Annotated in this window: 55 protein-coding genes and 3 tRNA genes (1 of these 58 only partly in view); 17 read left to right on the top strand and 41 right to left on the bottom strand. The window is 69.8% G+C overall.

Translation table 11 applies throughout. The features are described 5' to 3' along the window. The 4 genes from B2W79_RS07270 to B2W79_RS07255 form a co-directional block, all read right to left on the bottom strand. A protein-coding gene (locus B2W79_RS07270; RefSeq protein WP_292788229.1) for an ABC transporter permease crosses the window boundary here: on the bottom strand, window positions 1–25 show its start. Its footprint begins 710 nt before the window's first position; the window shows 25 of its 735 coding nt (coding positions 1–25); its start codon is at window positions 23–25; its stop codon lies off the left edge, out of view. Then, window positions 22–807: an ABC transporter ATP-binding protein gene (locus B2W79_RS07265; protein ID WP_143049223.1), complete on the bottom strand. Its 786-nt coding sequence runs from the start codon at window positions 805–807 to the stop codon at window positions 22–24. The genes B2W79_RS07270 and B2W79_RS07265 overlap by 4 nt, the downstream gene beginning before the upstream one ends. A gap of 147 nt (window positions 808–954) precedes the next feature. Further along, window positions 955–1,551 (bottom strand): TetR family transcriptional regulator, encoded by a 597-nt coding sequence (locus B2W79_RS07260; RefSeq protein ID WP_071327631.1) that lies wholly within the window; start codon window positions 1,549–1,551, stop codon window positions 955–957. Window positions 1,552–1,755: 204 nt separating this feature from the next. Continuing rightward, entirely contained in the window at window positions 1,756–3,249 is a 1,494-nt protein-coding gene (locus tag B2W79_RS07255; RefSeq protein ID WP_292788226.1) for an L-serine ammonia-lyase, iron-sulfur-dependent, subunit alpha, read from the bottom strand. Between the two features lie 136 nt (window positions 3,250–3,385). On the opposite strand from B2W79_RS07255, the gene B2W79_RS07250 reads away from it, so the two are divergent. Next, window positions 3,386–3,658: a hypothetical protein gene (locus tag B2W79_RS07250; protein WP_292788224.1), complete on the top strand. Its 273-nt coding sequence runs from the start codon at window positions 3,386–3,388 to the stop codon at window positions 3,656–3,658. A 91-nt stretch (window positions 3,659–3,749) separates the two neighbouring features. Here the strand turns inward: B2W79_RS07250 and B2W79_RS07245 are convergent, their stop codons facing one another. Continuing rightward, complete coding sequence (locus B2W79_RS07245) at window positions 3,750–5,480, bottom strand: L-aspartate oxidase (RefSeq protein ID WP_292788222.1); 1,731 nt, start codon at window positions 5,478–5,480, stop codon at window positions 3,750–3,752. 71 nt (window positions 5,481–5,551) lie between these two features. Here B2W79_RS07245 and B2W79_RS07240 point away from each other — a divergent pair, with 71 nt between their 5' ends. Further along, complete coding sequence (locus tag B2W79_RS07240; protein WP_177173779.1) at window positions 5,552–6,487, top strand: LysR family transcriptional regulator; 936 nt, start codon at window positions 5,552–5,554, stop codon at window positions 6,485–6,487. A gap of 75 nt (window positions 6,488–6,562) precedes the next feature. On the opposite strand, the gene B2W79_RS07235 is transcribed toward B2W79_RS07240, so the two are convergent. The 14 genes from B2W79_RS07235 to B2W79_RS07170 all read right to left on the bottom strand — a co-directional run bounded on the left by B2W79_RS07235 (window position 6,563) and on the right by B2W79_RS07170 (window position 17,074). Continuing rightward, window positions 6,563–6,635, bottom strand: a tRNA-Arg gene (locus B2W79_RS07235). Between the two features lie 77 nt (window positions 6,636–6,712). After that, on the bottom strand, window positions 6,713–7,297 hold the full coding sequence (locus B2W79_RS07230) for an asparagine synthase (protein WP_083391611.1): 585 nt from the start codon (window positions 7,295–7,297) through the stop codon (window positions 6,713–6,715). Between the two features lie 115 nt (window positions 7,298–7,412). Continuing rightward, window positions 7,413–8,264, bottom strand: coding sequence for a hypothetical protein (locus B2W79_RS07225; RefSeq protein WP_256209342.1), 852 nt, complete (start codon window positions 8,262–8,264; stop codon window positions 7,413–7,415). 8 nt (window positions 8,265–8,272) lie between these two features. Beyond that, entirely contained in the window at window positions 8,273–8,518 is a 246-nt protein-coding gene (locus tag B2W79_RS07220; protein ID WP_025104550.1) for a hypothetical protein, read from the bottom strand. 103 nt (window positions 8,519–8,621) lie between these two features. Beyond that, window positions 8,622–9,281: a GntR family transcriptional regulator gene (locus tag B2W79_RS07215; protein WP_071327638.1), complete on the bottom strand. Its 660-nt coding sequence runs from the start codon at window positions 9,279–9,281 to the stop codon at window positions 8,622–8,624. A gap of 68 nt (window positions 9,282–9,349) precedes the next feature. Then, a complete protein-coding gene (locus B2W79_RS07210) occupies window positions 9,350–9,991 on the bottom strand; it encodes an NADPH-dependent F420 reductase (RefSeq protein WP_071327639.1) in 642 nt (213 codons plus the stop codon). Between the two features lie 59 nt (window positions 9,992–10,050). Continuing rightward, window positions 10,051–10,485: a Fe-S cluster assembly sulfur transfer protein SufU gene (gene sufU, locus B2W79_RS07205; protein ID WP_025104553.1), complete on the bottom strand. Its 435-nt coding sequence runs from the start codon at window positions 10,483–10,485 to the stop codon at window positions 10,051–10,053. Beyond that, a complete protein-coding gene (locus tag B2W79_RS07200) occupies window positions 10,482–11,789 on the bottom strand; it encodes an aminotransferase class V-fold PLP-dependent enzyme (RefSeq protein ID WP_292788216.1) in 1,308 nt (435 codons plus the stop codon). Before B2W79_RS07200 ends, sufU begins: the two co-directional genes overlap by 4 nt. 150 nt (window positions 11,790–11,939) lie before the next feature. Then, entirely contained in the window at window positions 11,940–12,743 is an 804-nt protein-coding gene (locus B2W79_RS07195; protein WP_292788214.1) for a DUF1206 domain-containing protein, read from the bottom strand. 71 nt (window positions 12,744–12,814) lie between these two features. Next, complete coding sequence (locus tag B2W79_RS07190) at window positions 12,815–13,450, bottom strand: GyrI-like domain-containing protein (protein ID WP_292788212.1); 636 nt, start codon at window positions 13,448–13,450, stop codon at window positions 12,815–12,817. Between the two features lie 84 nt (window positions 13,451–13,534). Continuing rightward, window positions 13,535–14,398, bottom strand: coding sequence for an AraC family transcriptional regulator (locus B2W79_RS07185; RefSeq protein ID WP_292788210.1), 864 nt, complete (start codon window positions 14,396–14,398; stop codon window positions 13,535–13,537). An 84-nt stretch (window positions 14,399–14,482) separates the two neighbouring features. After that, window positions 14,483–14,617: a methionine/alanine import family NSS transporter small subunit gene (locus tag B2W79_RS07180; protein WP_083391612.1), complete on the bottom strand. Its 135-nt coding sequence runs from the start codon at window positions 14,615–14,617 to the stop codon at window positions 14,483–14,485. Then, window positions 14,614–16,233 carry a sodium-dependent transporter gene (locus tag B2W79_RS07175; protein WP_292788207.1) on the bottom strand — a complete coding sequence of 540 codons (1,620 nt, stop codon included), beginning with the start codon at window positions 16,231–16,233 and terminating at the stop codon, window positions 14,614–14,616. The genes B2W79_RS07180 and B2W79_RS07175 overlap by 4 nt, the downstream gene beginning before the upstream one ends. Window positions 16,234–16,282: 49 nt before the next feature. Continuing rightward, window positions 16,283–17,074 (bottom strand): SDR family NAD(P)-dependent oxidoreductase, encoded by a 792-nt coding sequence (locus B2W79_RS07170; RefSeq protein ID WP_292788205.1) that lies wholly within the window; start codon window positions 17,072–17,074, stop codon window positions 16,283–16,285. A 140-nt stretch (window positions 17,075–17,214) separates the two neighbouring features. Between B2W79_RS07170 and B2W79_RS07165 the strand changes: the two genes are divergently transcribed. Further along, window positions 17,215–17,682 carry a MarR family winged helix-turn-helix transcriptional regulator gene (locus tag B2W79_RS07165; RefSeq protein ID WP_292788203.1) on the top strand — a complete coding sequence of 156 codons (468 nt, stop codon included), beginning with the start codon at window positions 17,215–17,217 and terminating at the stop codon, window positions 17,680–17,682. Window positions 17,683–18,103: 421 nt separating this feature from the next. On the opposite strand, the gene B2W79_RS07160 is transcribed toward B2W79_RS07165, so the two are convergent. Next, window positions 18,104–19,105: a hypothetical protein gene (locus B2W79_RS07160; protein WP_292788202.1), complete on the bottom strand. Its 1,002-nt coding sequence runs from the start codon at window positions 19,103–19,105 to the stop codon at window positions 18,104–18,106. Window positions 19,106–20,811: 1,706 nt separating this feature from the next. Between B2W79_RS07160 and B2W79_RS07155 the strand changes: the two genes are divergently transcribed. Further along, entirely contained in the window at window positions 20,812–21,027 is a 216-nt protein-coding gene (locus tag B2W79_RS07155; RefSeq protein WP_292788200.1) for a hypothetical protein, read from the top strand. Between the two features lie 275 nt (window positions 21,028–21,302). On the opposite strand, the gene B2W79_RS07150 is transcribed toward B2W79_RS07155, so the two are convergent. The 3 genes from B2W79_RS07150 to B2W79_RS07145 all read right to left on the bottom strand — a co-directional run bounded on the left by B2W79_RS07150 (window position 21,303) and on the right by B2W79_RS07145 (window position 23,762). Continuing rightward, a complete protein-coding gene (locus B2W79_RS07150) occupies window positions 21,303–22,241 on the bottom strand; it encodes a nucleotidyl transferase AbiEii/AbiGii toxin family protein (RefSeq protein ID WP_292788198.1) in 939 nt (312 codons plus the stop codon). A 20-nt stretch (window positions 22,242–22,261) separates the two neighbouring features. Next, window positions 22,262–23,035 (bottom strand): type IV toxin-antitoxin system AbiEi family antitoxin domain-containing protein, encoded by a 774-nt coding sequence (locus tag B2W79_RS17640; RefSeq protein ID WP_396654756.1) that lies wholly within the window; start codon window positions 23,033–23,035, stop codon window positions 22,262–22,264. A gap of 638 nt (window positions 23,036–23,673) precedes the next feature. Beyond that, window positions 23,674–23,762 (bottom strand) — tRNA-Ser (locus B2W79_RS07145). A gap of 163 nt (window positions 23,763–23,925) precedes the next feature. On the opposite strand from B2W79_RS07145, the gene B2W79_RS07140 reads away from it, so the two are divergent. Then, the gene (locus B2W79_RS07140; RefSeq protein WP_292788197.1) at window positions 23,926–24,633 is read left to right on the top strand and encodes a potassium channel family protein; all 708 of its coding nucleotides are present in this window, start codon (window positions 23,926–23,928) and stop codon (window positions 24,631–24,633) included. A gap of 6 nt (window positions 24,634–24,639) precedes the next feature. Here B2W79_RS07140 and B2W79_RS07135 read toward each other — a convergent pair whose 3' ends face one another. After that, window positions 24,640–25,644 (bottom strand): LacI family DNA-binding transcriptional regulator, encoded by a 1,005-nt coding sequence (locus tag B2W79_RS07135; RefSeq protein WP_071327649.1) that lies wholly within the window; start codon window positions 25,642–25,644, stop codon window positions 24,640–24,642. A gap of 148 nt (window positions 25,645–25,792) precedes the next feature. On the opposite strand from B2W79_RS07135, the gene B2W79_RS07130 reads away from it, so the two are divergent. Genes B2W79_RS07130 through B2W79_RS07090 form a run of 9 tightly spaced genes read left to right on the top strand, consistent with a single transcriptional unit; the run spans window position 25,793 to window position 36,431 of the window. Beyond that, window positions 25,793–27,310, top strand: a complete 1,518-nt coding sequence (locus B2W79_RS07130) for a sugar ABC transporter ATP-binding protein (protein WP_292788195.1) — start codon at window positions 25,793–25,795, stop codon at window positions 27,308–27,310. After that, window positions 27,307–28,326, top strand: coding sequence for an ABC transporter permease (locus tag B2W79_RS07125; RefSeq protein ID WP_292788193.1), 1,020 nt, complete (start codon window positions 27,307–27,309; stop codon window positions 28,324–28,326). The genes B2W79_RS07130 and B2W79_RS07125 overlap by 4 nt, the downstream gene beginning before the upstream one ends. Then, window positions 28,323–29,426 (top strand): ABC transporter permease, encoded by a 1,104-nt coding sequence (locus tag B2W79_RS07120; RefSeq protein ID WP_071327652.1) that lies wholly within the window; start codon window positions 28,323–28,325, stop codon window positions 29,424–29,426. The genes B2W79_RS07125 and B2W79_RS07120 overlap by 4 nt, the downstream gene beginning before the upstream one ends. Beyond that, entirely contained in the window at window positions 29,423–30,454 is a 1,032-nt protein-coding gene (gene rhaS / locus B2W79_RS07115) for a rhamnose ABC transporter substrate-binding protein (RefSeq protein WP_292788191.1), read from the top strand. The genes B2W79_RS07120 and rhaS overlap by 4 nt, the downstream gene beginning before the upstream one ends. A gap of 57 nt (window positions 30,455–30,511) precedes the next feature. Continuing rightward, complete coding sequence (locus tag B2W79_RS07110) at window positions 30,512–30,892, top strand: L-rhamnose mutarotase (RefSeq protein ID WP_292788189.1); 381 nt, start codon at window positions 30,512–30,514, stop codon at window positions 30,890–30,892. Further along, window positions 30,889–32,055 (top strand): L-rhamnose isomerase, encoded by a 1,167-nt coding sequence (rhaI, locus tag B2W79_RS07105; protein WP_292788187.1) that lies wholly within the window; start codon window positions 30,889–30,891, stop codon window positions 32,053–32,055. Before B2W79_RS07110 ends, rhaI begins: the two co-directional genes overlap by 4 nt. A 4-nt stretch (window positions 32,056–32,059) precedes the next feature. Next, the gene (locus tag B2W79_RS07100) at window positions 32,060–32,908 is read left to right on the top strand and encodes an alpha/beta hydrolase fold domain-containing protein (RefSeq protein WP_292788185.1); all 849 of its coding nucleotides are present in this window, start codon (window positions 32,060–32,062) and stop codon (window positions 32,906–32,908) included. 47 nt (window positions 32,909–32,955) lie between these two features. Beyond that, window positions 32,956–34,992 carry a bifunctional aldolase/short-chain dehydrogenase gene (locus B2W79_RS07095; protein WP_292788183.1) on the top strand — a complete coding sequence of 679 codons (2,037 nt, stop codon included), beginning with the start codon at window positions 32,956–32,958 and terminating at the stop codon, window positions 34,990–34,992. Further along, window positions 34,989–36,431, top strand: coding sequence for a rhamnulokinase (locus B2W79_RS07090; protein ID WP_292788181.1), 1,443 nt, complete (start codon window positions 34,989–34,991; stop codon window positions 36,429–36,431). The genes B2W79_RS07095 and B2W79_RS07090 overlap by 4 nt, the downstream gene beginning before the upstream one ends. 7 nt (window positions 36,432–36,438) lie before the next feature. On the opposite strand, the gene B2W79_RS07085 is transcribed toward B2W79_RS07090, so the two are convergent. The 4 genes from B2W79_RS07085 to serS form a co-directional block, all read right to left on the bottom strand. After that, window positions 36,439–37,698: an LCP family protein gene (locus B2W79_RS07085; RefSeq protein ID WP_071327659.1), complete on the bottom strand. Its 1,260-nt coding sequence runs from the start codon at window positions 37,696–37,698 to the stop codon at window positions 36,439–36,441. Between the two features lie 48 nt (window positions 37,699–37,746). After that, a tRNA-Ser gene (locus B2W79_RS07080) sits at window positions 37,747–37,831 on the bottom strand. Window positions 37,832–37,873: 42 nt separating this feature from the next. Further along, complete coding sequence (locus B2W79_RS07075; RefSeq protein WP_071327660.1) at window positions 37,874–38,695, bottom strand: HAD family hydrolase; 822 nt, start codon at window positions 38,693–38,695, stop codon at window positions 37,874–37,876. After that, window positions 38,692–39,996 (bottom strand): serine--tRNA ligase, encoded by a 1,305-nt coding sequence (serS, locus tag B2W79_RS07070; protein WP_071327661.1) that lies wholly within the window; start codon window positions 39,994–39,996, stop codon window positions 38,692–38,694. The genes B2W79_RS07075 and serS overlap by 4 nt, the downstream gene beginning before the upstream one ends. 97 nt (window positions 39,997–40,093) lie before the next feature. Here serS and B2W79_RS07065 point away from each other — a divergent pair, with 97 nt between their 5' ends. After that, window positions 40,094–41,092 (top strand): diacylglycerol/lipid kinase family protein, encoded by a 999-nt coding sequence (locus B2W79_RS07065; RefSeq protein ID WP_071327662.1) that lies wholly within the window; start codon window positions 40,094–40,096, stop codon window positions 41,090–41,092. 11 nt (window positions 41,093–41,103) lie between these two features. Here the strand turns inward: B2W79_RS07065 and B2W79_RS07060 are convergent, their stop codons facing one another. The 3 genes from B2W79_RS07060 to B2W79_RS07050 all read right to left on the bottom strand — a co-directional run bounded on the left by B2W79_RS07060 (window position 41,104) and on the right by B2W79_RS07050 (window position 43,629). Continuing rightward, a complete protein-coding gene (locus B2W79_RS07060) occupies window positions 41,104–41,850 on the bottom strand; it encodes a hypothetical protein (protein ID WP_292788175.1) in 747 nt (248 codons plus the stop codon). Between the two features lie 58 nt (window positions 41,851–41,908). Next, a complete protein-coding gene (cls, locus tag B2W79_RS07055) occupies window positions 41,909–43,369 on the bottom strand; it encodes a cardiolipin synthase (protein WP_071327664.1) in 1,461 nt (486 codons plus the stop codon). Between the two features lie 86 nt (window positions 43,370–43,455). Beyond that, on the bottom strand, window positions 43,456–43,629 hold the full coding sequence (locus tag B2W79_RS07050; protein WP_167627854.1) for a hypothetical protein: 174 nt from the start codon (window positions 43,627–43,629) through the stop codon (window positions 43,456–43,458). 112 nt (window positions 43,630–43,741) lie between these two features. On the opposite strand from B2W79_RS07050, the gene B2W79_RS07045 reads away from it, so the two are divergent. Continuing rightward, a complete protein-coding gene (locus tag B2W79_RS07045) occupies window positions 43,742–44,857 on the top strand; it encodes a DUF4192 family protein (RefSeq protein WP_292788171.1) in 1,116 nt (371 codons plus the stop codon). 11 nt (window positions 44,858–44,868) lie between these two features. Here the strand turns inward: B2W79_RS07045 and lysS are convergent, their stop codons facing one another. Further along, window positions 44,869–46,392, bottom strand: coding sequence for a lysine--tRNA ligase (gene lysS, locus B2W79_RS07040; protein WP_292788169.1), 1,524 nt, complete (start codon window positions 46,390–46,392; stop codon window positions 44,869–44,871). A gap of 86 nt (window positions 46,393–46,478) precedes the next feature. On the opposite strand from lysS, the gene B2W79_RS07035 reads away from it, so the two are divergent. Further along, window positions 46,479–48,332 (top strand): DUF2207 domain-containing protein, encoded by a 1,854-nt coding sequence (locus B2W79_RS07035; protein ID WP_292788167.1) that lies wholly within the window; start codon window positions 46,479–46,481, stop codon window positions 48,330–48,332. Window positions 48,333–48,359: 27 nt separating this feature from the next. Here the strand turns inward: B2W79_RS07035 and B2W79_RS07030 are convergent, their stop codons facing one another. The 9 genes from B2W79_RS07030 to B2W79_RS06990 form a co-directional block, all read right to left on the bottom strand. Then, the gene (locus B2W79_RS07030) at window positions 48,360–49,052 is read right to left on the bottom strand and encodes a DUF2520 domain-containing protein (protein WP_292788165.1); all 693 of its coding nucleotides are present in this window, start codon (window positions 49,050–49,052) and stop codon (window positions 48,360–48,362) included. Window positions 49,053–49,054: 2 nt separating this feature from the next. Further along, window positions 49,055–51,106 (bottom strand): PH domain-containing protein, encoded by a 2,052-nt coding sequence (locus B2W79_RS07025; RefSeq protein ID WP_292788163.1) that lies wholly within the window; start codon window positions 51,104–51,106, stop codon window positions 49,055–49,057. Next, window positions 51,103–51,684, bottom strand: a complete 582-nt coding sequence (locus B2W79_RS07020) for a PH domain-containing protein (protein ID WP_071327670.1) — start codon at window positions 51,682–51,684, stop codon at window positions 51,103–51,105. Before B2W79_RS07020 ends, B2W79_RS07025 begins: the two co-directional genes overlap by 4 nt. After that, window positions 51,635–52,117 carry a DUF3180 domain-containing protein gene (locus B2W79_RS07015; RefSeq protein ID WP_071327671.1) on the bottom strand — a complete coding sequence of 161 codons (483 nt, stop codon included), beginning with the start codon at window positions 52,115–52,117 and terminating at the stop codon, window positions 51,635–51,637. The genes B2W79_RS07020 and B2W79_RS07015 overlap by 50 nt, the downstream gene beginning before the upstream one ends. Further along, on the bottom strand, window positions 52,114–52,653 hold the full coding sequence (gene folK, locus B2W79_RS07010) for a 2-amino-4-hydroxy-6-hydroxymethyldihydropteridine diphosphokinase (protein ID WP_292788159.1): 540 nt from the start codon (window positions 52,651–52,653) through the stop codon (window positions 52,114–52,116). The genes B2W79_RS07015 and folK overlap by 4 nt, the downstream gene beginning before the upstream one ends. Continuing rightward, a complete protein-coding gene (gene folB, locus B2W79_RS07005; RefSeq protein ID WP_085604020.1) occupies window positions 52,650–53,045 on the bottom strand; it encodes a dihydroneopterin aldolase in 396 nt (131 codons plus the stop codon). Before folB ends, folK begins: the two co-directional genes overlap by 4 nt. A 34-nt stretch (window positions 53,046–53,079) precedes the next feature. Continuing rightward, on the bottom strand, window positions 53,080–53,889 hold the full coding sequence (gene folP / locus B2W79_RS07000; protein WP_071327674.1) for a dihydropteroate synthase: 810 nt from the start codon (window positions 53,887–53,889) through the stop codon (window positions 53,080–53,082). Beyond that, on the bottom strand, window positions 53,886–54,497 hold the full coding sequence (gene folE / locus B2W79_RS06995) for a GTP cyclohydrolase I (protein WP_292788153.1): 612 nt from the start codon (window positions 54,495–54,497) through the stop codon (window positions 53,886–53,888). Before folE ends, folP begins: the two co-directional genes overlap by 4 nt. A 1-nt stretch (window position 54,498) precedes the next feature. Beyond that, on the bottom strand, window positions 54,499–55,638 hold a 1,140-nt coding region (locus tag B2W79_RS06990; RefSeq protein WP_292788151.1), incomplete at its 5' end, for an ATP-dependent metallopeptidase FtsH/Yme1/Tma family protein.

The raw sequence follows: 55,638 nt of genomic DNA, 5'->3' as shown, positions 1-55,638 counted from the left end.
TCGCGAACAACCGTCGGCCGTTCATGTCCCGTCCTCCTCCTGGCGTTCCTGGGCTTCTCGGCGTGCGCGCCTGGTGGTCGCGGTGTCGGCGGCTCTGTCGCGTTCGATCAGCGCCAGGAACGCGGCTTCGGCGTCGGTCGTGCCGGTGTCGGCGAGCAGGGACGACGGCGTGGTGTCGGCGATGATCCTCCCCTCCCGCATCAGCAGCAGTCGGTCGCAGCGCACCGCCTCGTCCATCACATGGCTCGAGACGATGAGCGTGACGCCCCGGTCGGCCAGCCGGCGGAACAGGGTCCAGAGCTCCGCGCGCAGCACGGGGTCAAGGCCGACGGTCGGCTCATCCAGCACGATGAGCTCGGGGGCGCCGATCAACGCGACCGCGAGCGATACCCGCGTCGCCTGGCCGCCGCTCAGCGCGTCGACGAGCTGCCCCGCCTGCGCGCCGAGACCGACCTCCTGGATGACCCGGTCGACGTCGCCCTTCGGCGCCTTCAGGAGCGAGGCGAAGTAAGCGAGATTCTGCCGCACGCTGAGATCGCCGTAGACCGAGGCGCCCTGCGTGCCGTACGCGACACGGTGCCGGAGCCGGCGAGACCCGCCCGGCTCGCCGAGAACGGTCACGTCACCGGACGCGATCCGCTGCACACCGACGATCGACCGCAGGAGCGTGGTCTTGCCGCACCCGGAGGGGCCGAGGAGACCCGTGATCTGGCCGCGGGGCACGGCGAGATCGATGCCGTCGAACACGGACACGGCCCCACGCCGCACGCGGAGCTGCGTGATCTCGACGGCCGCATTATTCATCATGCGATGAATTATGCGCCTCCCCTCGTCGGGCGTCAACGATTCTCGGGCGGGCACGGCTTCGGAGCGCCGGATCGACACGCCGCCGGCGGCCCGTGCGGCTCGGCGCGGCGGCCGAGATCTCCGAAGCTGTGCCCGCCGCGGCGAGGGTCAGTCGAAGAGGTAGCGCTGGACGGTGGGGCCGACGCGGCCGACGAGCTCGTCGACGGAGGCGCCGGCGAGCGCGGGAAGCTGCAGGACGTAGCGGCCGATGAGCATGCCGGCGATCTGCGAGGCGACGAGTGCGGCGCGGAGGTCGGCGTCCTGCACATCGAGGCGGCGCGCCACGCGGGAGAGCAGTTCGCGGGAGAGGAAGCCGGCGAGCAGGGGGGTCGTCAGCCTGCTCCCGATCGCCGTGCGCAGGAGCAGCACCCCGCGGCGGCGCACGTCGGGCTTCTCGAAGGCGTCGAGCACATAGCGCACGAGCCGCGCCCCCGCCTGGGCCTTCGGCCCCGCGAGGATCTCCGGGACGTCGAGGTCGGGGCGCAGCGGTATTCCGGCGGCCTCGGCGAACAGGTCGGCCTTGGTGCCGAAGTAGTGGTGGACGAGCGCGGAGTCGACCCCAGCCCGGGCGGCGATCGACCGCACCGTCGCGCCGTCGTACCCCTGCGCCCCGAACTCGTCGACGGCCGCGGACACGATGCGCTCGCGGGAGTCGGTGCCGCCGCGCGGGCGCCCGCGTCGTCTCGGCGCCTTCTGCTCGGTCATGCCCGTCAGCCTACGGCCCCGCGGATCCTCGCTCACCGAGCAGATGCGTCGTCGCCGCTCCCGGTCCCCGTTTCAGTCCCTCGCACAGCACCTGCGCGAACGCACCTCTCCCTCCTCCGTCGAGCCACCCCTCTGCGTGCCTGCCACCCCTCTCCGTGCGCACGCAACGGGCCGGGGCGCGCGAAAGGGGGTGGGTCGGCGAGGTCAGCACTCGATGACGTTCACCGCCAGACCACCCTCGCTGGTCTCCTTGTACTTCGTCGACATGTCGAGACCCGTCTGGCGCATCGTCTCGACGACGGCATCCAGCGAGACGTAATGGCTGCCGTCGCCCCGGAGCGCCAGGCGGGCGGCGGTGACGGCGGTCGACGCGGCGATCGCGTTGCGCTCGATGCACGGGATCTGCACGAGTCCCCCGATCGGGTCGCACGTGAGGCCGAGGTGGTGCTCCATCGCGATCTCCGCGGCGTTCTCGATCTGTCGGTTCGTGCCACCCATCACCGCGGTGAGCCCGCCCGCGGCCATCGCGCACGCGGAGCCGACCTCGGCCTGACACCCGCCCTCGGCGCCGGAGATCGAGGCATTGGCTTTGAACAGTGAACCGAGCGCGGTGGCCGTCAACAGGAACCTGCGGATGCCCCGGCGGCGGTTCGCCTCGGCGATCTCCTCATCCGCCCCGTCGAGCGCGGGAGCAGACGGCGGGGCGCCGTCGAACCCGAGCAGCGCACTGCCGACGAGCTCCCCGTACGGCGTCACCGCGTTCCCGGCGCCGAGTCCCGAGTCGGCGAGGAAGCGCCACCAGTACATCGCCACCGCCGGGAGGATGCCCGCCGCGCCGTTGGTCGGGGCCGTCACGACGCGGCCGCCCGCCGCGTTCTCCTCGTTCACGGCGAGCGCGAACGCGCCGAGCCACTCGCCGGGCAGCTCGCGGTGCCCATCGGCTTCGACCGCCTCGAGCTGCGCGCGGATCGTGCCGGCACGGCGCTTCACCTGCAGCATGCCCGGAAGGATGCCGTCGGTGTGCAGACCGGCGTCCACGCAGCCCGCCATGGCATCCCAGATCGCATCGAGGCCGGCGGCGACCTCCTCCTCGCTCCGCAGCGCGGTCTCGTTGCGGCGGGCGACCTCGGCGATGGACAGTCCGAGGTCGTCGCACACCGCGAGGAGCGAGGCGGCATCGGCGTAGGGATGGGGGAAGGCGCCGGTCGCGAGGTGCGCCTCCTCCCCCTCACGCCGGATGAAACCTCCGCCGATCGAGTAGTACGTCTGCTCGAACAGGGTGGTCCCGTCGGCATCACGGGCGATGAGCGTCATGGCGTTCGGGTGTCCCGGGAGTCGGGTCCGAGGAGCGAACACGATGTCGTCCTTCCGGAACGGCACCGCTCGGGTGCCGTCGATCTGCAGCGGCTCCCCCACCGGGTACGCCGACCACGCCGCGCGGACCGCCGCCGGGTCGCACGTCTCCGGTGCGAGACCACGAAGCCCCGCGACCACCGCGTCCGGGGTGCCGTGGCCGATGCCGGTGGCGCCAAGCGAGCCGTACAGCGTGCACTCGACGCGGCTGACACGGTCGAGCTCGCCGGAGGCGGTGAGCTGCCGCGCGAAGTCGAGGGCCGCGCGCATGGGTCCGACGGTGTGCGAGCTGGACGGGCCGACGCCGATGGAGAAGAGGTCGAAGGCCGAGACGTACGCAGTCACCCCTCCAGGCTACGCCGAGTTCGGGATTCCGGTTCACCGCGATTAACCGCGCGGCCGACGGGTCCGCGTCAAGGCCCTTCATCTCCCGGAGAGTCCGAGGCAGGCTATGGGGACGACATCGCAGAAAGGGACGATCATGACCGACAGCACTCCCGAACCGACCGCGAACGACGACCTCTCGCCCGAGGCGCAGACCCCCACCCCGACCCCGGCCTCCGACACCGCGGAGGGCGAGGCGACGACGCCGGAGCAGGCGGACTCCCCCGAGGACGCGGACCCGGCCGAGGTGCCGAGCACCGAGGAGCTGGAGGAGCCCAGCACCGAGAAGTCCCCCGGCGAGGAGCCGAAGGCCCCGAAGCGCGACGACCCGGAGCCTGACCACGAGGCCGTCGGCCTCGGCGTCGACTGATCCCTCCCCGAGACCCCGCACTACCGTCGAGACCCCGCCCTGCTGATGCGTGCAGGGCGGGGTCTCGACGCGAAAGCGAGGTCTCGGCGGACTACTCGACGAGCTTGCCGGTCGTGTCGACGTCGCGCATGAGCTCGGCGATCTCGTCGGGGATCGCGGGGATCTCCTCGCGCGTCACGCCGGCGGTCGGCGACCACACGAGGTTCACCTGCAACGTGGGATCGGTGTCCGGGAAGTCGCTGCGATTGTGGCATCCCCGTGTCTCCCGACGCTCCCGCGCCGCCTCCAGCGTGGCTCGGGCCGCGAGCGCGGAGGCCTTGAGGTCGAAAGCGTGGGCGAGGTCCTGGAATCCGGCGATGTCCGGGTGGATGCCGATGTCCTCCATCCGCCCCTCGATCATGTCGAGGTCCGCGAGTCCCGCCTTCAGGCCTTCTTCCGACCGCACCACGCCCGCGTACTCCGTCATGAGGTTGCGGATCGCGCGCTGCAGAGCCCGCACGTTCTCGCGCCCCTCCGCGGCGAGGAGGTCGTCGATCTCGGCGCGGGCGGCGGCGACCGCATCAGCCGACCGGCGCTGGGCGTCGAGCCCCGCGGCGTGGGCCATCGCGGCCTGACCGACGATCCGACCGTAGACGAGCAGCTCGATGAGGGAGTTCCCGCCGAGACGGTTCGCGCCGTGGAGTCCGCTCGATGCCTCCCCGATCGCGTACAGCCCCCCGACGTCGGTCTGGTGGTCGTCCGGCCGCACCCACACACCGCCCATCGAGTAGTGCGCGGTCGGCGCGATCTCGATCGGATCCGCCGTGATGTCGAGCATCTGCAGCTCCATCATCGTCTGATAGACGCGCGGAAGCCGGGTCATGATGGTCTCGCGGGGCAGGTGCGACACGTCGAGCCAGACGCCGCCGTTCACGGTGCCGCGCCCCTCCTGGATCTCGGTGTAGGCGGCGAGCGCGACCCGATCCCGCGTCGACAGCTCCATCCGCTCGGGGTCGTACTTCGCCATGAACCGTTCGCCGAGTGCATTGCGGAGGATGCCGCCTTCGCCGCGCGCCGCCTCCGAGATGAGGGTGCCTGCGGCGTTCTCGGGCTCGATGATGCCGGACGGATGGAACTGCACGAGCTCCGGATCGCGGAGTCGCGCCCCCGCCTCGACCGCGAGCCGGAAGGAGTCGCCGGTGTTCTCGTCGCGCCGCGACGACGTGCGACGCCAGATGCGGTTGTGCCCACCGGCGGCGAGGATCACGGCGTCCGCATGGATGAGGTAGCGCGTGCCGTCCGCCTGGTCGAACCCGTAGGCGCCGAAGACGACGTTGTCACGCACGAGGAGGCGGGTGATGTAGACGTTGTCGAGGATGGGCACGTCGAGCTGCTCGGCACGGGCGACCAGCGTCCGCTGGATCTCGAGGCCCGTGTAATCGCCGGCGAAGGCCGTGCGCCGGTACGTGTGCGCGCCGAAGAAGCGCTGAGAGATGCGGCCGTCGCCTTCGCGGGCGAAGTCCATGCCCCAGCGCTCGAGGTCGCGGATGCCGCGTTCGGCGCCCTGGGTGACGATCTGGACGGTGTGGGGGTTGGCGAGGAGGTAGCTCTCCTTGATCGTGTCCGCCGCGTGCTGCTGCCAGCTGTCCTCGGCGTCCATCGTGCCGAGCGCCGCGTTGATACCGCCCGCCGCGAGCGACGTGTGGGCGTCCTGCCGCGGACGTTTGCCGACGGCGAGCACGTCGACGCCGTGTTCGGCCACCTCGATCGCGGCGCGGAGCCCGGAGCCTCCGGTGCCGATCACGAGGACCGTGGTGGAGATCTGTCGTTCGGGTGCATTCATGCTCTCGACGCTAGTTAGGCGATCCTAATAACTCCAATGCATAGTTCGTCTGGAAACCATGCGGGTACGCTATGGATATGAACCTCGAGCAGCTCCGCGGGTTCGTCGAAGTCGCCCGCCTCGGCCACTTCACCCGCGCCTCCGAGCACCTCCATCTCGCGCAGCCCTCGCTGAGCCGTCAGATCTCGACCCTCGAGCGGGAGCTCGGCGCCGAGCTGTTCCATCGCGCCCGCGGCCACATCGCCTTGACGGCCGCCGGCGAGACGGTCCTTCCCCGCGCGCAACGCATGCTCGCCGAAGCCGACGCCATCCGCGACGAGGTGGCCGAGCTCGCGGGACTCCGTCGCGGCCGCGTGCGCCTCGGCGCTCCGCCCACCCTCTGCATCAGCCTCGTCGCGGAAGCCCTCAGCGCGTTCCATGCCGCACACCCCGGCATCGACCTGCACCTCACCGAAGGAGGCTCCCGGCTGCTCGTCGAGCAGCTCGCCGTCGGTGCCGTCGACATCGCCCTCGTCACCCAGTCCGAGGGGCCGGTGCCCGCGGGAGTCAGCCTCACGCACATCCCGCTGCTCGCGGAGGAGCTCGTGGTCATCTCGTCGGCGGCCGCACCGCCGGTCACCCACGGCCCGTCCGTGAGCCTGGCGCACCTCGCGACCCTCCCGCTCATCCAGTTCGATGAGAGCTACGAGCTGCGCGCCGCGATGGACGCCGCCTTCCGTGCCGCGGACCTCACTCCGACGCTCGCGCTGGAGGGTGCGGAGATGGATGCGGTGCTGCGCTTCGTCGAACGAGGCGTCGGGGTCGCGGTGGTCCCGGCGATGGTGCTGTACGAACGCCCCGCGCTGCGGTCGGCGCGCCTCGACCACCCGGCGATGTCCCGGACGATCAGTCTCGCCCATCGCTCCGACGTCACCCCCGCGGTCGCGGTGGCCGCGATGCGCACGGCCATCATGGCCACGGCGGCCGACCTCGCCGAGCGCGACCCGGCGATCACCAGCCTGCTCTGACCGGAGCATGTGTCCGGGACAGCGAAAACCCCCGCCGCTTCCGCGACGGGGGTTTCGTACTGTCTCAACACAGTGTGCGCCTCGAGGGACTCGAACCCCCAACCTTCTGATCCGTAGTCAGATGCTCTATCCATTGAGCTAGAGGCGCAGGACCCGCGGTGCTTTACCGCTCAGCGGGCCGACGACCAGCCTACAACAGACGAGACCGGAAAGCGAAACGAGGGCTCAGTCGCCCTTCGCGGCCGCCTTCTCCTGCTTCTTCCGCCGCTTCTCCCTGGCCCGCTGCTGCGACGAGAGCGCCTGGAGATCGACCAGTCGCAGCGCCTGCATCCGCGCTTCGCGCATACGTGCGTAGTCGGGATCCTGGTCAGGTCGCATGCCCTCGACGCGCAGTCGACGGTCGAGATTGTGCCGCACATCGGCCCAGGCCGCCGCGCGCGCCTCCTCGACGATGCTCTCCAGCTGGGCACGGTCGTCCATCATCTCTCGCAGACGCTGTGCGACGCCGAGCGACTGCTTGGCCCGCCGCCGGAGATTGCGCACGTCGCGGTCACGGTAGTCGTGGGTGCCCACCGGATCGGAATGCCGACCGCGGGCGCGCTTGCGCAGAGCCGTGACCGTGGCGGCGGCCTCCTCCGACTCCGCAGCCATCGCCCCGAGCGCAGCCCTCGCATCCTCGACGTACTTGTCGAGGTCGAAGACGCCGTCCTCGGCGATGGTGCCGATGAGGATGTGGTTCTTCACGGCGAGGCGCGCAGCGGCCGTCGCGATCGCGACGCCTTCGGCGATGGCATCCGCAGTCCGTCCCACCGGCACCTCCTCCTCTCGAGCGTACCGGTATGGATGCCGCGCAGTCTCGGCCGGAATCGCTCCGGATCAGCATGCCGCAGACGTCCGACATCGGCAGGCGGCATCGGGCCGAGGCTCAGCCGACGACGCCGACCCAGATACCCGAGGCCCAGGCCTGCTGCTCACCGGAGCACCCGACCGCCCCCGGGAAGCCGCGGACGACAGCCATGCAGTTGGCGAGGAACTCCGGATCGCCGCCGAACATCGCCCCGTACGCGTCCGAGGAGGTGAGGGTGCCCCAGACCCGGAACTGATAGATGTGAGCCAGCTCATGCGCCATCGCCCAGTTCAGGCGCCCCTCGCTCCAGCCGGTGATGTCGGCGCGGTACTTGATGTAGCCGTTGCTGTTGGCGCAGGCGGGCGCGGTGCCACCCGCACAGGCCGACGACTCGTACAGTCCGACGCCCCCGCCGCCGACCCTGTCGAGGGCGGCGCGCACCCGCGCGTAGCCGTCCGGCCCGCTCGACGCCCAGGCGGGTCCGCCGAGACCGGCGCTCTGCGACGCCTGCCACCCGGCCACCTCGGTGCCGACCTTCTGCGTGAGCGCCTCCACCGTCGCGGTCGCCGCGACCACGGTGTCCGGGTCATGGCGCTCGGCGCGCACAGTCTCCTGGGCGGACCGGGCGGACGCGAGCTGCGCCGCTGTGTCGACCTTGCCGTCCGCGCCCTGGAGGACGGCGGCCAACGTCGAGAGCTCCTCCAGGAATGCCGGCCGCACCGCCAGCACGGCAGCCCGATCCTCGGCGTCCTGCTCGGCCCGCGCCACGGCGCCGGACAGGTGGTCGGTGCGCTGCGCGGCGTCGTAGGACCGGTTGGCCAGCACGGAGAGCTCGGCCACCGCCTCCGCGCGCTCCTGGTCCAGCGCGTCGGATCGCGCGACGGCGGCCGCCGCGACGAGCACGGCCGCCGACACCGTCACTGCGAGCACCCGCCGCCTCACGGCAGGAAGCCCGTCGTGTCGTTCAGCTCGGCGTCCTGCTCCGCGATGCGCGACCGCAGAGCGGTGAGACGTTCCGCCAGTTCGAGGTTCTCGGCCTGCGACTCCGCGAGCACCTGCTCGATCCGCGCGATCTCCGCCTTCACGGCGGCGACACCGGCGGCGCGCTCCTGATCGGCCACCACCAGGAGCGCAGCACCTCCGAGCAGGAGGATCCCCCCGACGACGACAGCAAGACTTCGCATCTCGCTCCCCAGGACAGCGCGAACAGACCGGACCGACTCCGACCGGACAAGGATACAACCGGGTCTCCGCGCGGTGGGGTGCGTCTTCGTGGAGGGTGGCGCGTCAGCCGGAAACCGTACGCGTCAGCCGGCGTTCGGCCGCGGAATGCCCGCTCGCCAGGTGCGCGGGGACGATCCGTCGCAGCGCCTCGACATCGCGTGCACGGACGGCTTCGAGGATGACGCGGTGCTCCTCCGCCATCGCCTCCAGGTCGTCGTGCTGTCCGAACAGCCAGCGCAAGCGCGTCAGGAACACGGCGATGAGCTCGCCGAGCATCTCGTTGCCCGCCAGGTCGACGGCGACCTCATGGAACGCCGCGGCCGCCGTCCGGGCGGTCTCCGCGTCGCCGGCCCGGGCCGCGGCGACCTCGCGCTCGTACGCCTCGCTCAGTCGGGCGAGCCCTTTCGCATCGTGGCGTTCGGCCGCGAACACGAAGATGAGGGTCTCGATCGCCTCGCGCACCTCCGCGAAGTTGCGGATGTCGTCATGGGTGAATTCCCGTACCACGGCCCACGTCCGGGGCCGTGCGACGACCACGCCCTCCGCGACCAGCGTGCGGATGGCTTCCCGCACCGGGAGTCGGGACACATTCAGCTCGGCGGCGATATCCCGCTCCACCAGCCGGGAACCGGGCGCGCGCCGACCCAGCACGATGTCGTCTCGGAGGATCCTCGTGACCCTGACCGACTCGAGTTCCCCGCCTACCCCCACAGCCCCCGCCATCCGGGCATTGTCGCACCCCGGCCCGGGATTGGCCAAGTTTGGTATCCCAGACCGGGGCGCGCGCCGCGTCAGGGAAGACGGTTCGCCCGCGCGACGTTCTCCGCCAGCTCTTCCGCGTTCTGCCGGATGACATACGCCGGACGGTCACGCTCGACGCGCCACGACTCGCTGAGCGGGCCGACGTTGACCGTGTCGAAACCGGCCTCGTCGTAGAAGCGGGTGACGAAGGCCACGGCCTCCGCGTCGTCCCCGGCCGTGGCCAGCGCGCGACGGTTCGGCGTACCGGCCGGGCTCCCGTCTGTGGTGATCTCGGCGGCGTAGATGTGGTTGAACGCCTTGGCGATCTTCGAGTCCGGGAGCTGCGCCTGCACGAGCTCGGACGTGGTGGTCTCGCCCTTGTCGAGGGCCTCGATGTGCCCGTCGCGCTCGAAGTAGTAGTTGTTCGTGTCGAGCACGATCTTGCCGGCGAGCTGCGCGGCGGGAAGCTGATCGATCGCGTGCAGCGGCACCGTCACCACGGCCACGTCCGCCGCGGTGGCCGCCTCCTCCGCCGTCGCCGCCTTCGCGCGCGGCCCGAGCTCTGCGACGAGATCGGCCAGGGTCTCCGGCCCTCTCGAGTTCGCGATCACGACGTCATAGCCGTTGGCCACCGCCACACGGGCGACCTGGCTGCCGATGTTGCCTGCTCCGATGATTCCGAGAGTTGTCATGCTCTGGCCAACGCCTGCCGGCCGATGCTATTCCCGTCGAGAACGGCAGGCGAACGCGGTCAGAGGCGCGTGAGCGCGTCCTCCGCCGCGACCCAGGCGAGCATCGCGCACTTCACGCGCGCCACGTACCGCGACACTCCCCCGAGCGCCGCGGCGTCGCCGAGCAGCTCCTCGTCCGGCTCGATCGTGCCACGGGAGCGCATCGCCTCGCGGAAGGCGGCGATGCGCACCTCGAGCTCGTCCACAGTGAGGCCCTCGGCGAGCTCGGCGAGCAGGGACGCGGACGCCTGGGAGATGGCGCACCCGTGTCCCTCCCACGCGATCGCCTCCACCCCGCCGTCGGCGCTGCGATGCACCTGCAGGGTGATCTCGTCGCCGCAGGTCGGGTTGAGCTGATGCGACTGCGCGGGGATCTCCTCGCGGAGGCCGAACCCGTGCGGCGTGCGCGAGTGGTCGAGGATCAGCTCCTGATACAGGCTCTGCAGGTCGCTCATGCGCCCCTCCCGAAGAACGCGATCGCCCCGGCGACCGCCTCGATGACGGCGTCCACCTCGGACGCGGTGGTGTACAGGTAGGTGCTCGCCCTCGTCGATGAGGTCACACCCAGCCGACGGTGCAACGGCTGGGCGCAGTGGTGACCGACGCGCACCGCGATGCCCTGGTCGTCGAGGAACTGCCCGACGTCGTGCGAGTGGATCCCCGCCACGTCGAAGCTCGCGAGCCCCACGCGCGGCAGCTCGATGCCCGCGCCCAGGACCCGCACGCCGTCGATCGCCTCGAGCCCTTCGACGAGACGCTGCCCGAACGCGGCCTCGTGCGCGGCGATGCGCTCCATCCCGACCGCGGAGAGGTAGTCGACCGCGGCGGCGAGCGCGATCGCCTGGGACACCCGCTGCGTGCCCGCTTCGAAGCGCTGCGGCGGCAGCAGGTACTCGGCCGCGGTCGTGGTCACCGTCGTGATCATGGAGCCGCCCGTGAGGAACGGGGGCATCGCGGTGAGGACCTCGCGACGGCCGTAGAGCGCGCCGATTCCGGTGGGGCCGAGCATCTTGTGGCCGGAGAGGACCGCGAAGTCGACGCCGAGCGCGTGCAGGTCCAGCGGGAGGTGCGGAGCCGACTGGCAGGCGTCGAGCAGGGTGAGGGCGCCGACCGCCTTGGCCAGCGCGACGAGAGTCTCGACGGGGTTGATCACGCCCAGCACGTTCGACACGTGGGTGAAGGCCACGAGCTTCGTGCGCTCCGAGATGATTTCCGCGGCCGCATCCAGCCGCAGGGCCCCGTCGTCGTCGAGCGGGATGACCCGGAGCGTGGCCCCGGTGCGCGCAGCGAGCTCCTGCCAGGGGATGAGGTTGGCGTGGTGCTCCATCTCGGTGGTGACGATCTCGTCCCCTTCGCGGAGCCGGAGAGGCTCGGCCGCGGCACCACCCCGGCCGAGGGAGGCGTTGGAGAGGGAGTAGGCGACGAGGTTGACCGCTTCGGTGGCGTTCGAGGTCCAGACGATCTCGTCGTCATCGGCGCCCACGAACCGGGCGAGGGTGCTGCGGGCGTCCTCGAAGAGCTCGGTCGCCTCGGCGGCCAGCGTGTGGGCGCCGCGGTGGACGGCCGCGTTCATGGTGGTGGCGAAGCGGCGCTCGGCGTCGAGCACGGACTCCGGACGCTGCGACGTCGCCCCCGAGTCGAGGTACGCCAGCGGATGGCCGTGGACGCGGGTGTGCAGGATCGGGAAGTCCTCGCGGATCCGCTGCACCTCGGTCTCGGTCAGCGGGGTGATCACGTCGACTCCGGGAGAAGCGCTCATCGTTCCAGTCTCCCATCTTCCGGCCGACCGGGGTCCGGCTCCGGGCGGGCACAGCTTCGGAGACGGAAGGAGACACGCGGGGCTGCACGGCTGCCGAGCCGCGTGTCGGCAACGATCTCCGAAGTCGTGCCCGGCGGCAGCGCGGGCGAACTAGGACATGCGGGCGAGGCGGGCACGCACAATGCAGAAGGCGCCGTACAGGGCGAAGCCGACGCCGACGGCGCCGAGGATGAGCCGGCCGAACGGCAGACTGAGGAGGCTGTGCAGAGCGGCGTCGAGACCCGCAGCGCGTTCCGGGTCCTGCGTCACGGCCGCCACCACGAACAGCACCCCGGTGACCCCCACCGCGACGCCCTTGCCGATGTAGCCCACGATGCCGAGCGCCATCACGCCGGCGCGGGCAGCTCCGGTCGGCACGTCGATGAGCTTGCGGAAGGAGCGCATGATCCCGCCGATGATGAAGCCGATGCCGACACCGATGACGCTGAGACCGATCACCACGAGCAGCGCCACCCCGCCGGGTGCGGCGAGGACCACCTGGCTCAGGGTCTTCGAGGCGTCGGAGGACTCCGCGCGGCCGCCCAGCGCGTAGACGAGCGCGAGGCCGGCGATCACGAGGTAGGTGCCGGAGATGCCGAAGAGCTTGAGGCGCTTGCCCCACTTCTTCGTCTCGGCGGGGTCGGCGGCGAGGAACCCGCTCGCGACCTGCCACACGGCGAGCGCGAAGAGACCGACGGCGATCGCGAGCAGCAGCAGTCCGCCGATGGGGTTGTTGCGCACCTGCTCCATCGCGCCGTCCTGGTCGGCGTCCCCCGACCCGCCGGCCGCGATCGTGATGGCGATCGCGCCGATGATGATGTGGATGATGCCGAGGACCACGAATCCCGCGCGGGCGGTCCGCCGGAACGCGGTGGAGTCCTTCGCCACGCGTGCCGCATGCTTGACGGTGCTCATCCTCGAAGAGTATCCGCCGCAGACCGCCGGAATCAGGGGGTTGCTTTCCGAGCGCCCGGTGCGGAACGCGCTCAGGTGATCCGTTCCACCGGCTGCCGCAGGATGGTGCGCAGCTTCTCCGGGGCGGTGCGACGACGGTCACTGAGATAGATCTCATGGTGCCGCCCGCGCAGCCGCAACCCGTTCTCCGGGACGAGTCGCTCGTGCAGCTCCTCCAGCACGGGGCCCTCGTCGTCGAACGGCCCGATGTGCAAAGTCTGCACGCAGAGGCCCTCGTCGAGGACCTCCCGCCGGACGGCGGCCAGTGCCGGGAGCTCGTCCCCCTTCTTCGCGCTCTTCGCCGCGACCGTCTCGACCGCGTGGTCGAACAGGGCGGGAGTGACGTGGTCGCCCACCATGATCATGAGCGTCCAGAGCCACGTGGACTTGTCGCGTCGGGTGGTGAATGACGCCATGTCGGGCGCGTGCCACAGGCCTTCCAGGGGCATCACGACCTGATCGATGCCGAGCTCGGCCCGGCTGGCGAACTTGAGGGTGTACGCCAGGGGGTAGAGCGCCGCGACCGCATCGACGAAGGCCGGAGCGGTGTTCGGATCGCCGGCGCCGTCGACCATCAGATAGGTCAGCGGCGGCACCTCGAGGACACGGAAGGCACCCCGCTTCGCCTGATACGCGTCGAGCGTCTTCTTGGGATCGATCGCTGTCATGGCCTGCCTCCGGGTCGTCGTGCGGTCAGTGTGCCACCGGCCACGGACATCGGGTCGAGCCCTCGGGCCCGACCCGATGCGCGGTCAGCTCTGCTCGACGGGGAGCCAGAGCTCGCAGGAAGCCGTGTCGCCGGTGAACTCGCGATAGCGGACGACCGACGGCCCGGGCCGCAGCCGCCACGGGTTGGACGGGAACCACTCGGTCGCCGTCGCCGCCCACAGATTCTGCAAAGTCTCCGGGAACGGTCCGCTCGCGCCGAACACGGCCCAGGTGCCCTCCGCCACGCGCAGGGCGTCGAGGTCGTCGGGAACCGCGGTGTCGTCGCGCACGGCTACCCCGTGCAGGTACGTCAGCGGCGTTCCCTCCAGGGCATCCGGATCGATGTCGGCGGTCACGGCGAGGATGCCCGCGGGCTCCTCGTCGCCGAGGGCTTTGAGGCGGGCGTGCTCCTCCGGCGGGATGGCGGCGATGTGCGCCTGGATGTGCGGATTGACGCCGACGTGGACGAGCGGGACCTCCGCGGCATGGCCGACGAGGACGAACGCAGGGCGGTGGGTGATGGTGACATCCATCGGGGTGCTCCCTTCGACGCTCAGGCGGAACCGGAGCGTGGGTTGTGTGCGGAGAGGGCCCCCGTGCCGACGCGCGTCTGCCGGCCCGATGCCGTGCACGGCGCGGAACGCCCGGGCGAACGCCTCGGTCGACCCGTAGCCGTGCCGAACGGCGACGGCGAGCAGACTCGGTGCACCGGCGGCGAGCTCCGCGCCGGCGCGCGTCATCCGACGACGCCGCACGTACTCGGTCAACGGCATCCCGGCGAGCGCCGAGAACATCCGGCGCAGGTGGTACTCGGTGGTGCCGTGCGCACGGGCGAACGCGGCGACGTCGATCTCCTGACCGTGGTCCGCCTCGACGAGGTCGACCAGGGCGTTGAGCGTGCCGATCACAGGGGTCCTCCTTTCCCCCTCATCGTCTCGCCGCCGCCTCTCCGCGCACCCGACCGTTCCGGCCCGATGCGATCGGGTCGGGGATCAGAGCTCGACCGGGACCGCGGGCTCCGTGTCCTCCACCTCCGGGTGACGGGCGAGGTTCACCACGGCCGCAAGGAGGCCGCCCCACACCGTGACCATGGCGATGATCATCATGACGATCGCGGTGGTGGTCATGCGCCCGCTCCCTTCGTCTGCGCCGCCGGGACGGCGATGCTCGTCGTCTCGGGGTCGGCGGCGTACTCCTCCTGGTCCAGGAAGTCGTCGTAGCCGACGTCGTCCTTGGCGCGCGAGCGCCTGCTCCACGGCACCAGCGACAGCAGCACTCCCCCGATCACCAGGGTGATGACCATGCCCCAGCCGAACACGCCGAGGAACCAGCCGGGGTAGCCGCTGTACGGCTCGGCGATCTTCGTCAGGAGTTCCGTGATCAGCAGGTAGCCGAGCACGAGCGGGGCCAGCACGCCCACCAGCAGGCGCCAGAGCAGCCCGACCCGGAAGCTGGATCGCCGGTTCAGGTGCTCCTGCAGCTGCGGCAGCCGGTGCAGCACCCAGGCCACGACGATCACCGCGACGAGGGCGACTGCCATGATGCCGAAGGCGTTGACGAAGGCGTCGGTGGTGTCGAGCACCGACAGCGCGGTGGTGGTGGAGAAGAGGGCCATCGAGATGACGGCGAGCGGGATGGAGACGATGAGGGTGGTGCGCACCCGTCCCCACCCGAGCTTGTCCTGCAGGGCGGCCACGATCACCTCGAGGATCGAGATGAGCGAGGTCACCCCCGCGAAGACGAGGGCACCGAAGAACAGCACGCCGATGATCGACCCGCCGGTCGCCTGCGACACGATCGTGGGGAAGGCGACGAACGCGAGACCGATGCCCGAGGTCGCGACGCCGGAGACATCCGTGCCCTGCGCCTGGGCCATGAACCCGAGGGCGGCGAACACGCCGATGCCGGCGAGGATCTCGAAACCGGAGTTGGCGAACGCGACCACGAGACCGGAGCCGGTGAGATCGGTCTTGCGCTTGAGGTAGGACGCGTACGTCACCATGATCCCGAACGCGACGGACAGCGAGAAGAAGATGTGGCCGTAGGCGGAGGCCCACACGGCCGGGTCGGCGAGCGCCTCCCAGTTCGGCGTGAAGAACGCGTTGAGGCCGTCCAGAGCGCCGGGGAGGAAGAGCGCCTGCACCACGAGCACCGCGAACATGAGGGTGAGCAGCGGCATCAGGATCATGTTGGCGCGCCCGATGCCGCGCTTGACGCCGAGCGCCATGATGATGATGACGATCAGCCACACCGCGATCAGCGGCAGCCCCACCTGCGGCACGAACTCCGCGGACAGGCCGACCTTCGCGACGTCGGCGGACTTCAGGAAGTCGACGAAGAAGAAGTCGTTCTCGTTGCCCGCACCCCAGGTGAGCTGCGCGGAGAACCAGGTGTACATGCCCGCCCACGCGACGATCACGGCGTAGTACACCGCGATGACGACGCAGATCAGCACCTGCCACCAGCCCAGCGGTTCGGCGGCCCGGTGCAGGCGTCGGAACGCGAGGGGCGCGGAGCCCCGGAACCGGTGGCCGATCGCGTAGTCGAGGAACAGCAGCGGGATGCCGGCGGTCAGCAGCGCGCACAGGTACGGAATGAGGAACGCACCGCCGCCGCCTTCATAGGCGACGTAGGGGAAGCGCCAGATGTTCCCGAGACCCACGGCCGAGCCGATCGCCGAGAGGATGAACACGTTCCGCGAGCCGAAAGCCTCGCGCTGCGGGGTCTGGGTCGGTTCAGGCATGCCCGCGAGGATACCCGAACCGGGACACCCCGGCGACCCGCCCACGCGCTCACAGCATCGCGGTCAGCACCCCGCCATCCGCCCGCAGCGCGGCGCCGTTCGTCGCCGATGCGCGGACGCTGGAGAGGTAGACGACGAGGTCGGCGACCTCGGCCGGATCGAGGAAGCGCCCCAGCAGTGTGGTCGTGTTCTGTCCGATGATCGCCTCCTTCATCACCTCCTCGGAGACGGACCGGGCCTCGGCGACCGCGGCGACGCTCGCCGCGACCCCCTCCGAGTAGGTCGGGCCGCCCAGGACGGTGTTCACCGTCACGCCGGTGCCGCGGGTGAGTTTGGCCAGCCCGTTCCCGAGCGCGATCATCGCGGCCTTCGTCACGCCGTAGTGCACCATGTCGGCCGGGACGTTGACGCCGGACTCGCTGCTGACGAAGACGATGCGCCCCCAGCCCCGTTCCCGCATCCCCGGCAGGAGGGAGCGGGAGAGACGCACGCCGCTCATCACGTTCACCTCGAAGTAGCGCGCCCAGTCCGCATCGGCGACGTCCGCGAAGTCGGCGAGACCGAAGAGACCGACGTTGTTGACGAGGATGTCGACGTCACCGAGCCGCTCCGTCAGCCGCGCCACCTGCGACGGGTCGGTGAAGTCCGCGGCGATCCCGGACACGGTCACCTCCGGGTGCGCGAGGGCCAGCACGCCGACCGCTGCGTCGACCCGTCCCTCGTCACGACCGTTGATCACGACATCGACACCCTCGGCGGCGAGAGCGGACGCGACCGCGTATCCGATCCCCTGGCTCGATCCGCTGATGAACGCCCTCTTGCCGCGCAGCCCCAGTTCCATCCGTCTCCCTCTCACTTCCGCGGACCTCCCGCATCACTTGCCTGAGCAAGTCATACTAGTCACATCTCACTTTCCTGAGCAAGCGAAGAGCACGGCTCGACCGCTACGGTGGAGGAATGTCGTCATCCTCCCCCGCCCCCTTGAGCACTGAAGAGATGGACGTCTGGTCGGCACTCGCGACGCTCCTCGAACGGCTCCCCGCGGCCCTCGACGCGCAACTGCAGCGCGACAGCGGACTGACCCACTTCGAGCACGGCATCCTCTACGCCCTCGATGCGGCACCGGAGCGCACGCTCCGCCTCAGTGTCCTCGCGGGCTACGCGAACAGCACGCTGTCCCGACTCTCCCGTGCGGTCACCCGCCTGGAGGCGAAAGGCTGGATCCGGCGCGAGGTCGATGCGGAGGACGGGCGCTTCACCCTCGGCATCCTCACCGACGCCGGCCACCGGAAGGTCGAGGAGTCGACCCCCGCACACCAGGCCCTCATCCGCCGCGTCGTCTTCGACACCCTGACCCGGGCGCAGGCCCGGCAGCTCGGCGCGGCGAGCCGGAAGATCTCCGCCGCGCTCTCCCCCGACCCGACCTGGGCGCCGGGGGCGCAGGGGTGAGGAGGACCCGCCCGCAGGCGAGAACACGAAAGCCCCGGCGAGCGGACTCGCGCCGCTGCGGAGGGTCCGTGAGCTCGCAGGCAAAGACCCGTTGGAACCTGCTTAGCACTGAAGGCCCCCTGGTGCACGGCGGAGTCTTTGCACAAGCACTCGCGACTGAAGCGGCGAGCCCACTGCCGGGCGTAGGCGCCGCATCCGCGGCAAGATTCGGGGCCGAGACGCTGCGCGCCAGCGCCACCTCGCAGCAACCCGGATTCAGCGCAGTCAGGATAGTGATCTGTGCCAATCGCCGGGCGCGACACAATGGCGCCGCTTCAGTCATACGGCGGACAAACGGCGCCAGCCGCCGAGGTGCAGCATCGTCCTGGGCTTGAACGTCGGGCGCGGGAGCACCCGGACCGGCATGGAGGGTGAGTACACCTCAACCCCGACCGACCTGACTGCGAAGCGCGTCAAGCACCGTGTCGGGCCCAGGATCATCGAAGCCGTCGAGGCGCAAACGAAGACGATGGAGGCGCGTCTCTGCTCGCTCCGCGCGTCCATCGTGGTGGCGTTCGACCTCGTGAACTTCGAGCAGACCAAACCACTCGAGCGTCTTACGAGCGGCAGAGAAAGAGTCGCGATGGATGCCGTAGTTGCGCAGCCGCACTTGACCCTCGAACGCGAGGAACCGTCCGTCACGCAGCGCGCTTTTCCCGCAGGCGATCATCAGCACGATCGCGATTTCCGAGTCTTCGAGCACGTGCAGCCAGCCGTTTCGCACGAAGCCCGCAGGTAGCGAAAACGTTGCCTCCCCGCTCCTGGGGACTGTGTAAGGCTCCGTGTTGCCCAGCACGTCCCGCCCGACTTCATTAAGCATCTCGAAGTTCTCGTATCGACCGCGGCTGCCGACAGGTAGGCCGATGTCAACCACGCCGGCCGCTTCCAGGGTATCCAAGGCGTTTCGCACGCCTCGTGCCCGCTTGTCACCGGCAGCGAGGAGGTTGTTCACTCCTCGGCTGTCGACAGAATCGGCGGCGACAAGATCCGACCAACCGGTCACTTGAAAGCGACCGGCGACTGGCAGTTGGAGTTCGGACAGGCGCGCCTTCGTTCCTACCTTCCGGTTGGCCTGGATGACGGCGAGAACCGTGAGAGCGAATCGGAGCGCAGACCCGCGGCTCGTGACGAGGCGCGTGGCCGACGGCCTCTGTTCGGGAGGTGGCGCGCTCCGGTCGGACGCGTCCGTGAACGGCACATCGTCCCGGAAGGAGAAGCCACTGCGAATAACCAACTTTTCCGCGGCGTAGCGGCGGGGCATCTTTTCGTAGATCTCTGCGATGTGACGAAGCTGATCCGCGCGATCTAGACGACGCAGGCGACCCTCGAGCTTCTGGCGTTCCTTCGCGGTCGGCCTCCGGGTGGAACCAGCACCTATAGCCATAGTCCTCCAATCGATGCACTTTGGCCTGAACGTTTTAACCGGCCAGTAACCTCTTCAAAATGTTCACATGATGGAAATCCTTACTGGCCGGTTAAAGCGCTCCTCCACCGTACTGGACCGCTGTACCGAACTCTGCGTTACTGGACGCACTCACAGCAAGAACACGGGAAGGAGGAAGCATGAGCGCAGTCCGCCGGTCAGATGAAGACCCGAAAGCACGCCGATGGTCTGAACACCTGAGCTGGTTACGAGTCCTGCTACAGGCCGTTCAGACCATCGCGATCCTGGTGCGTCTTTCGCAAACCCTCTGACGAGCCCACGAGTGGCCCGCCGCCTTGCCCGCGGCGGGCCACACATACGCGGATCACCCGATGATAACCACATCGAGTCTCTGTTTCCGCCCGCAGTTTGCCGTCCAAAGAAGGGAAGATCACATTGCAAACGACCCATCCAGGACGAGAACGGGCGCCGTCGAAATGCGCCCGATTGAGCAACCCCTGCGCGGCGGAGAGCGTTTCGCGTCAGGTTCGGCCGGCTCGTTCTCGAGCCACCTCCGACCGTAAAGCGTCCCGTGACCGTGCGATGTGCGCTAGTCCCCAGTTTTCTCGCACACCGTGCAGGTGTGTAAGCAGCGCCTGCCCAGCGGCGCTGCTGGTCACAGCGCCGTCGCTCAATAGATCCCTGAATCCCACGCTCAGCGCATGCGTGCGCTCGGCCTCAAGACGCCATCCTCGCCTAGGGTTACGGCTTCGGCTACATCATCGGCGACAAGGCGCACCTCCCCAACGCCAACCCCGAATTCCTGCAAACCCCGCGTCGACAGGCGGGCGGCATGCTCAGCATGCGCTACCCGATTCCCACCTCGAAAGCGTCCAAGGGCGAGGGCTCAGTGCAGGCGCAGGCGCACGGGGCGTTCATACCCGAGGGGCGCTGGATGTGGCCGGCAACGCCGCTGACGCACCGTCAGATCATGGTCAGCTACAACAAGAGTCACCGGCAGTGGCGGTACGCCGCACTGCAGGAACGGGCGAAGTGGGAACTGCGCCAGAAGGGCGTCAAGACCAACAGCAACCTGGTCAAGTGCTGTCCGGGCTCCGGTGAGGGCGGCAGCCTCAACTGCCCGCTCAAGCCAGACGAGCCGGCGCCCCGCAGCGGCGCTGTCCCCCCTTCCTGTGGAGAGTCCGCCGAAAGCTCCTGGCCCCATCTGCACAAACGACTCCAGCCTCACGTTCGACGCCGAGCTCGGCGTCGAAATACCGTCAGCACCACCGCTACGGCACCGCCGAATGGGACGACACCCACACGTACGAGCGCCAGACCATTGAATCGTTCATCAAGCTGCTCAAGCGTTCCGACAATAGCCTGTACGACTCGACAAACCGCCGGCTGCGAGGCGAGACCACCCAGTCGTTCCTCGCCCTCCTCGGCGTCATCGCGATGAACGGACACATCATCTTCCGCTGGCTCAAGGAAGAATACGACCCCACCCGCCCCGCTCCGGAACCGAACCGGCGACAGAAACGCACAAACCGTGACGCCACCGCCCCGGGACGTGCCAAGGCGGCGAAGAAGGGGCGCGGGATGCCGGCCGCGCGACGCGCACGGTTCGGACTGCTGCCTGCCTGACGCAGCATCATGCGAAGGCCGGGCATACAGGTGGGGCACCGAGACCCCCGGTATCCCGCCTACAGAAAGCACCGACAGCGATGAGTACCATCCAACCCATTCACCCCAACGACTTCGTCAGCGACATCACCGTCGACATCGGCCTGGCGCTGCGCGCGCGGCTTGAGGAGGCGTTCCCCGGGCGGATCCGCGCACGCCTGCGCGACAGTCCACTGACGACGACACACGGACACACGATCTTCGTCGGGTCGACCGACTCGTACCTGATGACGGCGTACTCCCCATCGACGACATAGCCCGCCGACCGAATCCTTCCTACCCTCATCAGCGACATCCGCCAACAGCTATTCGAGGCCAGCATCGGAAAGGAATCGCCCGAACGGAGCTTCGCCTTCACATGGGATGGGCACGGCCTGTTCGATGACGGATCATTGGTCGAACGCGGCTTCCGTTTCGATGCCTACGTAGACGTGTTCCGCGAACCGGCGTAACGTACACCGCCGTGGTCCTCTCCCCAAGGCATCGTCTGACGCAAACGCCCGACCGTCAGATTAGGTTCGAGTGGGCTGGGCTACGCTGGAGAAGGCGTCCAGGTGGCGTCACTGGCGCGCCAGATACCTGACGTCACCTCCCCCGCAAGAATGGGATTTAGGCATGTTCCCGCAGTATTCAATGAAGCCTCGAGGGAGTAAAGATCGCTGGGGTACTCCGCGAAATCCCGCGCTGCGCGTGGGAACTGATCCGACCAAATATCGCCGGGGGAAACCATAGCCTCGGGGAGATCAATCTTGCGGCGCTGCTTCTCCCGCACTAGTACACGGTGTAGTCGTTCGGCATCGATATCAGCGACGGCGATGAGGCGGACGATGTCGGCCAGGTCGCGGTAGCGCGTCGAGGGGTTCTTGTCCTCTCCATGCGGTTCGTACATCGCGCACACCTTGTCGGCAAGGTGGTTCTCAGCCGGTGTCGTCGGCACTGCAGGCAGATCGTTCAACGTCTCATGGTCGATGATGGGCGCCAGAGGAATGTCGTCCACCGGCCCATCAAGGTGACGCCGCGATGTGATGTCGATGGTGAAGGTGTCGAACACCACTCCATCGAGAGTTGCTCGCACACGCGCCTTCGCCGTCTTCGTGCCGTACCCGAAGGGGTCAGCCTCGGAATGGGCGTCGATGGCGTAAATCTCGAATCGGAACGGATCTCGCTCAGGGTTCTGGTCCGCTAATGCCTGTAGTTCCTTCCGCACACCGTCGAGATCACCCCAGGGGGACTCCCGAGCAAGATCGATGTCCTCGGTGAACCTACCGCCTCCCGCGCGAATGAGAAGCGCGTTGCCGCCGAGGAGCACCCACGGCGGGCGCTCCTCGGTACCGAACATCCGACTGAGGAAGAGCGTAAACACGTACTGTTTGCGGACCAGGATCGCGGCCACACCCCGCTTCCTGGCTACTGCTTTGATGCGGCCCGCAAGCTGCGCATTCAACCGCTTTGTATCCAAGATGTCAGACATGCTCTACCCCTTCTCCATCATCAGGCGGCGCGGCCCAAGTGCGAGCGCGCAACCCCAGCGAACGCGTTCGCTACCGCGTCGACAGGCCATGCGTCTGTCAGCGCCAACGCCAGCCCCTCCCGAAGCTCTGGAGACACCTGAACTGTCGCGCCATCGGCAAGACTTTTCGCCACCGCAGCCCAGTAGGGCGCGGACGCCGGCGCGAGGCTCGCCAACAGCCGTGCCCCGCTCGGCGAATGGTAGCGGTGGGCGTTCCGCTCCAACGCAGATGCCAGCTTGCGGGGGTTCGCGTGAGACCGGGTGACCGCGTCCTCCAACACGGTGGCGAGGTGATCTGCATCTAGTGCCCGCCCACTCAGATCTTGAACGGTGCGCTCTACGCTCGTCACGGGAAGCCCATCTACGACCACCACATCTGCGTCCGGGAGGGTTGCACGGTGGAAACGCACATCAGCCTGGGCGCTCTGCCGGCGTTCTGCGGAAGTGAACTCGTGACGTGAAGGAACCAGGTCGCCAAGCCCGTGCACCGCAGCTGCGGATGCTCCCGACACGACCACTCGCTCGTCATCTCGACCTGCCGCCAACCACGCAGCGCGAAGGTCTTGCAGCGGGTCTGCTCCGGCGGATGGGAGCGCGTACACGCCGTGCCGCACCCGGTAGAGGGTCCCACGATCAGCCAGACGTGCCAGCTGAACGTTCGTCAAGCCCGCTGAGCGCGCTTGGGAGGTGGTCACAAGACCCCACTGCGCGGAGCCCAGCAACTCCAGTGTCTCCAGTGCATCGACAGCTCGCATGTATTCGCCTCCCTGCTTTGAAAGTTACATTTAGATGATACTTTCGAAGCATTCTTATGGCAAGTATGCCTGATGTCAGCTCGCGGTGCCAAGGGGCCCGTACGGCAGGCGTAGCGAAGCACTCGCGCAACTGCGCGGGCTCATCGAGGCTCAGCCCGGTTCGTTCCTTCGCGGACTCGTGATTTCGTTGCTGAGTCTCACGGGGGACCCTCGTACCGTCCTGCTGTACGGCCTCGTAACGATGCGTCGCCAGGGCTTCGGTCGCCGGAGGGCGCCCGGGCCACCCGCGCTCTCATTATCGACTGCTTCTGATTCAGACGGGACGTGTGACTCTGACAGGCATCAGAATCTGCGCCACGATATCTTCGGTCGTCCCCGCCGTCTATCCACCTCGTGCGGGCAATGGACAGGTGGAGGCTTTCCCGCGGTCCTGGACCTATCTGCACAGGTGGAGGCCATCCCGCGGTCCTCGACAGATCTGCCTGGCGCGAGCGGCGTTCCCAACGAGCATCCTCGGGGCGTCAGCGAAACGAGCGGACCGACGAAGAAAGCCGCCGGGATTCCGGCGGCTTTCTCCGTTTGGCCTGGGCTTCCGAGATACGAGAACAAAATTCTCGAGATCCAGGAATCGCCCTGTGCGGAGACGAGGGGATTTGAACCCCTGGTCCCCGTAAGGGGACTCCACCTTAGCAGGGTGGTGCACTAGGCCGGACTATGCGACGTCTCCAGGCATCCGGCTCGAGAGCACGGATGCACCCCACCATCATAACGGGTCCGGCGCGTGGTCACGAACCGCCGGGCTCGGATGATCCCCGGAGCCGGCCGCATGCCCTGCGATACTGGCCGCACGTTGCGAGGGTCCGGCCCCCGCGGACGCGAGAGGAGACGCCATGTCCGAGCCATCGGGAGCGCACGTCCGCGCGGGGTTCGCCGCCCCGGTCGACCCGAGGCGCGGCGCCCTGGGCTATGCCGCGGTGCTCGCCCTCCTCATCGTGTCGTACGGACTGTGCGCGGCCCAGCCCGGCACGGTCCCCAGCCCCTGGGCGTTCCTCGCGATGCTGGTCACGGTCGCGATCGTGTTCCGCGTGACCAGGGCGCATGCCCTCGTGCAGCGGGTGTCGTGGGTCGTGCTCTCGGCCGCCGGCCTGGCCGCCCTCCTCGCGGCGTTCTTCGCCACGGACAGCCCCGCCCTCGCCGTGGCGCTCTCCGCCGCCTCCATGATCGCGCTGCTCGTGGCGCCATGGGCCATCATCGCGCACCAGGTCACCCGCCGAGGCCTCGACGTCGAGGCGCTCCTGGCCGCGGTGACCGCGTACATCCTCGTCGGCATGTTCTTCGCCTTCGTCTACAACCTGCTGTCGCTGCTGCTGCCGACACCGCTGTTCGGCGATGCCGCCAACGACTCGCTCGGCGATCAGCTCTTCTTCTCGTTCACGGCACTGACCACGACGGGCTATGGGAATCTCGTCCCCGTCGGACCGGGCGTGCAGGCGGTGGCCGTCGCCGAGGGGATCACCGGGCAGCTCTTCCTCATCACCGCCGTCGCCCGCATCATGCGGGGTGCGAGCGCCCAACGCTCCACACCGACGTCGGCCTGATCGCGGTCACTCCCCGGTCGTCGAGCGGCGGGCGACGAGCTCCGGCCGGAACAGCACGTGCTCCGGCGCCGGCGCCACCTCGTCCTGGCCTCGCAGCAGCAGGTCGACGGCGGTCGAGCCGATGAGCGCGGCCGGCTGACGCACCGAGCTGAGCGGGATCACGGCGGCCGCGGCGAAGTCGATGTCGTCGTAGCCCACGAGCGCTATGTCCTCGGGGACACGGGCATCGCCGGTCATCACCAGGCTCTGCAGGAGGCCCAGGGCCAGGAGGTCGTTCGCCGCGAAGACCGCGTCCGGGCGATTCCCGGGGGCGCGGTCGAGGATCTGCGCACCGGCCCGGCGCCCCTCCTCGACGGTGAGCGCGGACGTCGGAATGAACTCCAGCCCGATCCCCGCCGCGGCCACCGCCGCCTGCGCTCCGCTCAGACGGTCGGCGACCTGGCGCAGCGCGACCGGGCCGCCGACGAAGGCGATCCGGCGACGACCGACCGCCAACAGATGCTCGGTCGCGATGCGCCCGCCCTCGACGTCGTCGACGGCGACAGAGGCGAACCGCTCATCCTGCGATTCCCGGTCGACGAGCACGGCGTGCGTCCCGCGCTCGTGCATCCGCACCAGCCGCGGCAGGGATTCGGCCACGGGTGTGACGAGCACGCCGGTCACCCGCTGCTCCTCGAAGAGATCGAGATGCATCGCCTCCCGCTCCTGCTTCTCGTCGCTGTTGGCGACGAGGACAGAGAGTCCGTGCTGGTCGGCGCGCTCCTCTGCTCCGCGGATCACCTCGGCGAAGAACGGGTTGCGGATGTCGAGCACGACCAGCCCGATGGTCCGACTGCGCCCCGCACGGAGCTGCCGCGCCGCGTCGTTGCGCACGAACCCGAGGCGGTCGATGGACGCCTGCACACGAGTCACGGTCTCCGCGGCCACCTTCTCCGGCCGGTTGAGCACGTTCGACACGGTCCCGACGGAGACACCCGCGTCCTCGGCGACCTCCCGCACACTGACGGCCATCGCGCCCTCCCTCCGGCTCCCGCCGCTGAAACGACTCATCCGCGGGGATCGCCTCAGACTCTCATGCCGTATTGACACGCGTCAACACAGCCCCTAGTCTCAAGTCCATCAGGGTTTGAAACGATTCATTCCCTCAATGGAGAGAGAAATGATGTCCTCACCCACGACGGCGCCCGTGCTCGAGCTCGCCGACGTCCAGAAGGCCTTCGGGTCGGTGATCGCCCTGCGCTCCGGCACCATCGCCGTCCACCCCGGCTCCATCCACGCGCTCGTCGGCGAGAACGGTGCCGGCAAGTCCACCCTCGTGAAGATCGTCGCCGGTCTCTACCAGCGCGACGGCGGAGTCTTCCGTCTCCGCGGCGAGCAGGTCGACTTCACCTCGACCGCACAGTCCAAGGCCGCCGGCGTCGCCGTCATCTACCAGGAGCCGACGCTCTTCCCCGATCTCTCCGTCACCGAGAACATCTTCATGGGCCGCCAGCCGACCGGGCGGTTCGGGCGGATCGACCGCAAGGCCATGCGCCACGAGGTCGAGCGGCTCTTCACCCGCCTCGGCGTCACCATCGACCCCGACCGCCCCGCCGAAGGCCTGTCGATCGCCGACCAGCAGGTGATCGAGATCGCCAAGGCCGTCTCCCTCGACGCCACACTGCTCATCATGGACGAGCCCACCGCGGCGCTCTCCGGCGTGGAGGTGGAGCGGCTGTTCGCGATCGCCCGGAGCCTGCGCAACGAGGGCCGCGGCCTCATCTTCATCTCGCACCGGTTCGACGAGGTGTTCGCGCTCTGCGACACCGTCACGGTCATGCGGGACGGCGCGTACATCGCGACCTCCGCGATCGCGGACACCACGGTCGACGAACTCGTGCACCAGATGGTCGGCCGCGAGGTGTCCGAGCTGTTCCCGAAGCAGGAGGCGACGATCGGCGAGCCGCTGCTCGAGGTCGAGGGGCTGACGAGCCCCGGCCTCTTCCACGACATCTCGTTCTCCGTGCGTGCGGGCGAGATCGTCGGGCTCGCCGGCCTCGTCGGCGCCGGGCGCAGCGAGGTCGCCCGCGCGGTCTTCGGCGTGGACGGGTACCGCGAGGGCAGCGTGCGCATGAAGGGCCGCCGGATCCGCGGCCGCCGCCCGGTGGACGCGATGCGCGCCGGTCTCGCCCTCGTCCCCGAGGACCGCCGGAAGCAGGGCCTCGTCATCGAAGCCGGCGTCGGCGGCAACATCACCCTCGCGATCCGTCGGCGTCTCGCCCGCCTCGGCCTGCTCACCACCGCGATGGAGAACCGCGCCGCTCGGGAGTGGGCCTCGCGGCTCGAGGTGAAGACCCACGCCCTGGACACCATGGCCGCGACGCTCTCCGGCGGCAACCAGCAGAAGGTCGTCCTCGCGAAGTGGCTCGCCACGCAGCCGCAGGTGCTGCTCATCGACGAACCCACCCGCGGCATCGACGTCGGCACCAAGTCCGAGGTGCACCGCCTGCTGTCCCAGCTCGCCGGTCAGGGCATGGGCATCCTCATGATCTCGTCCGAGCTGCCCGAGGTGCTCGGCATGGCCGACCGGGTGCTCGTGATGCGCGAGGGTCGCATCACGGCCGAGATCCCCCGCTCGGAGGCCACCTCCGAGAACGTCATGTTCGCCGCGACGCACGCATCGGAGCTCAGCTCGTGACCACCGCCATCCCCGTCTCCGCGCTTACCAAGCGCATTTCCGGTCTCGGCAGAGCCCGCGAGTTCGGCATCCTCCTGGCCCTCGTGCTCGTGGTGACCGCCGCGACCCTCAACAACCCCAAGTTCCTGTTCAGCGCCGACGGCTGGCGCGACCTGCTGCTGACGCCCTCGATCCTCGTGCTCGTCGCCGTGGGACAGGCCATCGTCCTCATCACCCGGAACGTCGACCTGTCCGTGGGTTCCGTGATGGGCCTGACCGCGTACCTGACCGGTCGGCTCTTCATCGACATCCCCGGCATCCCGATCGTCCTGGTCGTGGTCGCCGCGGTGGTGCTCGGCGCCCTCCTCGGTCTCATCAACGGCGCCCTCGTCGCGTACGCCAAGGTGCCGGCGATGGTGATCACGCTCGGCACCCTCTACGCCTATCGCGGCATCAACGTGCTGTGGACGGGCAGCGACCGGGTGAACGCCTCCGACATGCCGCGCGACTTCCTCGCCCTCGGCACGGGGCAGCTCCTCGGCATCCCGGTCCTCGCGATCGTCGCGGTCCTCGTGCTCGCCGTCGCCGCCTGGTACATGAAGAACACCCGCGGCGGCCGCGAGTTCTACGCGATCGGCTCCGACCCGGCGGCGGCCGAACTCTACGGCCTGCAGGTCACCCGTCGCGTGCTCACCGCGTTCGTCCTCTCCGGGGCTCTCGCCGGACTCGCCGGCGTCTTCTACGCGGCCCGCTACGGCACCATCAACTCCCAGGCCGGAGCGGGATGGGAGCTGGACGCGGTGGGCGCGGCCGTCATCGGCGGCGTCGCGATCACCGGCGGCATCGGCTCGGTCTGGGGTGCGGCGATCGGCGCCGTCCTGCTGCTGACCATCAACCGGGCGCTGCCGATCCTCGGGATCCCCGACTTCTGGCAGCGTGCCGTCGTCGGCCTGCTCATCATCGGCGCCATCGTGCTCGACCGCGTGCTCGCGGTGCGGCAGAGACGGCGGCTCATCGAGGCGAGGGACGAATCATGACGACCGCGACCGCCACCGCGACCACCCGCGTCATCCGCGACTACGACAAGCCCCTGTGGCGCCGACTGCTGCTCACGCGCGAGGCCGCGATCGTCGGCCTGCTCCTGCTGGTCGCGATCGTCTCGGCCTCCAGCATCCGCGGGTTCGGGCAGCCCATCACGCTGACCTACCTGCTGCTCGACATCGCGCCGATCCTGCTGATCGCCCTGCCGATGACCCTCATCATGATCACCGGCGAGATCGACCTCTCGGTGGGCAGCATGGTCGGACTGTCCAGCGTCGTCACCGGCGCTCTGGTGCAGGCGGGGCTCCCGTTCGAGCTCGCCGCGCTCGCCGCCCTCGTCGTGGGCGTGATCGGTGGCGCGTTCAACGGCTTCCTCGTGACGGTCGTCGGGCTGCCCTCGCTCGCCGTCACGATCGGCACGCTCGCCCTCTTCCGCGGCCTCGCCGTCGGGCTGCTGGGCACGGCCGCCGTCACCGACTTCCCGGAGTTCTGGACGGCTCTCGCCAAGGCGAAGATCGCGGGCACACCGATCCCCGTCATCACGCTCCCGTTCCTCCTGCTCGTCGCGGTCTTCGCGGTCCTGCTGCACTTCACGCCGTTCGGCCGCGGGGTGTACGCGATCGGTCTGTCGAAGGACGCGGCGCACTTCTCCGGTGTGCACGTCGAGCGCACGAAGCTCATCCTGTTCGTGCTGTCCGGGGCCGTCGCGGCGTTCGCCGGCATCTTCTACACGCTCCGCTACGGCAGCGCCCGCGGCGACAATGCCACCGGCCTCGAGCTCCAGGTCATCGCGGCCGTCGTGCTCGGCGGCGTGTCGGTTTTCGGCGGCCGCGGCAAGATCTACGGCGTCATCGCCGCCGCCTTCCTCATCGGGGCGCTCGCGAGTGCGCTCCGCCTGGTGAACGTCACCTCCGACGTCATCAACATCATCACCGGCACGCTCCTCGTGATCTCGGTGGTGGCCGCAAGCTTCCTGGCCTGGCTGCAGAAGGCACGCCGCCGACCGGGCAGACCCCCCGCCGGTGCCGCCACAGCGACGAAGGCACCGATGGACGCCGCATCCGCGGCATCTCCCGACGAAAGGAACGAACAATGACGTTTGCACGCAAGCGTGTCACCGCCTTCGCCGCCCTCGCGGTGGCGGCGGCGGTCGCACTGACCGGCTGCGCCGGCTCCACCGACGGCGGGGGAGACGGCGGCGGCGACGGGGCGGACGCCTCGATCACCTTCCTGCCCAAGAATCTCGGCAACCCGTACTTCGACACGTCCAGCGAGGGCGGCAAGAAGGCCGTCGAGGAGTTCGGCGGCACGTTCTCCGAGGTGGGCCCTGCCGAGGCCACGCCCGACGCCCAGGTCAGCTACATCAACACGGCCACGCAGCAGGGGGTCGGCGCCCTCGTCGTCTCAGCCAACGACCCGCAGGCCATCTGCGACGCGCTGAACGAGGCCAGGGACGCCGGCGTCGAGGTCGTCACCTTCGACTCCGACACCAACACCGACTGCCGCGACCTGTTCATCAACCAGGCCGACTCCGAGGGCATCGCGAAGGTGCAGATCGACCTCATCGCCGACCAGATCGGCGGTGCCGGGGAGATCGCCATCCTCTCCGCCTCGGCCAACGCCACTAACCAGAACGCCTGGATCGAGCTGATGGAGGAGTACGTCGCCAGCGAGTACCCCGACATCACGATCGTCGAGACGGTCTACGGCGACGACGACGACCAGACGTCGTTCGACAAGACGGCCGCGCTGCTGCAGACGCACCCGGACCTCAAGGGCATCGTCTCGCCCACCACGGTCGGCATCGCCGCCGCGGCGCGCCACCTGTCGACGTCCGACTTCAAGGGCACGGTCGCGCTCACCGGCCTCGGTACGCCCAACCAGATGCGGGAGTACGTGGAGGACGGCACCGTGACCGCGTTCGCGCTGTGGAACCCGGCCGACCTCGGCTACCTGGCCGCCTACGCCGCGCAGGCCCTGATCGCAGGTGACATCACCGGCGAAGAGGGCGACACCTTCGAGGCCGGTGACCTCGGCGAGTACACCGTCGGCGCCGACGGCGTCGTCCTGCTGGGCGACCCGTTCGTGTTCGACGCCGACAACATCGGCGACTTCGACTTCTGAGTCGCCCGTCCGGCCGGCGCTCCCCGCGAGCGCCGGCCGGGCCCCGAGAGGAATCGCATGACCCGCGTCGCCTTCCAGCTCCAGGTGAAGCCCGAGCTGCTGTCCGAGTACCTCGCCCGTCACACCCCGGTGCGGCCGGAGATGCTCCGCGAGATCGCGGCCGCCGGACGGCGCGACTACAGCCTCTTCCTCGGAAGCGGCGGCGTGCTCTTCGGCTACTACGAGACCGATGACGATGCGGCCGCGCAGGCGTACCTCGCCGCCTCACCCGTCGCCACGCGCTGGGAGGCCGAGATGGCCCCCTTCTTCCTCGACCTCGACGGCCGTCCCGACCAGACCGCCACCTCTCTCACCGAGGTGTTCCACCTCGAAGACCAGCTCGCCGCCGCCGGCGAGAGCGCCACACCCGCCACCGACAACGAAGGCCGTGCATCGTGAGCATCCTCACCCCTGACATCCTCGCCGCGCTCGAGAAGCAGAGCATCGAGCTGCCCAGCTGGGCGTTCGGCAACTCCGGGACCCGGTTCAAGGTGTTCAGCACTCCCGGCACGCCCCGCGACCCGTACGAGAAGATCGCGGACGCCGCGCAGGTCCACGCCCACACCGGGCTCGCGCCCACCGTGGCGCTGCACATCCCGTGGGATATCGTCGACTCCTTCGACGACCTGCGCCGTCATGCCGAGGACCACGGCGTCTCCCTCGGCACGGTGAACTCCAACACCTTCCAGGACGACGACTACAAGTTCGGCGCTCTCACCCACGAAGATGCGGCCGTGCGCCGCAAGGCCATCGACCACCACCTGGCCTGCATCGACGTCATGGACGCCACCGGCAGCCGCGACCTGAAGATCTGGCTCGCGGAGGGGTCGAACTACCCCGGGCAGGCCGACCTGCGCGGACGGCAGGATCGCCTGCACGACTCGTTGCAGCAGATCTACGCGCGCCTCGACGACCACCAGCGCCTCGTGCTCGAGTACAAGTTCTTCGAGCCGGCGTTCTACCACACCGACGTCCCGGACTGGGGGACGTCCTACGTGCAGGTGACCGCCCTCGGCGACAAGGCGATGGTCTGCCTCGACACCGGTCACCACGCGCCGGGCACCAACATCGAGTTCATCGTGATGCAGCTGCTGCGCCTCGGCAAGCTCGGCTCGTTCGACTTCAACTCCCGCTTCTATGCGGACGACGACCTCATCGTGGGTGCCGCCGACCCGTTCCAGCTGTTCCGGATCCTGTTCGAGGTGATCCGGGGCGGCGGGCTGAACAACCCCGACGTCGCCTTCATGCTGGACCAGTGCCACAACATCGAGGACAAGATCCCCGGACAGATCCGCTCCGTCCTGAACGTGCAGGAGATGACCGCGCGGGCGCTGCTCGTCGACCGAGAGGTGCTGGCGACCGCCCAGCGCAGCGGCGACGTGCTGACGGCGAACGCCGTCTTCATGGACGCCTTCTCCACCGACGTCCGCCCGGCCCTGGCCGCGTGGCGAGAGGAGCGCGGTCTGCCCGCCGACCCGATGGCGGCGTACGCGGCCTCCGGGTACGGGCAGCGGATCGCGCAGGAGCGCGTGGGTGGCGTGCAGGCAGGCTGGGGGGCCTGATCCGATGACCGCCCACGACATCCGCGACCACGACCTCGACGGACCGCACGGTCCGCTGCGCGTACGCGTCTACTCCCCGAAGTCGCCGAGCGGCCACGGCCTGGTCTGGGCGCACGGCGGCGGATTCGCGGGCGGCGACATCGACATGCCGGAGGGCGACGCCGTCGCGCGGGCGTTCGTCGACCACGGGATCGCCGTGGTGAGCGTGGACTACGCCCTCGCCCCGGTGACGGCGGCGTGGGCCGCACGCCTCGGTGCGGACGAGCGGGACGGGGTGCACTACCCCGTCCCCCACGACGAGCTGGTGGCGGCCTTCCTCTGGGCCGCGTCGTCAGAGATCGCCTCCGGACCGTGGGCGATCGGCGGAGCCAGCGCAGGCGGCAACCTCGCCACCGGCGCGGCGCTCCGCCTCGCACACGAGGGCGGCGTCGTGCCCGCACTCGCCGTCCTCGCCTACCCGACGCTGCAGGCGGTGCAGGCCGCTCCCGAACCGGAGCTGCGTGCCCTGCTCGACGGAGACCCCTCCGCTGACGTGTTCACCCCCGATTTCGTGCGCCGCATGTACGAGAACTACCTCGGGAGCGACCCCGACACGGCGGACGTCTATGCCGTCCCCGGCACCGCAGAGCCGACGGCACTCGCCTCTTTCCCGCCCACCATCATGGTCAACGACGAGACCGACGAACTCCGTGTGTCCGGCGAGGCGTTCGCCCGCTCCCTCGCCGCCGCCGGCGTCGAGGTCGCAGCCGTCGTCGAGCCGGGCACCACCCACGGGCACCTCAACCGCCCCGAGGAAGCCGCCTTCGCCGCGACGATCGACCGATTCGCGGCGCGGATCCTGCAGCTCCCCTGACTCCCCGGCGTCGACCGGGCTTTTTCACTCACGAACCGAGGACTCGCATGACGAACCCCACCGCCGCCGCACTGATCGCGCGGAGCAACCGCCTGGGCGCCGACCCGAAGAACACGAACTACGCGGGCGGCAACACCTCCGCCAAGGGCACCGAGATCGACCCGGTGACGGGGCAGCCGGTCGAGCTGCTCTGGGTGAAGGGATCCGGGGGCGACCTCGGCACCCTGACCGAGGCCGGCCTGGCCGTCCTCCGTCTCGACCGCATGCGCGCGCTCGTCGACGTCTATCCGGGCGTCGAGCGCGAGGACGAGATGGTCGCCGCGTTCGACTACTGCCTGCACGGCAAGGGCGGCGCCGCCCCCTCCATCGACACCGCCATGCACGGCCTGGTCGATGCCCCGCACGTGGACCACCTCCACCCCGACTCGGGCATCGCGATCGCCACCGCCGCCGACGGTGAGGAACTCACGACGACGATCTTCGGCGACCGCGTGGTCTGGGTGCCGTGGTGCCGCCCCGGCTTCCAGCTCGGACTGGACATCGCGCAGATCAAGGCCGCGAACCCGCAGGCCATCGGCACGATCCTCGGCGGCCACGGCATCACGGCGTGGGGCGACACCTCGGAGGAGGCGGAGGCGAACTCCCTGTGGATCATCGACACCGCCGCCGCGTACATCGCGGAGCACGGGTCTCCCGCACCGTTCGGCAGCACCCGATCGGGCTTCGAGGCCCTGCCGGAGCCGGAGCGCCGCGCCAGGGCGGCCGCCCTCGCCGGGACCATCCGCGGTCTCGCGTCGACGGACAAGCCGATGGTCGGCCACTTCACCGACAGCGACGTGGTCCTCGACTTCCTGGCCTCCGAGAAGGCTCCGGCCCTCGCCGCCCTCGGCACGAGCTGCCCCGACCACTTCCTGCGCACCAAGGTCAAGCCGCTCCTCCTCGACCTGCCCGCCACGGCAACCGTGGAGGAGCAGACGGAACGCCTGCGGGAGCTCCACGCCGCCTACCGCGCCGACTACCAGGCCTACTACGACGCGCACGCGACCGCCGAATCGCCCGCGATCCGAGGGGCGGATCCGCTCATCGTCCTCGTGCCCGGCGTCGGCATGTTCTCGTACGGGGCGAACACCCAGACCGCGCGGGTCGCCGGCGAGTTCTACGTGAATGCGATCAACGTGATGCGCGGCGCCGAGGCGCTGTCGAGCTACTCCCCCATCTCCGACGCCGAGAAGTTCCGCATCGAGTACTGGGCGCTGGAGGAGGCGAAGCTGCAGCGGATGCCGAAGCCGAAGTCCCACCAGGGCCGCATCGCGCTCGTCACCGGCGCCGCGAGCGGCATCGGCAAGGCCATCGCCACCCGCCTGGCCGCGGAGGGCGCCTGCGTCGTCGTCGCCGACCTCGACCTCGACAAGGCCAGGGCCGCGGCTGCCGAGCTCGGGAACGAGGACGTCGCGATCGGCGTGGCCGCCAACGTCGCCGACGCCGATGCGGTGCAGGCCGCGATCGACGAGGCGGTGCTCGCGTTCGGCGGCCTCGACCTCGTCGTGAACAATGCCGGCCTCTCGCTGTCGAAGCCGCTGCTGGAGACGACCGAGAAGGACTGGGATCTCCAGCACGACGTGATGGCGAAGGGCTCGTTCCTCGTCTCGAAGGCGGCAGCTCGGGTGCTCATCGATCAGGGGCTCGGCGGCGACATCATCTACATCTCTTCCAAGAACTCCGTCTTCGCGGGTCCGAACAACATCGCCTACTCGGCGACGAAGGCCGACCAGGCGCACCAGGTGCGACTGCTCGCGGTGGAACTCGGCGAGCACGGGATTCGGGTCAACGGCATCAACCCCGACGGCGTGGTCCGCGGTTCCGGCATCTTCGCCTCCGGGTGGGGAGCGAACCGGGCGGCCACGTACGGCGTCAAGGAAGAGGACCTCGGCCAGTTCTACGCCAACCGCACCATCCTCAAGCGCGAGGTCGTGCCGGAGAACGTCGCGGACGCCGTCTTCGTGCTGACCGGTCCGGAGCTGAGCCGGACTACCGGGCTGCACATCCCCGTCGATTCCGGCGTCGCCGCGGCGTTCCTGCGATGACCGACGACCGCTCGCCTGCGACCGCACGGCACGTCCGTGCGGTCGCAGCGGTGGATCTCGGCGCCACGAGCGGCCGCGTGATGATCGGCCGCGTGGGGCCGGGCGTCCTGGAGCTCGAGCCGGTCTCCCGCTTCCCGAACGGCCCGGTCGCCCGCGCCGACGGTCTGCACTGGGACTTCGACGCCCTCGTCGCCCATGTCCTCGACGGCCTGGCCGAAGCGGTCCGCCGGGAACCGGGCATCGAGTCGATCGGGATCGACTCGTGGGCGGTCGACTACGGTCTCCTCCGCGCCGGCGAGCTGCTCGCGGAGCCGTTCCACTACCGCGACGACCGCACCGCCCGCGGGGTGGACGAGGTGCACGCCCTCGTCCCGTTCGACGACCTCCACGCGCGCAACGGCCTGCAGTTCCTCCCGTTCAACACGCTCTACCAGCTCCGGGCGGACGAGCTCCGGCACGACGCCGACACCGCGCTCCTCGTCCCGGACCTCCTCGCCTTCCTGCTCACCGGCGCCCGCGTCGCCGAACGCACCAACGCTTCGACGACGGGACTGCTGGACGTGGAGTCCGGCACCTGGGACCTGGCGCTCGCGACCCGCCTCGGCATCGACGCCCCTCTCCTGCCGGACCTCGTCGACCCCGGCACGGTCATCGGTCGGCTGCGCCCGGAGATCGCGGAGCGCATCGGCGTGGATCTGCCGGTGATCGCGGTGGGTTCGCACGACACCGCGTCGGCGGTGGTCGCGGTCCCGATGACCTCGCCCCGCGCCGCGTACATCTCCTGCGGTACCTGGGGACTGGTCGGGGTCGAGCGGGTCGAGCCGATCCTCACGGCGGCGGCGAGGGACGCCAACTTCACCAATGAACGCGGCGTGGACGACCGCTTCCGCGTCCTCCACAACGTGACCGGACTCTGGCTCCTCAGCGAGACCGTGCGGGCCTGGGAAGCCGAGGACGGAGCGCCCATTGACCTGTCGTGGCTGCTCGCCGAGGCTGCTGCCGCGGCGCCGCCGTCGGCGGTGTTCGATGCGAACGACCCCAGGCTCTCGCCCCCCGGCGACATGCCTGTGCGTATCAGCGATCTCCTGCGTTCCCGCGGCACCGCCGTCCCCGCCTCGCGTCCGGCGTTCGTCCGGCTCGTCGTGGAGAGCATCGCCACCGCGTTCGCCGACGCCGTCCGGACGGCGGGCGGTCTCGCCGGGCACCCCCTCGACGTCGTCCACCTGGTCGGGGGCGGGTCCCTCAACCGGCTCCTGTGCCAGGCGACGGCGGACCGCACCGGGCTTCCCGTCCTGGCCGGCCCCGTCGAGGCGACCGCTCTCGGTAACGTCCTCGTGCAGGCGCGAGCGCTCGGGGCGGCGCCCGCCGAGCTCTCGGAGCTTCGTGCTCTCGTGGCGTCGACGCACCCGCCGACGGTCTACCGCCCGCGGAGCGCCTGAGCGCCGATCAGCGCACGTTGCCGTTCGAGCAGGTCTGCTGCGCGGCGGAGTTGCCCTTGATCGAATCGGGCAGCGCCACGACGTCCGGAGCGGTCGTCGGGGTCGGAGTCGCCTCCTGCGTCGGGGTGGTGGGCTCGGCGGGCGCGGTGGGTGTCGTCGGCTCCTGCACGACAACGCCGTCGTTGCTGGTGTTCTCGTGCGTGATCTGCAGCTGGGCGTTGGCCTCGATCGCGTCCCAGAGCGCCGCGGCGGCCGCGTCGTTCGGCACGACCTTGTTCGGGTCGTCCCAGTCCTCCAGGGTCGGGTACTGCACGAACACGATGTCCTCGAACGGCACCGACTTCACGGCGAGAGCGATCTGCACGATCATCATCGGGTCGGCGAGCGACGTGCTCGTCTCGAGGTTCTGGATGCCCGTGTTGGCGAGCTTCAGCATCACCGGCACGTTGCCCAGCACCTCGCCGCTGATGAGCTTGCGGGCGAGGCTCGACATGTACTGCTGCTGGTTGCCGATGCGGCCCAGGTCGCTGCCGTCGCCGACGCCGTGACGGGTGCGGAGGAACTGTAGAGCCTCGAGCCCCTGGACGGTGTGCGTGCCGGCAGACATGTCGAGACCCGTGTAGCGGTCGCGGATCGGGTTGGCGAGGCAGACGTCGACACCGCCGATCGCGTTGGTGATCTCGATGACCCCGCCGAACGTCACGGAGGCGGCGAACTGCACCTCCTGGTCCGTGAGGGCCGAGATCGTGCGGACGACGCAGTTCAGTCCGCCGTCGGTGTAGGCGACGTTCAGGGGCTGCTTGCTCATCGCGGCGGTGGCGTTGCCGTCCTCGTCCTCACAGGACGGGATGGGGATCATCAGGTCGCGCGGGAAGCTGACGACCGTGATCCGCCGCGGCTCCTCCGAGACGTGCACGAGCAGATTCACGTCGTTGAGGGTGCCCTCCGCATCCCCGCCGGTGCACCGATCGCCGAAGTACTGCTTGTAATCGTCCTCGCAGGTGTCGACGCCGGTGAGGACGAGGTTGAAGCCGCCCTTGTACTCCCCGATGTCCGGCGGCAGGTCTTCCTGGCCGTCGAGGTCGACGGCGTTCGCCGAGACGGTGTTGGAGAAATCGAGGTAGAAGTAGGCCGCGACGCCGATACCGCTGACGAGCACCACCGCCATGCTGATCGCGAGAAGCCGGAGGAGCTGGCTGACGGCGCCGGGCGAGCGCAGCTGACCATGTCGCGCGACGGTGCGGCGGCGGCGGGTGTTCTCGCTCACTCGGGCCCTTTCGAATTCAGCGACGGCGGGGGTACCGCGCTCAGGAAGCGGAGGGTGTGGGATTCGAACCCACGAGACATCTCTGCCCACTGGTTTTCAAGACCAGCTCCATCGGCCGCTCGGACAACCCTCCCGACAGAAACATCTGCCGACCAGGCGCGAGTCTAGCCGAGTTCTATTCTCCTGCGTCGACCTGGGCGGGTGCTGGAAGCGTGTCCAGGGCGCTGGCGAGCCCTCCCTGCTCGACGTCCGCGGTGATCTCACCCGCGGCGTCCTTCACCTCGACCGGCGCCTGTCCCATGGCCACCGCACGCCCACCGCCGCTGCGTGCCCAGCCGAACATGCCGATGTCGTTGCGTCCGTCTCCGGCGACGAGCACGCGCGCGGCGTCCAGACCGAGCTCGTCGCGCACGCGTTCCAGGGCCGTGCCCTTGTCCACTCCCTGCGGTGCGATGTCCAGCCAGGCCGTCCAGCCGATCGCGTACGAGACCTCGTTGAGTCCGGCGTCGGCGACGAGTCGGTGGAAGTCGTCCTCGTCGTGTCCGGGCGAGACGACGACGATGCGGGAGACGGGGAGGGCCCCGAGCTCCTCGAAGTCGACCTGGCGGCCGCCGTCGAGCGTCCAGTCGTCGAGCTGCTCGGTGAACAGCCGCTGCCCCGACCCGAGCTCGACCATGTAGCGCGCGTCCGGAAGGCGCTCCTGGAGCAGGGCGAGCACCGGCGTCGGGTCGAAGGTCTCGACGTGCCAGCGCTCCCACTCGTCGCCGTCACGGCGCATCGTGACGGCGCCGTTGGAGCACACCACGTACTCGGCGGTGAGGCCGAGCTCCTCCACGTAGCGACGGGTCGCCATCCAGCTGCGACCGGTCGCGATGGTCACCACGTGCCCCGCTTCGCGGACGCGGGCGATGGCCTCGGGGACACCGGGGCTCATCGTCTCGTCCTGCAGGAGGATGGTCCCGTCGACGTCGAGGCCGACCAGCCAGGGGGCCGTCACCGCGTGCTCGGCTCGTCGGCGAGCGGGCGGATCACCTCGAGTCCGCCGAGGTAGGGGCGCAGGACCTCGGGAACCCGCACCGAGCCGTCCGCCTGCTGGTGCGTCTCGAGCAGGGCGACGATCCAGCGCGTGGTCGCGAGCGTGCCGTTGAGGGTCGCGACGTGCTGGGTCTTCGGCGCCGTACCGCCCTCCTCCGCCGCGGGGCGGTATCGCACGTCGAGACGCCGCGCCTGGAAGGTCGTACAGTTCGAGGTGGAGGTCAGCTCGCGGAACGCGCCCTGCGTGGGCACCCAGGCCTCGATGTCGTACTTCCGCGCCGCGCTCGACCCGAGGTCTCCCGCGGCGACGTCGATCACGCGGTAGGCGAGGCCGAGCGAGGTCAGCATCTCCTCCTGCAGAGCGACGAGGCGCAGGTGCTCCGCCTCGGCATCCTCGGCGGTCGTGTAGACGAACATCTCCAGCTTGTTGAACTGATGCACGCGGATGATGCCCCGGGTGTCCTTGCCGTGCGAGCCGGCTTCCCGGCGGTAGCAGGTCGACCATCCGGCGTAGCGGAGGGCGCCGGGCGCGAGGTCGACGATCTCGTCCTTGTGGTACCCGGCGAGAGCGACCTCGCTGGTGCCGACGAGGTAGAGGTCGTCGTCCTTGTCGAGGTGGTACACCTCGTCGGCGTGCTCGCCCAGGAACCCCGTGCCCTGCATGATCTCGGGGCGCACGAGGGTCGGCGTGATCAGCGGCACGAAGCCGTTCTGCAGCGCCTTGTCGAGAGCGAGGTTCATGAGTGCGATCTCGAGGCGGGCACCGATCCCGCGCAGGAAGTAGAAGCGCGCGCCGGAGACCTTGGCGCCGCGCTCCATGTCGATCGCGCCGAGCATTTCCCCGAGTTCGAGGTGATCCCGCGGCTCGAAGTCGAAGGCCGGCACCTCGCCCACGCGACGCAGCTCGACGAAGTCCTCCTCGCCGCCGGCCGGGACGCCGTCGATCACGACGTTCTCGATCCGCGCGAGTGCCGTCGCAGCGGCCTCGGCCGCTTCGTTCGCCGCGTGCTGGGCCTGCTTGACCCGGTCGGCGAGGTCCTTGGCCTGCGCGACCAGGGCGGCCTTCTCCTCCTTGGGCGCCTTCGCGACCAGCTTGCCGAAGGCATTCTGCTCGGCGCGCAGCTCCTCGAACGCGGCGAGCGCGGCGCGGCGCGATCGGTCGGCCTCGAGTGCGACGTCGACGGTGCTCTGGTCATTGCCACGGGCAGCCTGCGAACGGCGGACGATCTCCGGGTTGTCGCGGAGGAGTGCGAGGTCGATCATGCCGCAAGTCTACGAGGTGTGGGCCCGGGGACCGGGCGGCTGGGTGTCCCTCCATCGGCGCCGCTCTCCTCGGACGATGCCGGTCTAGAGTAGCGCCATGACCACGAGTCCTCCCGTTCGGAAGCAGGCGGCGCTCGTGTACAACCCGGTGAAGGTCGACGGGAAGCGTCTGCGCGCGCAGGTCCGCGACCTGTCCCGCGAAGCCGGATGGGACCATCCCGCCTTCTACCCCACGACCGTGGAGGACGCGGGGCAGGGGGCGACGGCGGAAGCGCTCGCGCGCGGAGTGGACGTCGTGCTCGTGGCGGGCGGCGACGGCACGGTGCGGGCGGTCGCCGAAGCCATCGCCAATACGGGCGTGCCGCTCGCGATCCTCCCGAGCGGCACCGGGAACCTTCTCGCGCGCAACCTTGGTCTCCCGCTGGCCGACCCTACGGAGATGATCCGCGCCGCCCTCGGCGACTTCCACCACCCCATCGACATCGGCTGGGCCCGGATGACCAGGGAGGACGGCGGCGAGGAGGAGCATGCGTTCGTCGTGCTCGCCGGCATCGGCCTGGACGCCGACATGATCGCGAACACCCGTGCCGATCTGAAGAAGTCGGTCGGCTGGATCGCCTACGTCGACGGCGCCGCCCGGTCACTTCCCCGCGCGAAGCCCTTCCGCGCGGTCTATCAGATCGGCACGGGGCGGCTGCACTCCACGAAGGTGCACAGCATCCTGTTCGCGAACTGCGGCACCCTCCCGGCCGGCATCTCCCTCATCCCGGACGCGTCCATCACCGACGCGACCCTCGACGTCGCGGTCATCCAGCCGACCGGCGTGCTCGGCTGGCTCGGCGTCTGGCGCAAGATCTGGTGGGACAACTCCGTGCTGCGCCGGTTCCGTGCCGGACGGTTCGTGCTCGAACGCCGGGGCACGGATGCCTCGGTCCACTACTTCCGCGGCGCCCGCGCCGAAGCTGCGGCGCCCGCCCCCACGCCCATCGAGCTCGACGGCGACGAGTTCGGCGAGGCTGTGCGCGTCACCTGCCGCGCCGACCCCGGCGCACTCCTGCTGGCTCTGCCCACCGGGCACCCGGTGCACGTCCTCTGAGAGCCGCCTCCTCAGCGCACGTCGACCGTGCCCTCCAGACCGCCGCCGACCAGGGTCAGCTGGAACGGACCATCATCGTCGACCTCGTCTTCGGGGAACTCGATCACCGTGCCCCGCGGCGCCATGTCCATGGTGCACACCTGGTTCTCGTCGGTGACGAACGTGACGGTCCCCGTGGACCCGTCGCCCTCGACGGTCTCGACGACCGGAGCGCAACTGGAGGAGCCCCAGGTCAGGAGGACGAGCCCACCGTCGTCGAACCAGCCGGCCGAAGGCTGATACTCGGTCGACGATCCCGGTGTCGCCGTGGCATCGGGATCGGCATCGACGTCGATCTCATCGAGCAGGTCGCCGGAGGTCACGACGAGAGTGATGTCCTTCGTCGGGTCGACGCCCTCGGGCAGCGCGCCCAGGCTCGCGCGCGGTGCGAGGTCCGCCGTGCAGGCCTGCTCCGTCGCGCCATCGGCGTCCGGCTCGACGAGGGTGACCGAGACCCGCTGTCCCTCGGCGGTGATGTCGTCGACCTGGGGCAGGCACGTCGAGGATCCCCAGCTCACGATGGCGAACATCCGTCCGTCGTCGAGGAGTGTCGCATCCATGTCGTCCTGGTCGTCGCTGCTCCCCGCGCTCCCGGGACCGCTGGACGGGTCGGACGTCGAGTGCGGTGCCGCTCCGCCGGGACCGACCGTGCAGCCGGCGAGGAGGAGAGCCGCGGCGAGCGCGGAGGACACGGCGATCACAAGCCTGCGGGGAGTCATGCCCCTCAGGCTAGCGGCGCGTCCCTCCGGGCGAAACGGGGCTTGACGGAATGCAGGGTCACTGCAGCGCGGAGGTGAGCCGTGCCAGGTTGTCGAGCACGGTGGAGCGCAGGGGCTGCTGCATCCATTCCTCGAGGGTCAGCTCCCTGCTCAACGACCGGTACTTGTCCTCGACCTCGCGCATCTCGGCGACGAACTCCTCGCCGCGGACGAGCATCGAGACCTCGAGGTTCAGGCCGAACGAGCGCATGTCCATGTTGCTCGACCCGATGACGGCCACCTCATCGTCGATGGTGAGGCTCTTGGTGTGGAGGATGTAGGGCTTCCGGTACATCCAGATCCGCACCCCCGCGCGCAGCAGCGCTTCGTAGTAGCTCCGCTGGGCGTGGTAGACCATCGCCTGGTCGCCCTCCTCGGAGACGAACAGCTGCACCTCGACACCGCGGTCGACGGCCGCGGTGACCGCGAGCAGCAGGGCCTCGTCCGGGACGAAGTAGGGACTGACGATCATGATCTGCTTCTTCGCCGCGTAGAGGAGCGCGAGGAACAGACGCAGGTTGTTCTCGACCTCGAAGCCGGGACCGGACGGCACCACCTGGCAGTCCAGGTCCCCCGATCCGATGTTGGCGTGAGAGATGTCGATCTCCTCCAGCACGACATCGGTCTCGCTGTACCAGTCGCTGAGGAAGATCGCGTTGACGCTCAACACCACCGGTCCGTCGAGCCTCACCATCAGATCGACCCAGTGCAGACCGCGCCGGATGTTCTTCGGCAGGTTGTAGGTGGAGTCGGTGATGTTCTGCGATCCCAGGAAGGCGATGTTGCCGTCCACGACGAGCAGCTTGCGGTGGTTGCGCAGATCAGGGCGCTGCATCTTGCCCTTGAGTGGCTGCACCGGAAGCATCAGATGCCACTCGGCGCCCATCTCGTTGAGACGGGCGATGGTCTGGCGGTAGCGGGGCTTGCCGCGGTTCGCCCAGTGGTCCAGGAGCACGCGGACGGCGACGCCCCGCGCCGCGACCTCTTCGAGGGCGCGGAAGAAGTTGTCCGTCGAGTCATCGGACTGCAGGATGTAGAACTCGACGTGCACGTAGTCCTGCGCCGTGCGGATGGCCTCCGCCATCTCGTCCAGCGATTCCTGGTAGTCGGAGATGAGGTGCGCGCCGTTGTCGCCGGAGAGCGGCAGAGCGCCGAGGCGCTGATTCATCTGCACGATGGGCCCGAACCAGGCGGGGGCGTTGGGCCGCAGCGTCCCGAAGTGCAGGTGCTCGCTGGTCTCGGCGATGTACTCGTTGATCTGCTCCTGCTTGCGGCGCCGTGCGCGCGGCAGACGGGGGTTCCCGATCAGCAGGAACAGGAAGACGCCGACCACCGGGATGAAGAACACGGCGAGGAGCCAGGCCATCGCCGCGGTGGGACGGCGGTTGCGCGGGATGACGATGATCGCGGTGACGCGGATGATGATGTCGAGCACCAGCACGAAGGCGGCAATCCACCAGCCCCAGGACTCCGCGGTCATCACGCCCCCTCACCCACGCCGGGGATCGTCACCCCGAGGCGCACCGGAGCCGGCACGCTCGCTTCACAGTAGCGGATGGGGCGGACTCAGGCCCGCGGAGGCAGTCCGCGCGCGGCGCGTTCCTCGGCCTCAATCTGCGCGTGGACCTTCCGCTCCGTGCGGTCGAACCGGAGGATCCCGCGGAGCACGACGAAGAAGACGATGCTGACGCCGACCGTCGGCAGGAGCGACCATGCCGCGGCGAGCCAGAAGTTGTCCATGCCTCCATCGTACGCGAGCGACTACTCGTGCACAGGCGCCGCTTCCCAGGAATCTCGTCCACATCGCTCCGTCCCCGGTCCGGCGGAGACGGAAGAACGGGAACCTCTCCTCATGACAACCGTGCTCCGCGCCTCCGACTCCGCCCAGTTCCTCGGCATCGTGCCCGCCCTCGCAGGGTTCACGCCGCACGAGAGCATCGCCCTGCTCCCGTTCCACGGCAGCCGCAGCGACGGGGCGATGCGCCTCGATCTACCCGATGCTGCCGTTCCTCTCCTGCACTACGCCGCAGCGGCCGTCGAGTTGCTCGGCCGCGTCCCCGGTACCGATGCGCTGGCTGTGGTCGTATACACCGATGAACCACCCCAGACGACGCCCGATGGCCTCGTCCTCCCCCAAGCTGTGACGGTGGACACCCTTCTCGGATGCGCCGAGGAAGCGGGGTTGCGTACCGTCGAGGCCCTGTGTGTGACGCCCGAGGGATGGGCCCGCTACGACGACGAGGATCCGACGCTGTATCCCCTGTCGGACATCGTTACGCCGCCGGGTGGTTCCTCCCTCGGCGACGTCTCCGGCGATCAGTTCTCCGGCGCGGGGCTCCCGGCTGTCCAGGCCCCGGAGGAGGACCAGGTGGCACGCATCCTGCGCGGCCTCGACGCCGCCCTCGCGCCAGGGCAGGCCGACACCTCCGGTTCCGCAGAGCCGGAGGTGATCGCGGCGTGCGCGCTCCTCGACGACATCCCCGCCTTCCTCGAGTCCGTCGTCCATCACCACGACACTCTGCGGCCGTTCGACGCCGCAGCGCTCGTGTGGTGCCTCGGACGTCCGCCGGTGCGCGACGCGGCGATCGCCCAGTGGGCCACCGATCACCGTCAGGGCATTCGCACCATGGAGGCGCAGCTGGCTTTCGCCGCCTCCGGCACCAGGGTGCCCGACGACATCGGACGGGTGTTCCTCGGCCGCGGCCCCGCGCCGGACGGGGAGCGCCTCCGTGCAGCGCTGCACGCCGTCCGACATGCGACCGCCCTGGCCCCCCGGGCAGCACGCCCCGGCCCGCTCACGGTCGCGGCCTGGCTCTCCTGGGCGCTCGGCCGTGCCACGCACGCGGGTCGCTACCTCGACATGGCGAGAGAGATCGATCCGGGGTACAGCCTCGCGCTACTGCTGGACACCATGATGTGCGGCGCCGTTCTGCCGGAGTGGGCGTTCCGCGGGCGGGGCGGAGCGTGAGCGCCTCGCTTCTACTTGACCAGCGGGAAGAGGATGGTCTCGCGAATCCCGAGGCCGGTGATCGCCATCAGGAGTCGATCGATGCCCATCCCCATGCCCCCGGACGGCGGCATGCCGTGCTCGAGAGCCCGCAGGAACTCCTCGTCGATCGGCATGGCCTCGACATCGCCTCGCGCGGCGAGCTTCGCCTGCTCCACGAAGCGTTCGCGCTGGATGACGGGATCCACGAGCTCCGAGTAGCCGGTCGCCAGCTCGAAGCCCCGGATGTAGAGGTCCCACTTCTCCACGACGCCCTCAACGGACCGGTGTTCGCGCACGAGAGGCGACGTGTCGACGGGGAAGTCCATGACGAACGTCGGCCGCACGAGGTCACCCTTCACGAAGTGCTCCCAGAGCTCCTCGACGAGCTTCCCGTGCGTGGCCTGAGGCGGCACATCGACCCCGTTCGCCTCAGCGAAGGCGATCAGGTCGTCGACGGAGTCCGCGGGCGTGACCGTCCGACCGGAGGCGGCCGAGAGGGACTCGTACATCGAGATGCGGTCCCACTCACCGCCCAGGTCGTACTCGGTGCCGTCCGCCCAGGTGACCGTGGTCGACCCGGCGACGGCAACCGCAGCCTGCTGGACCAGTTCCTGCGTCAGGCCCGCCATCTGGTTGTAGTCGCCGTAGGCCTGGTAGGCCTCGAGCATCGCGAACTCCGGGCTGTGCGTCGAGTCGGCACCCTCGTTGCGGAAGTTCCGGTTGATCTCGAACACCCGCTCGATACCGCCGACGACCGCGCGCTTCAGGTACAGCTCCGGCGCGATGCGGAGGTAGAGCTCGGTGTCGAACGCATTGGAGTGGGTGACGAAGGGACGGGCGGACGCACCGCCGTGCTGCACCTGCAGCATCGGCGTCTCCACTTCGAGGTACCCGTGGGCAGCGAAGGTCGACCGCAGACTCGCGTTCACCGCCGCGCGCGCACGCACGGTCGTCCGCGCCTGCTCCCGCACGATCAGGTCGAGGTAGCGGCTGCGCACACGCCCCTCTTCGCTGAGCTCGGCGTAGGCGTTGGGCAGCGGGAGGATCGCCTTAGACGCGATGGCCCAGTCGTCCGCCATGATCGACAGCTCACCGCGGCGGCTGGAGATCACCTCACCATGCACGAAGACGTGGTCGCCGAGGTCGACGTACTCCTTCCAGTCCGCGAGCGACTCCTCGCCGACATTGGCGAGAGAGATCATCGCCTGGATGCGGGTGCCGTCGCCGGCCTGGAGCGTGGCGAAGCAGAGCTTGCCGGTGTTGCGGCTGAACACCACGCGCCCCGCGACGCCGACGACCACGCCGGTCTCGGCGCCGGGCTCGAGGTCGCCGTACTCCGCACGCAGCGCGGGGATGCTGTGTGTCACCGGTACCGCGACAGGGAAGGCTCCGCCGCCGGCGTCCGAGCGCTTCTCGATCAGACGCTCGCGCTTGGCGAGGCGGACGGCCTTCTGCTCGTGGATGTCCTCTTCGGTGGAAGGGGCGGCCGAGGCCGATTCGGGCGCGTCAGTCATGTGCGGGGCTCCTTGGAAGTCCTCCCCAGTTTACCGAGATGGCGCGGGACGTCCTCGCCGCGCGATGCGCTGGGTAGCCTCGAAGCATGGCCCCCACTCGGATCCTCCGTGCGAGCGCCGTCCTCGCTCTCGCCGCCGTCCCTGTCCTCGCGCCGGAAGTCGCCGTCGCGGTGGCCCCGGCGACCGCGACGACCATCGTCGCCGCCGCCGACGTGGATGAGTTCTCCTACGCCTCGTGGGACGCGGTGTACGACGTCGGGCTCGACGAGGACGGCCGGGCGCACATGCGGGTCACGGAGACGCTCGCCGCGCGATTCCCCGATACCGACCAGAACCGCGGCATCGTGCGCGGCCTGGCGACGGCATACAAGAACGCTGACATCGACACCCGGGTGCTCGCGGTCACCTATGGAGACGGAGCCGCCGTCCCGTATGAGACCGACGAGGACGACGGGACCCTCTTCATCCTCACCGGCGACGACGACTTCGTCCACGGTCTCACCACCTACGTCATCGAGTACGAGATGCGCGACATCATCGTCGGGAGCGCACCCGACCCGTCCGGTTCTCGCGCCGCAGACGAGTTCTACTGGGATCTCCTCCCGCTCGACAGCACGCAACCGATCGAGACGTTCCGGGCCGACATCCGGTTCGATGCCGTGCTGACCGCCCATCTCACCGGCGCGACGAAGTGCTACATCGGCCCCTCCGGATCCACCGAGCCCTGCGACCTGGAGGGACCGATCACGGACGGAGAAGCCGCTTCCTTCCACGTCGAAGCCGGGCCTCTACCCGCCGCGGACGGGGTGACGGTGGCCGTCGGCTTCGATCCCGGCACAGTGACTCAGCCGGCCGCCCGCCTGCCCGATCCCGTCGCCGACCTCGGGCCGGTGCTCGCTGCTGCCGGTGCCGTGGGCCTGTCCGCGATCGGATGGGCAGTCGCCGTGGGCGCCGCCCGACGTCGGCGTCGCGCCACCGGGATCATCGTGGCGCAGTACGACGTCCCCGACGACCAGCCTCCCCTTCTCGCGGCCGCGCTCCTCCCTGGCGCCAAGAACGTGGTGCCCGCCCAGATCGTGCACCTCGCCGTCCGCGGCGCCCTGCGCATCGAGGAAGGCGCGTCAGCCGATGCGCCCCGGCTGCGACGACAGCCCCACGCCAGCGCGCCGAGCCCCCTCGATCAGGCTGCGCTCGACGCGCTCTTCCTCCACGCGGGTGCGGACGGCGTCGTGGACCTGCCGACCGAGAGCGAGGCCTTCGCGACACGGATGACCGCGCTGACGACGAAGGGTCACGAAGAGGCCGCCCGCCGGGGTCTGACGACCAGGGTGCGCAGCCGCGCGGCCGTCATCCTGCAGTCCGTGGCGATCGCCCTCGCCGTGGCGGGTCTCGTCGTCGCCATCATCGCCGTGGCATCCGGACGACTGTCCGCCGGCCCCGCGCTTCTGGCGATCTCCGTCGGGACACTGCTCGTCGCGGCCTCGAGCTTCTTCACCTTCTCGCGGCACACGGTCCTGACGCCGGAAGGTGCGCAGGCGTACGAGCATCTGCAGGGGGTGCGCGAGTTCATCCGGGTCGCGGAGGAGGATCGGTTGCGGATGCTGCAGTCCTACACCGGCGCGGAACGGCGCACCGAGGAGGGGGCGGACGTCATCCATGTGTACGAGCGCCTCCTCCCCTTCGCGATGCTGTTCGGCATGGAGGACGAGTGGGGCCGGGTGCTGGAGAGTGCCTACAGCCGGGAGGCGCACGGCCCGACCTGGATCGGCGACCCCACGTCCTTCGCTCTCCGCACGTCGCTCGTGGCGTTCATGAGCTCCTCCACGGCGGCCGCGACCTACTCGGCCCCGTCCACCGGCACCTCGTCCGCTACCGGTGGCTCGTTCGGCGGCGGGTTCTCCGGGGGCGGGGGCGGAGGCGGCTTCTCCGGCGGACGCTGAGTCCGAGACGCCGCGCCGGGAAGGCGATCAGACGAGCGGCGGCGGTTCCGAGGCGTCGCGCAGCGCCCGCTCGACCGTCGACTGCACCAGAGCCGACAGGAAGCCACCCGGGTTCTCGACCCCGATCTCACGGAGCCGCGAGGTCGACTGGCCGATGATCGAGCGGGAGAACTCCGTGGCCGTGGCGATCGCATCGGCATAGGCGGGGCGGTCGGCCTCGGCGATGACGACCGGTTCGCACCCCATCTCCACGGCCAGCGCCTGGGCGATCGGGAGCACGGCGGCAGGAGCGGTGACCGCCGCGAATCCCGCCTGCAACTGTCGGAGATCGATCGAGGTCCCGGTGAACGTGATCGCCGGGTGCACCGCGAGCGGGATAGCACCGCGCTCTGCCGCCGGGCGCAGGACCTCGATGCCCTGTGCCGGATCGGTGTGCAGGACGAGCTGGCCGATCTGCCACCCGCCCAGCTCCGCGATGCCCGAGACGAGGGCCGGCAGCTCGGCGGAGGGGACCGCGAGGATCACCAGTTCGGCACGCCGCACGACCTCCTGGGTGTCCAGCACCGGGACGCCGGGGAGCACCGCGGATGCGCGCTCGTCGTCCGATCCGCTCGTGATCCCGACGATCGCGTGCCCGGCTCCGGCCAGTGCCGCGCCGATCACCGGACCGACGCGCCCGGCCCCGACGATGCCGACGCCGAGGCGACCGTCGCGCACCACGCTCACTCCTCGCGCGACGTGTCCGGTCGCGCCGGCGGGGTGGGTGGAGGGGTCGGACCGGTCGGCGCCGGGGAGGTCGAGGGGGCAGCCGTCTGCGGCGGTGGCGGCGCGACGGGCGGAGCGGGCGGCGGAGCGACCGGAGGCGCCGTGACCGGCGGGACCGGCGGCGGAGCGACCGGAGGAGTCCGGACGGGCGGGACCGGCGAAGTCGCCGAACCCGGAACACCGGTCGGCGGAGCAGGCGGTGCGAACGGAGCCGGCGGAGCGGGCGGAGCAGGCGGAGCAGGCGGAGCGGATGCCGCCCCTCCGAACGAGGGAGACATCGGCGTCGCAGGACCACCGAACACCGGCGGAGCGGGAGGCGCCACCGGGTCTCCGGTCGCGGCGTGCTCGCTCCAGCGATGGGTGTGATCCCGGGATGCCGCCTCGGCTGCGGCGACGCTGACCTCGTTGAGCAGCGCGAGCGCATCGGCCCGCTCGAGCCCGGAGAGGAGGCCGGTGATCGGCCCCGGCACGGTGTGCACCTGCGCGCCGGAGACTCCCTGCGCCCGGTCGATGGGCCCCTGGCTCAGCGACACGCCCTGGAGACGCGCGAGCGGGAAGACCGCGAGCTTCCGCCACACGATGCCGCGGCGCAGCAGCAGGCCGTCCGTCGTCACGGTGTATCCGTGACGCTTCCAGGAGAACGGTCGCCGCCACCAGGCCCGGCGCGGCATCGTCCGGTAGGGGTCGGCGTCGGTCGGACCGACGACGCCCTGGTCCCACAGCGCGGGGATGCTCTCGGCCGGCACGTCGGGGAGCACGAGCGACAGCACCCGCTCCACATCCGCGCGCTTGCCGACCGGGAGCACGACGTTGAACTGCTGGCCGCTGCTCGACGACTGCTGCGCGGCGCTCTTGCCGCTCATCCGGTTGATCTTGATGGTCCACCAGCCGAACGGCCGCCAGAGCAGGGACTGCGACACCTCGACCGCGAAGATGCGGCCCGGCGGAAGGGTCTCGGTGACGGTGGTGAGCAGGCCGTAGGTGATGCGCACGCCGTCGGGGGTGGGCGCGATGGAGTAGCGCAGCGACTTGGAGATCTGCGCCCACGTGATACCGACCACGGCGATGACCATGGGAACGCCCATGCCGAGACCGATGCCGAGGAGGACGATCCCGCCGTCGGGATCGCCGTCGACGAGGATGCCGATGAGGGTGCTGCCGATCGCGATCGCGAAGATCACGCCGAAGAACACCAGCCACAGCAGCCCGGAGATCAGCTGCGAGCCGATCAGCCGGCCGGCCGGGATCTTGACGACGCTCTCGGGGACGACATCCTGCAGGTCCACACCGGCGAGCAGGCCGTTGACGCCCTCGTTCATCGAGCCGACGAGCTGTGCCCGGGCCGAAGCCGGAGCGGTCCCGCCCGGCGTCGCTGCGCCCTCCGGGTTCGACGCCGCCTGCCGAGCGGCCCGCGCCCCGGAGGCCAGGCGCAGGATCTCGGCGCGCACCCCTTCGGCGCGCGGCGTCGCCAGGTACTCGAGCGCGACGTTCGCATCCGTGCCCGCGCCGACGACCTCGAGCTTCGCGAGGCCGATGATGCGTGCCGGGAACGGCCGCGTGAGGTTCACACCCTGCACGCGGTCGAGGGGCGCACGGCGATGGGAACGGAAGATGATGCCCTTGCGCACCTCGACATGGTCGCCGGTGATGCGGAACTGCTGGAAGCGCCAGACGAACCAGAAGATCGCCACGAGCACCACGACGAGCGCCAGGACACCCAGCAGCGCGATCAGGGCGAAGTTGTTCGCGAGCACCCAGTCCACCGGGTCGCCGCCGGTGTAGTCGTCGTAGTGCGCCTCCTCGGGCGCGAACTGCCCGACGAGCCAGGCGATGACGCGGTCACGCATGTTCGCGATCACGATGCCGCCGACGATGATGAGCGCCAGGCCGCCCTTGAAGAGCGGCGTGAGCGGATGCATCCGGTGCCATTCACCGTCCGCGAGGTGCCTCGACGGCGTGCCCGCGGAGGTCTGCCCGGGCGCGGCCGTGGGGAGCTGCGGCTCGCTCACAGGCCGGTCCGGCGGGTCTCGGCGACCTGGATGAGCGTGTCGCGCAGTGCCTCGGCCGCCGCCTGGGTGAGGCCCGGGATCTGCACGCCGGTGGTCGCCGCCGCGGTGACCATCTTGAGCTGGGAGATGCCGAACGCCCGGTCGAGAGGCCCCTGGGTGATGTCGACGAGCTGCATGCGACCGTACGGAACCGCGATCATGCGCTGCCAGAGGATGCCCTTGCGGAACACGATGTCGTCCGCCCGCAGCATGTAGCCGATCGCCCGCGCCTGACGCGGGAGGATGACCAGCGTCACGAGGGTGATGAGGATGATGACCCCCGCCGGGATCCACACCCAGTCCTGTTCGAGCACGATGTTCAGCACGACGGCCGCCGCCACGACGAGCGCCAGCACGATGACGTTCTGCACGATCTGCGACACCACGTAGCGCGGCGAGATCTGGTGCCAGGTGCCGTCGAGCTCGAGGCGGGCCTCGTTGCGCGCCGTGCGCAGGCCCGTGTAGGTGCCCTGGTCGAGGGCGCCGAGGTCAGTGCCCTCCGCCGGGTTCAGGGGCGCGGTCTCTGGGTTCTGAGTCATCAGGATCCTTCGGCAGGGTGCAGAACTGTTCGGCGACGAGAGCGGCGATGGCGAGCACGACCGCACTCGCGATCAGCGCCACCATGGCCACAGTCGACCCTATCGGGGGATCGATGGGGCGCGTGAGGAGGAAGGCCAGCAGTCCGGCGCCGAAGCCCGCCAGGATCGCCCCCAGCAGACTGGACGCCCGCGCGAGGGTCGCGGCCCGGAGGGCACGGAACGGGTCGATGCGCACCCCGGAGCGGACGCTGCGCCGCACCGGCCAGGCCACCCCGAGCGACGCGCCGGCGATGAGGACGAGCAGCACCGGGAGGAAGAGGGACGGCGTGAACGTGGCCCGCCCCGTCGCCGTGAGCATCTGGTCGAGGAGGAAGCCGGCTCCGGCGCCGACGAGCGCGAGGACGGCGAGAAGTCCGGCGGAGGTGCGCTTCATCCCTCGCCTCGCGCGCGAAGGTCCGCCGCCAGATCGGCGACCCGGCCGCGCCCCACGAGCTCGGCGTCGGAGTCGACGTCGAGCCACGGCTCCAGGACGAACAGCCGCTCCGCCGCCCGCGGATGCGGCAGCTGGATACGGGGGTCGTCCGAGACGACGTCGCCGTAGGCGATGAGGTCGAGGTCGAGGGTGCGATCGCCCCACCGCTCGCCGCGCACGCGGCCGTTCTCGTCCTCGATGGCGTGCAGCATGCCGAGGAGGATCTCGGGAGCGAGCCGGGTGGTCACCAGGGCCACGGCGTTCACATACCCGGGGGCGTCCGGATCGGGGCCGTCCACGCGGAGCGCCACCGTCTCGAACAGGCGCGACAGGCGCACGTCCGAGACGAGCGGCAGCCGAGCGATGCGCGCGACCGCGGCGCGGATCGTCTCCTCGCGGTCTCCGAGATTGGCGCCGAGCGCGACGACCGCCACCGTCTCGGGGCGCGGAGGCCGGGGTCCGGGCACCTGCGGGGGCTGGGTGAGGTTACGGCTCATGTGGTGATGTCCTCCAGCGACTCCGGAGCCCGCGTCCGATGCACCGTCACGGCCACGTCGCCGAACGTCAGGGCGATCGGCGCCTGCGGCTTGTGCACCGTGACGGTCACCTGCTGCACGCGGCGGTCGCCGAGGGCGACGTCCGCGATCCGCTCGGCCAGGGTCTCGATGAGGTTCACCGGCTCCCCCGCGACGACGGCGGCCACCCGCTCTGCGAGCTCGCCGTAGTGCACGGTGTCGGCCACATCGTCGGACGCGGCGGCCTGTTCGAGGGAGAGCCGCAACCGGAGGTCGACCGTGAACTCCTGTCCGTTCTCCCGCTCGTGCGGGTAGACGCCGTGGTGGCCGAACACGGTCAGCCCTGTCAGCACGATCTCGTCGAGGAAGTCCATGCCTCTAGGGTACGGTGACGCTCCGACCTCGCACTCAGCCTTCCCAGGCGCGGGTGATCGCGAGGGCGTCGCGGGTGGCCGCGACGTCGTGCACGCGCACCGCCCAGGCGCCGGCGCGCATCGCGAGCGCACTCGTCACCGCGGTGGCCAGATCCCGGCGCTCCTCGGAGACACCGTCACCGCCCGGCGCCGCCTCCTGCAGCACGTCGGCGAGGAAGCGCTTGCGCGACGTCCCGACCAGCACGCGGAAGCCGAGACCCACGATCTCGTCGAGGCCCCGCAGCACGTCCCAGTTCTGGGCACCGGCCTTGGCGAACCCGATACCGGGGTCGACGATCAGGCGGGAGGGCGCGATCCCGGCGGCCGCCGCCTCGCCGATGCGCTCGCGCAGTTCGCCGGCCACCTCTCGGGCGACGCGGCGGTAATCGGCGTTCGCGTACATGTCGGCGGAGAAGCCCCGCCAGTGCCCGATCGCGAAATCAGCGCCCGACTCCGCCACGGCGGCGCGCATGTCGGGATCGGCCAGTCCGCCGGAGACGTCGTTGACGATGCGCGCTCCCGCGCGCACGGCTGCTGCGGCGGTCGACGCGTTGAGCGTGTCGATGCTGACGACGGCGCCGGCCGCCGCGAGCTGTTCGACGACCGGGAGAACGCGGCGCTGTTCCTCATCCGCCCCGACGCGTTCTGCGCCCGGCCGGGTCGACTCGCCCCCGACGTCGAGGACGGAGGCCCCTTCCGCGCGCAGGCGAAGGCCGTGGGCGACCGCGCGGTCTGCGTCGAGATACCGCCCGCCGTCGCTGAACGAGTCGGGGGTGACGTTGACGATGCCCCAGATACCGGTCATGCGCGCGACGTCCCGACCCCCGGCACGGTCATGCCGATCAGGGTCACCAGCTCCGCGCGTGCCACGGGATCCGTGTAGACCCCGCGCGCCGCGATGGTCAGCGTCGAGGCCTCGGTCTGCCGCCCGCCCCGCATCGTCACGCAGCCGTGGCTGGCATCGAGCACGACGAGCACGCCGCGCGCGTCGAGGTTCTCGGCGATCGTGTCGGCGATCTGCTCCCCCAGCCGCTCCTGCACCTGCGGCCGCGCGGCGAGGATCTCCACGACGCGCACGAGCGCACCGAGACCGACGACCTGCTCGCCCGGAAGGTAGGCGATGTGCGCGTGCCCTGCGAAGGGCAGGAGGTGGTGCTCGCACACCGAGCGGAAGCGGATGTCGCGCAGCAGCACCGCGCCGGACGGCAGGGTGTCGGGCGCCGGCCCGCGGGTCACGCTGATCGTGTGGGCGAGCGGCGCGGCGGGATCCTCGCCCACCCCGGCGAAGAACTCCGCGTAGAGCTCGGCCATCCGGGAGGGCGTCTGCTTGATCCCCGGACGATCGGGGTCCTCGCCGATCGCCTCCAGGAGTTCCCTGGTGAGCCGCTCGACGCGTCGCTTGTCGACGGTCACGTCACGCCGTCGCGGGACGAGGGTTGCCCGCTCCGGCGGAGCCCTGCTGCGGACGCGGCGGGGCCGTCGGCGCCTCGACGGAGGCGGCGAGCGAGACGTCCTTCTTCGGGACCTCGATCGGCGGCCGCTCCGAGACAGGGCGGTCCTCGCTGGACAGCCACAGCGGACGCTCGGGGAGCTTCTTCACCTCGGTGAAGATCTCCGCGATGCGGTTGTGGTCGAGGGTCTCCTCCTCAAGGAGCGCGAGGGCGAGACGGTCGAGGATGTCCCGGTTCTCGCTGAGCACCGCGTACGCCTCGTTGTGCGCCTGCTCGATGAGCGCGCGCACCTCGGCATCGACGCGCTCCGCGACCTTCTCGGAGTATTCGCGGCCACGGCCCATGTCGCGCGCGACGAACATGTCGCCGCCCTCGGTGCCGAGCTTGACCGGACCGACCTGCGTCGTCATGCCGTACTCGATGACCATCTTGCGGGCGATAGAGGTCGCCTTCTCGATGTCGTTCGACGCACCGGTGGTGGGGTCGTGGAAGACGAGCTCCTCGGCGACGCGACCGCCCATGGCGTAGGTGAGCTGGTCCTGCAGCTCGTTGCGGGTCACGGAGTACTTGTCGTCCAGCGGCAGCACCATCGTGTAGCCGAGCGCCTTGCCGCGGGGAAGGATGGTGATCTTCGTCACGGGGTCGGTGTAGTTCATCGCCGCCGCCGCGAGCGCGTGTCCGCCCTCGTGGTACGCCGTGATGAGCTTCTCCTTGTCCTTCATCACGCGAGTGCGGCGCTGCGGACCGGCGATCACGCGGTCGATGGCCTCGTCGAGGGCGCGGTTGTCGATGAGCTGCGCGTTCGAGCGGGCCGTGAGCAGCGCGGCCTCGTTGAGCACGTTCGCCAGGTCGGCACCGGTGAAGCCGGGGGTCTTGCGGGCGACGACCTCGAGGTCGACGTTCTTCGACAGCGGCTTGCCCTTGCTGTGCACCTCGAGGATCTTCTGGCGGCCCTTGAGGTCGGGAGCGTCGACACCGATCTGACGGTCGAAGCGGCCGGGGCGCAACAGCGCGGGGTCGAGGATGTCGGGACGGTTGGTGGCCGCGATCACGATGACGTTCGCGTTCGGGTCGAAGCCGTCCATCTCGACGAGCATCTGGTT

This window comes from Microbacterium sp. UBA7513, assembly GCF_002478345.1.
Classification (GTDB): domain Bacteria; phylum Actinomycetota; class Actinomycetes; order Actinomycetales; family Microbacteriaceae; genus Microbacterium.
Note: the sequence above shows the minus strand (reverse complement) of the source record. Positions and strands in the feature narration are given on the sequence as shown.

What these genes read in the sequence shown, in the direction of transcription:
- B2W79_RS07195 (WP_292788214.1), bottom strand. Translation starts at nt 12,743, where the DNA reads ATGAGCACCGTCAAGCATGCGGCACGCGTGGCGAAGGACTCCACCGCG.
- B2W79_RS07090 (WP_292788181.1), top strand. Translation starts at nt 34,989, where the DNA reads ATGACCGACGACCGCTCGCCTGCGACCGCACGGCACGTCCGTGCGGTC.
- B2W79_RS07150 (WP_292788198.1), bottom strand. Translation starts at nt 22,241, where the DNA reads ATGTCTGACATCTTGGATACAAAGCGGTTGAATGCGCAGCTTGCGGGC.
- B2W79_RS07140 (WP_292788197.1), top strand. Translation starts at nt 23,926, where the DNA reads ATGTCCGAGCCATCGGGAGCGCACGTCCGCGCGGGGTTCGCCGCCCCG.
- B2W79_RS07100 (WP_292788185.1), top strand. Translation starts at nt 32,060, where the DNA reads ATGACCGCCCACGACATCCGCGACCACGACCTCGACGGACCGCACGGT.
- B2W79_RS07180 (WP_083391612.1), bottom strand. Translation starts at nt 14,617, where the DNA reads ATGACCACCACCGCGATCGTCATGATGATCATCGCCATGGTCACGGTG.
- B2W79_RS07035 (WP_292788167.1), top strand. Translation starts at nt 46,479, where the DNA reads ATGGCCCCCACTCGGATCCTCCGTGCGAGCGCCGTCCTCGCTCTCGCC.
- B2W79_RS07160 (WP_292788202.1), bottom strand. Translation starts at nt 19,105, where the DNA reads ATGGCTATAGGTGCTGGTTCCACCCGGAGGCCGACCGCGAAGGAACGC.
- rhaS (WP_292788191.1), top strand. Translation starts at nt 29,423, where the DNA reads ATGACGTTTGCACGCAAGCGTGTCACCGCCTTCGCCGCCCTCGCGGTG.
- B2W79_RS07045 (WP_292788171.1), top strand. Translation starts at nt 43,742, where the DNA reads ATGACAACCGTGCTCCGCGCCTCCGACTCCGCCCAGTTCCTCGGCATC.
- B2W79_RS07210 (WP_071327639.1), bottom strand. Translation starts at nt 9,991, where the DNA reads ATGACAACTCTCGGAATCATCGGAGCAGGCAACATCGGCAGCCAGGTC.
- B2W79_RS07110 (WP_292788189.1), top strand. Translation starts at nt 30,512, where the DNA reads ATGACCCGCGTCGCCTTCCAGCTCCAGGTGAAGCCCGAGCTGCTGTCC.
- serS (WP_071327661.1), bottom strand. Translation starts at nt 39,996, where the DNA reads ATGATCGACCTCGCACTCCTCCGCGACAACCCGGAGATCGTCCGCCGT.
- lysS (WP_292788169.1), bottom strand. Translation starts at nt 46,392, where the DNA reads ATGACTGACGCGCCCGAATCGGCCTCGGCCGCCCCTTCCACCGAAGAG.
- B2W79_RS07200 (WP_292788216.1), bottom strand. Translation starts at nt 11,789, where the DNA reads ATGAGCGCTTCTCCCGGAGTCGACGTGATCACCCCGCTGACCGAGACC.
- B2W79_RS07190 (WP_292788212.1), bottom strand. Translation starts at nt 13,450, where the DNA reads ATGACAGCGATCGATCCCAAGAAGACGCTCGACGCGTATCAGGCGAAG.
- B2W79_RS07120 (WP_071327652.1), top strand. Translation starts at nt 28,323, where the DNA reads ATGACGACCGCGACCGCCACCGCGACCACCCGCGTCATCCGCGACTAC.
- B2W79_RS07245 (WP_292788222.1), bottom strand. Translation starts at nt 5,480, where the DNA reads ATGAATGCACCCGAACGACAGATCTCCACCACGGTCCTCGTGATCGGC.
- B2W79_RS07135 (WP_071327649.1), bottom strand. Translation starts at nt 25,644, where the DNA reads ATGGCCGTCAGTGTGCGGGAGGTCGCCGAGGACGCGGGTGTCTCCGTC.
- cls (WP_071327664.1), bottom strand. Translation starts at nt 43,369, where the DNA reads ATGACCGCGGAGTCCTGGGGCTGGTGGATTGCCGCCTTCGTGCTGGTG.
- B2W79_RS07020 (WP_071327670.1), bottom strand. Translation starts at nt 51,684, where the DNA reads ATGACTCAGAACCCAGAGACCGCGCCCCTGAACCCGGCGGAGGGCACT.
- B2W79_RS07015 (WP_071327671.1), bottom strand. Translation starts at nt 52,117, where the DNA reads ATGAAGCGCACCTCCGCCGGACTTCTCGCCGTCCTCGCGCTCGTCGGC.
- B2W79_RS07220 (WP_025104550.1), bottom strand. Translation starts at nt 8,518, where the DNA reads ATGCGAAGTCTTGCTGTCGTCGTCGGGGGGATCCTCCTGCTCGGAGGT.
- B2W79_RS07095 (WP_292788183.1), top strand. Translation starts at nt 32,956, where the DNA reads ATGACGAACCCCACCGCCGCCGCACTGATCGCGCGGAGCAACCGCCTG.
- B2W79_RS07130 (WP_292788195.1), top strand. Translation starts at nt 25,793, where the DNA reads ATGATGTCCTCACCCACGACGGCGCCCGTGCTCGAGCTCGCCGACGTC.
- B2W79_RS07250 (WP_292788224.1), top strand. Translation starts at nt 3,386, where the DNA reads ATGACCGACAGCACTCCCGAACCGACCGCGAACGACGACCTCTCGCCC.
- B2W79_RS07065 (WP_071327662.1), top strand. Translation starts at nt 40,094, where the DNA reads ATGACCACGAGTCCTCCCGTTCGGAAGCAGGCGGCGCTCGTGTACAAC.
- B2W79_RS07170 (WP_292788205.1), bottom strand. Translation starts at nt 17,074, where the DNA reads ATGGAACTGGGGCTGCGCGGCAAGAGGGCGTTCATCAGCGGATCGAGC.
- folB (WP_085604020.1), bottom strand. Translation starts at nt 53,045, where the DNA reads ATGGACTTCCTCGACGAGATCGTGCTGACAGGGCTGACCGTGTTCGGC.
- B2W79_RS07240 (WP_177173779.1), top strand. Translation starts at nt 5,552, where the DNA reads ATGGATATGAACCTCGAGCAGCTCCGCGGGTTCGTCGAAGTCGCCCGC.
- folP (WP_071327674.1), bottom strand. Translation starts at nt 53,889, where the DNA reads ATGACCGGTATCTGGGGCATCGTCAACGTCACCCCCGACTCGTTCAGC.
- B2W79_RS07215 (WP_071327638.1), bottom strand. Translation starts at nt 9,281, where the DNA reads ATGGCGGGGGCTGTGGGGGTAGGCGGGGAACTCGAGTCGGTCAGGGTC.
- B2W79_RS07175 (WP_292788207.1), bottom strand. Translation starts at nt 16,233, where the DNA reads ATGCCTGAACCGACCCAGACCCCGCAGCGCGAGGCTTTCGGCTCGCGG.
- folK (WP_292788159.1), bottom strand. Translation starts at nt 52,653, where the DNA reads ATGAGCCGTAACCTCACCCAGCCCCCGCAGGTGCCCGGACCCCGGCCT.
- B2W79_RS07260 (WP_071327631.1), bottom strand. Translation starts at nt 1,551, where the DNA reads ATGACCGAGCAGAAGGCGCCGAGACGACGCGGGCGCCCGCGCGGCGGC.
- B2W79_RS07060 (WP_292788175.1), bottom strand. Translation starts at nt 41,850, where the DNA reads ATGACTCCCCGCAGGCTTGTGATCGCCGTGTCCTCCGCGCTCGCCGCG.
- B2W79_RS07050 (WP_167627854.1), bottom strand. Translation starts at nt 43,629, where the DNA reads ATGGACAACTTCTGGCTCGCCGCGGCATGGTCGCTCCTGCCGACGGTC.
- B2W79_RS17640 (WP_396654756.1), bottom strand. Translation starts at nt 23,035, where the DNA reads ATGCGAGCTGTCGATGCACTGGAGACACTGGAGTTGCTGGGCTCCGCG.
- sufU (WP_025104553.1), bottom strand. Translation starts at nt 10,485, where the DNA reads ATGAGCGACCTGCAGAGCCTGTATCAGGAGCTGATCCTCGACCACTCG.
- B2W79_RS07265 (WP_143049223.1), bottom strand. Translation starts at nt 807, where the DNA reads ATGATGAATAATGCGGCCGTCGAGATCACGCAGCTCCGCGTGCGGCGT.
- B2W79_RS07155 (WP_292788200.1), top strand. Translation starts at nt 20,812, where the DNA reads ATGAGTACCATCCAACCCATTCACCCCAACGACTTCGTCAGCGACATC.